The 57671-nt window shown below is 59.6% G+C and carries 50 protein-coding genes and 1 tRNA gene (2 of these 51 only partly in view); 38 read left to right on the forward strand and 13 right to left on the reverse strand.

All coding sequences use genetic code 11. The features are described 5' to 3' along the window. From HMPREF2547_RS02070 to HMPREF2547_RS02095, 6 genes are all read left to right on the forward strand, one after another. Window positions 1-386, forward strand: the 3' portion of a protein-coding gene (locus HMPREF2547_RS02070; protein ID WP_049193487.1) for an Rv1476 family membrane protein. Its footprint begins 124 nt before the window's first position; 386 of the gene's 510 nt are visible here — the last part of the coding sequence; its start codon lies off the left edge, out of view; its stop codon occupies window positions 384-386. Window positions 387-1016: 630 nt separating this feature from the next. Continuing rightward, window positions 1017-2636 carry a DIP1281 family NlpC/P60 protein gene (locus HMPREF2547_RS02075; protein ID WP_070604576.1) on the forward strand — a complete coding sequence of 540 codons (1620 nt, stop codon included), beginning with the start codon at window positions 1017-1019 and terminating at the stop codon, window positions 2634-2636. Between the two features lie 54 nt (window positions 2637-2690). Then, entirely contained in the window at window positions 2691-3695 is a 1005-nt protein-coding gene (locus HMPREF2547_RS02080; protein WP_016422767.1) for an AAA family ATPase, read from the forward strand. Continuing rightward, window positions 3695-4543 (forward strand): DUF58 domain-containing protein, encoded by an 849-nt coding sequence (locus tag HMPREF2547_RS02085; RefSeq protein WP_070549510.1) that lies wholly within the window; start codon window positions 3695-3697, stop codon window positions 4541-4543. The genes HMPREF2547_RS02080 and HMPREF2547_RS02085 overlap by 1 nt, the downstream gene beginning before the upstream one ends. A gap of 112 nt (window positions 4544-4655) precedes the next feature. Further along, window positions 4656-5648 carry a VWA domain-containing protein gene (locus HMPREF2547_RS02090; RefSeq protein WP_070549513.1) on the forward strand — a complete coding sequence of 331 codons (993 nt, stop codon included), beginning with the start codon at window positions 4656-4658 and terminating at the stop codon, window positions 5646-5648. Window positions 5649-5764: 116 nt separating this feature from the next. Further along, entirely contained in the window at window positions 5765-6823 is a 1059-nt protein-coding gene (locus HMPREF2547_RS02095; protein WP_070549514.1) for a ferrochelatase, read from the forward strand. Window positions 6824-6863: 40 nt separating this feature from the next. Here HMPREF2547_RS02095 and HMPREF2547_RS02100 read toward each other — a convergent pair whose 3' ends face one another. Continuing rightward, window positions 6864-7721: a hypothetical protein gene (locus tag HMPREF2547_RS02100; protein WP_070549516.1), complete on the reverse strand. Its 858-nt coding sequence runs from the start codon at window positions 7719-7721 to the stop codon at window positions 6864-6866. Between the two features lie 65 nt (window positions 7722-7786). On the opposite strand from HMPREF2547_RS02100, the gene HMPREF2547_RS02105 reads away from it, so the two are divergent. From HMPREF2547_RS02105 to HMPREF2547_RS02115, 3 genes are all read left to right on the forward strand, one after another. Continuing rightward, a complete protein-coding gene (locus HMPREF2547_RS02105; protein WP_070549519.1) occupies window positions 7787-8641 on the forward strand; it encodes a DUF3097 domain-containing protein in 855 nt (284 codons plus the stop codon). 60 nt (window positions 8642-8701) lie between these two features. Then, window positions 8702-9139, forward strand: a complete 438-nt coding sequence (locus HMPREF2547_RS02110; protein ID WP_070549521.1) for an NfeD family protein — start codon at window positions 8702-8704, stop codon at window positions 9137-9139. 91 nt (window positions 9140-9230) lie between these two features. Next, entirely contained in the window at window positions 9231-10631 is a 1401-nt protein-coding gene (locus HMPREF2547_RS02115; RefSeq protein ID WP_048734130.1) for an SPFH domain-containing protein, read from the forward strand. 4 nt (window positions 10632-10635) lie between these two features. Here HMPREF2547_RS02115 and HMPREF2547_RS02120 read toward each other — a convergent pair whose 3' ends face one another. After that, window positions 10636-11208: a hypothetical protein gene (locus HMPREF2547_RS02120; protein ID WP_049190712.1), complete on the reverse strand. Its 573-nt coding sequence runs from the start codon at window positions 11206-11208 to the stop codon at window positions 10636-10638. Between the two features lie 127 nt (window positions 11209-11335). Continuing rightward, complete coding sequence (locus HMPREF2547_RS02125; protein ID WP_052317814.1) at window positions 11336-12007, reverse strand: TVP38/TMEM64 family protein; 672 nt, start codon at window positions 12005-12007, stop codon at window positions 11336-11338. A gap of 385 nt (window positions 12008-12392) precedes the next feature. On the opposite strand from HMPREF2547_RS02125, the gene HMPREF2547_RS02130 reads away from it, so the two are divergent. From HMPREF2547_RS02130 to meaB, 3 genes are all read left to right on the forward strand, one after another. After that, a complete protein-coding gene (locus tag HMPREF2547_RS02130) occupies window positions 12393-14285 on the forward strand; it encodes a methylmalonyl-CoA mutase family protein (protein ID WP_070604579.1) in 1893 nt (630 codons plus the stop codon). 8 nt (window positions 14286-14293) lie between these two features. Next, a complete protein-coding gene (gene scpA / locus HMPREF2547_RS02135; RefSeq protein ID WP_070604581.1) occupies window positions 14294-16513 on the forward strand; it encodes a methylmalonyl-CoA mutase in 2220 nt (739 codons plus the stop codon). Window positions 16514-16579: 66 nt separating this feature from the next. After that, the gene (meaB, locus tag HMPREF2547_RS02140) at window positions 16580-17692 is read left to right on the forward strand and encodes a methylmalonyl Co-A mutase-associated GTPase MeaB (protein ID WP_070604583.1); all 1113 of its coding nucleotides are present in this window, start codon (window positions 16580-16582) and stop codon (window positions 17690-17692) included. Between the two features lie 60 nt (window positions 17693-17752). On the opposite strand, the gene HMPREF2547_RS02145 is transcribed toward meaB, so the two are convergent. Continuing rightward, window positions 17753-18085 (reverse strand): ArsR/SmtB family transcription factor, encoded by a 333-nt coding sequence (locus HMPREF2547_RS02145; protein ID WP_070604585.1) that lies wholly within the window; start codon window positions 18083-18085, stop codon window positions 17753-17755. 188 nt (window positions 18086-18273) lie between these two features. On the opposite strand from HMPREF2547_RS02145, the gene cls reads away from it, so the two are divergent. Continuing rightward, a complete protein-coding gene (gene cls, locus HMPREF2547_RS02150; protein WP_070604587.1) occupies window positions 18274-19767 on the forward strand; it encodes a cardiolipin synthase in 1494 nt (497 codons plus the stop codon). A gap of 77 nt (window positions 19768-19844) precedes the next feature. Here the strand turns inward: cls and HMPREF2547_RS02155 are convergent. Continuing rightward, window positions 19845-19930: transfer RNA gene (locus tag HMPREF2547_RS02155), tRNA-Leu, on the reverse strand. A 226-nt stretch (window positions 19931-20156) separates the two neighbouring features. Here HMPREF2547_RS02155 and HMPREF2547_RS02160 point away from each other — a divergent pair. Continuing rightward, on the forward strand, window positions 20157-20729 hold the full coding sequence (locus HMPREF2547_RS02160; protein WP_049170574.1) for a YbhB/YbcL family Raf kinase inhibitor-like protein: 573 nt from the start codon (window positions 20157-20159) through the stop codon (window positions 20727-20729). A gap of 138 nt (window positions 20730-20867) precedes the next feature. Here the strand turns inward: HMPREF2547_RS02160 and HMPREF2547_RS02165 are convergent, their stop codons facing one another. The 3 genes from HMPREF2547_RS02165 to HMPREF2547_RS02175 form a co-directional block, all read right to left on the reverse strand. Then, the gene (locus HMPREF2547_RS02165) at window positions 20868-21968 is read right to left on the reverse strand and encodes a quinone-dependent dihydroorotate dehydrogenase (RefSeq protein WP_016422783.1); all 1101 of its coding nucleotides are present in this window, start codon (window positions 21966-21968) and stop codon (window positions 20868-20870) included. Beyond that, window positions 21969-23132, reverse strand: coding sequence for a hypothetical protein (locus tag HMPREF2547_RS02170; RefSeq protein ID WP_187403982.1), 1164 nt, complete (start codon window positions 23130-23132; stop codon window positions 21969-21971). A gap of 108 nt (window positions 23133-23240) precedes the next feature. Further along, entirely contained in the window at window positions 23241-24176 is a 936-nt protein-coding gene (locus tag HMPREF2547_RS02175) for an aldo/keto reductase (protein WP_016422785.1), read from the reverse strand. Between the two features lie 132 nt (window positions 24177-24308). On the opposite strand from HMPREF2547_RS02175, the gene HMPREF2547_RS02180 reads away from it, so the two are divergent. The 4 genes from HMPREF2547_RS02180 to metH are packed head-to-tail and all read left to right on the forward strand — an operon-like array spanning window position 24309 to window position 30683. After that, on the forward strand, window positions 24309-25190 hold the full coding sequence (locus HMPREF2547_RS02180) for an undecaprenyl-diphosphate phosphatase (protein ID WP_040361409.1): 882 nt from the start codon (window positions 24309-24311) through the stop codon (window positions 25188-25190). Window positions 25191-25208: 18 nt separating this feature from the next. After that, on the forward strand, window positions 25209-26564 hold the full coding sequence (mshC, locus tag HMPREF2547_RS02185; protein ID WP_070604591.1) for a cysteine--1-D-myo-inosityl 2-amino-2-deoxy-alpha-D-glucopyranoside ligase: 1356 nt from the start codon (window positions 25209-25211) through the stop codon (window positions 26562-26564). 2 nt (window positions 26565-26566) lie between these two features. Further along, a complete protein-coding gene (locus tag HMPREF2547_RS02190; protein WP_016422788.1) occupies window positions 26567-26974 on the forward strand; it encodes a hypothetical protein in 408 nt (135 codons plus the stop codon). Between the two features lie 49 nt (window positions 26975-27023). Beyond that, on the forward strand, window positions 27024-30683 hold the full coding sequence (gene metH / locus HMPREF2547_RS02195) for a methionine synthase (protein WP_070429709.1): 3660 nt from the start codon (window positions 27024-27026) through the stop codon (window positions 30681-30683). Between the two features lie 7 nt (window positions 30684-30690). Here the strand turns inward: metH and HMPREF2547_RS02200 are convergent, their stop codons facing one another. Beyond that, window positions 30691-31596: a thioesterase family protein gene (locus tag HMPREF2547_RS02200; RefSeq protein WP_016422790.1), complete on the reverse strand. Its 906-nt coding sequence runs from the start codon at window positions 31594-31596 to the stop codon at window positions 30691-30693. A gap of 155 nt (window positions 31597-31751) precedes the next feature. Between HMPREF2547_RS02200 and HMPREF2547_RS02205 the strand changes: the two genes are divergently transcribed. The 5 genes from HMPREF2547_RS02205 (at window position 31752) to HMPREF2547_RS02225 (ending at window position 36641) form a co-directional block, all read left to right on the forward strand. Continuing rightward, on the forward strand, window positions 31752-32435 hold the full coding sequence (locus HMPREF2547_RS02205; RefSeq protein WP_080971467.1) for an HAD family hydrolase: 684 nt from the start codon (window positions 31752-31754) through the stop codon (window positions 32433-32435). A gap of 22 nt (window positions 32436-32457) precedes the next feature. After that, window positions 32458-32721: a phosphoribosyl-ATP diphosphatase gene (locus tag HMPREF2547_RS02210; protein ID WP_005510825.1), complete on the forward strand. Its 264-nt coding sequence runs from the start codon at window positions 32458-32460 to the stop codon at window positions 32719-32721. A gap of 14 nt (window positions 32722-32735) precedes the next feature. After that, window positions 32736-33581 carry an ATP phosphoribosyltransferase gene (hisG, locus tag HMPREF2547_RS02215; protein WP_016422792.1) on the forward strand — a complete coding sequence of 282 codons (846 nt, stop codon included), beginning with the start codon at window positions 32736-32738 and terminating at the stop codon, window positions 33579-33581. Window positions 33582-33839: 258 nt separating this feature from the next. Continuing rightward, window positions 33840-35288 (forward strand): aspartate ammonia-lyase, encoded by a 1449-nt coding sequence (aspA, locus tag HMPREF2547_RS02220; protein WP_016422793.1) that lies wholly within the window; start codon window positions 33840-33842, stop codon window positions 35286-35288. A gap of 39 nt (window positions 35289-35327) precedes the next feature. Continuing rightward, on the forward strand, window positions 35328-36641 hold the full coding sequence (locus HMPREF2547_RS02225; RefSeq protein ID WP_016422794.1) for an anaerobic C4-dicarboxylate transporter: 1314 nt from the start codon (window positions 35328-35330) through the stop codon (window positions 36639-36641). A 178-nt stretch (window positions 36642-36819) separates the two neighbouring features. Here HMPREF2547_RS02225 and HMPREF2547_RS02230 read toward each other — a convergent pair whose 3' ends face one another. Further along, a complete protein-coding gene (locus HMPREF2547_RS02230; RefSeq protein WP_049170646.1) occupies window positions 36820-37707 on the reverse strand; it encodes a RecB family exonuclease in 888 nt (295 codons plus the stop codon). An 85-nt stretch (window positions 37708-37792) separates the two neighbouring features. On the opposite strand from HMPREF2547_RS02230, the gene HMPREF2547_RS02235 reads away from it, so the two are divergent. From HMPREF2547_RS02235 to HMPREF2547_RS02305, 15 genes are all read left to right on the forward strand, one after another. Continuing rightward, entirely contained in the window at window positions 37793-38635 is an 843-nt protein-coding gene (locus HMPREF2547_RS02235) for a tRNA (adenine-N1)-methyltransferase (protein ID WP_048734095.1), read from the forward strand. 109 nt (window positions 38636-38744) lie between these two features. After that, entirely contained in the window at window positions 38745-40322 is a 1578-nt protein-coding gene (arc, locus tag HMPREF2547_RS02240; RefSeq protein ID WP_126108030.1) for a proteasome ATPase, read from the forward strand. Next, the gene (gene dop, locus HMPREF2547_RS02245) at window positions 40315-41892 is read left to right on the forward strand and encodes a depupylase/deamidase Dop (RefSeq protein ID WP_049170549.1); all 1578 of its coding nucleotides are present in this window, start codon (window positions 40315-40317) and stop codon (window positions 41890-41892) included. The genes arc and dop overlap by 8 nt, the downstream gene beginning before the upstream one ends. Before the next feature lie 61 nt (window positions 41893-41953). Further along, window positions 41954-42148 carry a ubiquitin-like protein Pup gene (locus HMPREF2547_RS02250; RefSeq protein ID WP_005510795.1) on the forward strand — a complete coding sequence of 65 codons (195 nt, stop codon included), beginning with the start codon at window positions 41954-41956 and terminating at the stop codon, window positions 42146-42148. A 69-nt stretch (window positions 42149-42217) separates the two neighbouring features. Continuing rightward, a complete protein-coding gene (pafA, locus tag HMPREF2547_RS02255) occupies window positions 42218-43678 on the forward strand; it encodes a Pup--protein ligase (protein WP_049193530.1) in 1461 nt (486 codons plus the stop codon). A gap of 43 nt (window positions 43679-43721) precedes the next feature. Then, a complete protein-coding gene (locus tag HMPREF2547_RS02260; RefSeq protein ID WP_070604594.1) occupies window positions 43722-44750 on the forward strand; it encodes a helix-turn-helix transcriptional regulator in 1029 nt (342 codons plus the stop codon). After that, on the forward strand, window positions 44750-45781 hold the full coding sequence (locus HMPREF2547_RS02265) for a helix-turn-helix transcriptional regulator (RefSeq protein ID WP_070604596.1): 1032 nt from the start codon (window positions 44750-44752) through the stop codon (window positions 45779-45781). Before HMPREF2547_RS02260 ends, HMPREF2547_RS02265 begins: the two co-directional genes overlap by 1 nt. 74 nt (window positions 45782-45855) lie before the next feature. Then, on the forward strand, window positions 45856-46167 hold the full coding sequence (gene tatA, locus HMPREF2547_RS02270) for a Sec-independent protein translocase subunit TatA (protein WP_049181044.1): 312 nt from the start codon (window positions 45856-45858) through the stop codon (window positions 46165-46167). Window positions 46168-46185: 18 nt separating this feature from the next. Continuing rightward, window positions 46186-47412, forward strand: a complete 1227-nt coding sequence (gene tatC, locus HMPREF2547_RS02275; RefSeq protein ID WP_070604598.1) for a twin-arginine translocase subunit TatC — start codon at window positions 46186-46188, stop codon at window positions 47410-47412. 24 nt (window positions 47413-47436) lie between these two features. Next, the gene (locus HMPREF2547_RS02280) at window positions 47437-50223 is read left to right on the forward strand and encodes a DEAD/DEAH box helicase (protein ID WP_070604600.1); all 2787 of its coding nucleotides are present in this window, start codon (window positions 47437-47439) and stop codon (window positions 50221-50223) included. A gap of 89 nt (window positions 50224-50312) precedes the next feature. Next, complete coding sequence (locus tag HMPREF2547_RS02285; protein ID WP_016422804.1) at window positions 50313-51428, forward strand: M24 family metallopeptidase; 1116 nt, start codon at window positions 50313-50315, stop codon at window positions 51426-51428. Between the two features lie 32 nt (window positions 51429-51460). Next, window positions 51461-52225: an SDR family NAD(P)-dependent oxidoreductase gene (locus HMPREF2547_RS02290; RefSeq protein WP_070602640.1), complete on the forward strand. Its 765-nt coding sequence runs from the start codon at window positions 51461-51463 to the stop codon at window positions 52223-52225. Beyond that, window positions 52222-53448 (forward strand): precorrin-6Y C5,15-methyltransferase (decarboxylating) subunit CbiT, encoded by a 1227-nt coding sequence (cbiT, locus tag HMPREF2547_RS02295; RefSeq protein ID WP_070546140.1) that lies wholly within the window; start codon window positions 52222-52224, stop codon window positions 53446-53448. The genes HMPREF2547_RS02290 and cbiT overlap by 4 nt, the downstream gene beginning before the upstream one ends. Window positions 53449-53494: 46 nt before the next feature. Then, on the forward strand, window positions 53495-54268 hold the full coding sequence (gene cobM, locus HMPREF2547_RS02300) for a precorrin-4 C(11)-methyltransferase (protein ID WP_070604602.1): 774 nt from the start codon (window positions 53495-53497) through the stop codon (window positions 54266-54268). Beyond that, a complete protein-coding gene (locus HMPREF2547_RS02305) occupies window positions 54256-54996 on the forward strand; it encodes a cobalt-precorrin-6A reductase (RefSeq protein ID WP_070604604.1) in 741 nt (246 codons plus the stop codon). Before cobM ends, HMPREF2547_RS02305 begins: the two co-directional genes overlap by 13 nt. A gap of 3 nt (window positions 54997-54999) precedes the next feature. On the opposite strand, the gene cobJ is transcribed toward HMPREF2547_RS02305, so the two are convergent. The 3 genes in view from cobJ to cobG are tightly spaced (at most 11 nt apart) and all read right to left on the reverse strand, a layout consistent with a single transcriptional unit that may run on beyond the window. Continuing rightward, window positions 55000-56610: a precorrin-3B C(17)-methyltransferase gene (gene cobJ, locus HMPREF2547_RS02310; protein ID WP_070549300.1), complete on the reverse strand. Its 1611-nt coding sequence runs from the start codon at window positions 56608-56610 to the stop codon at window positions 55000-55002. Between the two features lie 3 nt (window positions 56611-56613). Next, window positions 56614-57264, reverse strand: coding sequence for a precorrin-8X methylmutase (locus tag HMPREF2547_RS02315; RefSeq protein WP_048734062.1), 651 nt, complete (start codon window positions 57262-57264; stop codon window positions 56614-56616). An 11-nt stretch (window positions 57265-57275) separates the two neighbouring features. Continuing rightward, a protein-coding gene (gene cobG / locus HMPREF2547_RS02320; protein ID WP_070604606.1) for a precorrin-3B synthase crosses the window boundary here: on the reverse strand, window positions 57276-57671 show its end. It continues 780 nt past the right edge of the window; only the last 396 of its 1176 coding nucleotides appear in the window; the start codon falls outside the window, past its right edge; it ends in the stop codon at window positions 57276-57278.

Consider the following 57671-nt stretch of genomic DNA (forward strand, 5'->3'; position numbering starts at 1 on the left):
ACGATGCAGCAAATCGGGGGGTGCCCAATTTCAATATCATCTACCTAGATAGCGAGAAGATTTACCCCGTCGCCGAACAAAAGAACACCGACATCTTTTCCTTTGCCCGCCAAGTAGCGGACCAAGTCGGCGGAACGACTGTCGTGCGCACACCGGGCAATGTGGCCACCGCATCTGCCGATTTCCCCCGCGCAGCCATTGAACGCGCCGACCACGCAATGATGGAGACTCCGCGAGACTATCCGGCGGGTCTCGATGCCTATTTGCACGAGCTCACTAACTACGTCGTTCCGTGGACTCTTTACAGCCTCATCGCAGGCGTCGTTATCGTCGCACTCTTCGTCGGGCTGACGTTCTACTGGCTACACACACGCCCAACCGCCTAAGAGTTCGCTTTACGACGGACGCTGGAGTTAACGGCCCCACTGAATACATTCACCGTCCCCGGTTTTCCACCCCACGGCAAGGGACAGGGTAAATGCCCCAAAAACTGGTAGCAGTGGAGAACTCAGTCACTATCTCAATTGGATAACACTGTTGCAGTCGCCGTAACCGTGTCAACGATTTTCGCCAAGGTCAAGCATGAGCGCTTGACCTTTTCTTATGCCCGGTACCCCAGGTAAAGGTCCGCGGCAGTCCGGCACGCCGATAAGTCATCACATAGTGACATAATTCACACAGAAAACTGGGGTTCATCATAACCGCAGGCCACGGCATATAACGAAACGGTTACAAAGTGGGGGACAGTTGGTAATTTTGTTACTTATGTTTTTTTAGAGCTTTTTGACCCGTAAAGTGCTTCGTGATGCCAATAGTGGACTCAAGGGTCCAGTATTGACCAATGAAAACTCGCGGGAGCGCCGCTGTTGCTTTTGGTTCTGGTTTCGGTTCGACGTTTTTCGAAGTTCCACTCAAGACCTGGAGGCAACAACGGGAAGATATCCAACGATGGGGAAGTCGCTGGTGTCGATTCTGAGGCGTGAACGCACCCATAGGAGAAATGTAGGAGTAACGCGGTGCCGAGTAATCGCAAAGTCCGTGCATCATATTGGACTCGTCCAATTGCCGGTATTATCACGGCGGGTCTTCTGGCGACGAACACTCAGGTCGCAGCTGCACAACCACTGAATCCGAGCGACGCCCAGATCCGTCAAGCGCGTGAGGCGGCCTCTAACGCCGAGTCGTACTTGCAGTCCCTGGTCGCCGAGGTAACTTCCAGCGAGCGCCGGGTATCTGACCTCGAGCTACGCATGGGCACTCTCCGCGAGGATGTCAACAAGGCCATGGTGGACCTTGAGAACGCTCGAGATGCCGCTAACCGTGCGCGCGAGGCGGTCGACGAGGCGCGAACCCAACTCGACCGTTCCCGCGCTGAGCTCGCTAGTGCCCAGAAGCAGTTCGACGAGCTAGCACGCACCATCATGCGCCAGGGACGTTCCAGTGGCTCGATTCTCGAGGGTGCGCGAGATGCATCCGAGGCTATTAACCGTCTGTCCGCTTTGCGTCGCGAAGCGGATCGTCAAGAGCAGACCGTTGACTCTCTGGATAAGAATCGAACCGAGGCTGCTAACCAGGAGTCCACGCTTCGCAAGAAGAGTGACGAAGCTCAGCAGGCGGAAGCCACCGCAAACCAGCGAAACACCGATGCTCAGAACGCGTACTCCGAGGCAAACGAGGAGCTTCAAAAGGAGCAAGCTGATTACCAGCAGGCTCAGGTCGATCGCGATGCCGCAAAGGCATCTTTGGATGCAGCCCGAAACGCGGTCAACGAGCTGAACTCCCAGCGCCAGAATTATGAGAACGAGCAGGCCCGCAAGGAAGCGGAAGACGCCGCTGCCAAGAAGGCCGCTGAGGAAGCCGCAGCTAAGACTCGCGCCGAGGCGCAGTCGAACCAGACTGATGAGGATTCCTCTTCTGAGTCCACAAATGAAAGCTCTAGCACCACTGGTTCTACGAGCTCGACTGGTTCCACTAGCTCCACCGACTCGACTGGTTCGAGCAGCTCCACGGATACTACCGGCTCGACTCGCTCGACTGGTTCTAACAGCTCCACCGGCTCCACCAGTTCCTCTGAGACGACCGAATCTTCGGATTCCTCTGAGTCCACCGATACCTCGGATTCGTCTAGCACCGGCAGCTCGTCGTCAAGCGGCACCCCGGCACAGACTGTGGCGCCGACGAATCCGGAGACCGGTCAGAGCACCTCGGGTTCTTCCAGCCAGAAGGTCGAGACTGTCATCGCACGCGCGATGGGGCAGCTCGGTGTCCCATACGCATGGGGCGGTGGCAACGCCAACGGCCCGACCAAGGGCATCCGTGACGGCGGAGTAGCTGACTCCCACGGCGACTACAACAAGATTGGTTTCGACTGCTCGGGCCTGACTCTGTACGCCTACGCCGCTGTCGGCATTGACCTGCCTCACTACACCGGCTACCAGTACCAGCGCGGAAAGCACTACCCGGCATCTCAGATGAAGCGTGGTGACCTGCTGTTCTGGGGCCCGAATGGTCATGGCCACGTCGCTATCTACCTGGGCGATGGCAAGATGATTGAGGCACCGCAGTCCGGTTCTGTGGTTAAGATCTCGCCAGTCCGTTATAACGGAATGACACCGAACGTTGTCCGCCTCGTCTAGTTTCTAACGACGTGTTCTACAGGTCGGGCGACCGACCTAAAGAAGGGTTTCTCTGTGACCTACCCAACGCCCACTGACCACACGGACCTCGAGCGCGCATACGCGGAGCTGGGGAAGGTCGTGGTTGGCCAGGAGCACCTGATTAAGCAGCTCTTCATCGCGATGCTCGCAGGAGGTCATGTCCTGCTCGAAGGTGTTCCGGGTGTTGCGAAAACTCTGGCAGTGTCTACTTTTGCCACAGTGATGGGTGGGTCCTACTCCCGCATCCAGTTCACTCCGGATTTGGTGCCATCAGATATTGTCGGCACCCGGATTTTCCGCCAGGACACCTCGGAGTTCATTGTCGAGCCCGGCCCGGTCATGTCAAATATCGTGCTCGCTGATGAAATCAACCGCGCACCGGCGAAGGTGCAGTCGGCTCTGCTGGAAGTCATGGCAGAGCACCAGGTGTCCATCGCAGGGGAGTCCACGCCAGTACCGGAGCCGTTTTTGGTTCTGGCCACGCAAAACCCAATCGAAAACCAGGGTGTCTACCCACTGCCGGAGGCCCAGCGGGACCGTTTCCTATTTAAGGTCCTCGTGGGTTACCCCACTCCGGCGGAAGAGCGGGAGATTGTCTACCGCATGGGAGCCACCCCTCCAGTCGCGCAGCAGATTCTCACCCCAGAGAGTGTTCGGGAACTGCAGCGCGCTACCCGCGAAGTCTTTGTCCACCACACACTGATTGACTACATCGTGGCCGTCATCGAACTCACCCGCAATCCGATGCGGGCGGAGTTGAAGGATGTCGACCGCTGGCTTTCCTATGGCGCATCACCGCGTGCAACTCTTGGTGCTGTCGCGGCTGCCCGCGCCCATGCGCTGTTTTCCGGTCGCGACTATGTCGTGCCGGACGATGTGGTCTCCGTGCTTCCCGACGTGCTTCGTCATCGCTTGGTCCTGTCCTATGAGGGCCTGGCCGATGGCGTTACTCCCGAACGGATTATTGACATCGTGTTGTCTCACGTGCGCCTTCCCCAAGGCGCGAGCACTGGCTCCGATGAGGGCACTGCCTCCTAATGTCAGCTCGTGAAGACGATCTTGCACGCGTCCTGGCGTACTTAGAGCTAACTGTTACGCGTAAGCTCAACGGACTTTTGCGCGGCAGCTTTCTCTCCACCGCTACTGGAGATGGCTCTGAGCCGGTTGGCTCCCGCGAATATGTCATCGGCGATGATGTTCGCCAGATGAACTGGGCAGTGACAGCCCGCACTGGAGTGCCGCACGTTCGCACCTCCGAGGCCGAGCGCGAGCTGGAGTGCTGGATCGTCGCCGAACCCGCCGCACGTTTGTCCACGGGCTTGGCCGATACCACCAAACGACATCTGCTCACCGCCGCTGCCGGCGCTGTAACGATGCTTAACGACGCCCCGGGGTCCCGAACTGGATTAATCGCCGGTGGCACTCCAGTGCCCGCGGGCCAGGGCCGTGCCCACAGCTTGATGCTGCTCAAGCACTTGGCTGACGCGACCGCTGAGCACAATCTCGCCGCGGATATTGACACAGTAATGACCCAGGCTCCGCGCGCTGGATTATTGGTTGTCATCTCGGACTTCCTTGGATCACTCGATTGGGCGCGACCGCTGCGCGTTGCCTCGGCCTCGACAGAGATTATGGCAATCCGCCTGGTCGATCCAGCCGATGAAGCCTTACCCGGCGATGGCCCGGTGGTCATGGCGGATTCAGCAACTGGTGAAACCATTGAACTCAACATCAACGACAAAACCCGCGCCGAGTACGCAGCTCAGGCTAGTGCCCACCACGAGCGTGTAATCAATGAACTGCGCAAATGCCGTGCTCGCGTTATTACCTTGCGTACGGATTCCGATTGGGTACTGGATTTTGCCCGACAAGTTGGCCAACATTAGCGTCTGAGTAACCGCTTGTTAGTGCTATTTTTAGGCCACCGACTAACCGGCTATAGCCACTGGTTTATACGCGACTGTTTAGGCGACTGGATGTGAGGAAACTGATACCGCGATGACGTTCCTAAACTCAACTTTTGCGCACCCAGGTTGGCTGCTCGCGCTCGCTCTGCCTCTCGTGGCAGCCGTGGCCTATTGGATCAGCACTAAGCAGCGAAAGCAACGTGCCATTGCCTTTGGCAACTTCACCATCGTTGGGTCACTGGGGAATAAGTCGTCGGCACGCCTACGCCATGTCGTGGCTATCAGTGCGCTGTTGTCTCTAGTTCTGGTCATCATTTCGTTGGCCGGCCCGATTTCGGAGACCAAAGTCGCCCGCAACCGAGCGACGGTCATGTTGGTGGTCGACGTTTCGCTGTCCATGTCGGCCACGGATGTTGCGCCCGACCGCATCACTGCTGCTAAAGAAGCCGGCCAAGAGTTCGTGGAGAACCTTCCCGACGACCTCAATATCGGCCTGGTGACGTTCTCTGGCCGCGCTCGCACTGCGGTCAGCCCGACTACCAACCATGACACCGTGAATCGAGCCCTTCAGGCTGCTGAGTTAGATCAAGCGACTGCTACCGGTGATGCCATCGCTGCCGCGCTCGATGCCATCAATCAGTTCAGCGACTCAGTCCAGGGCGGGGGAGAAGGCGCCCCACCAGCGACAATTGTGCTGCTTTCCGACGGCAAACAGACCGTCCCGCAAGAGCTCGACGATCCCCGCGGCGCGTATACCGCCGCCGCCGAAGCCGCCAAGGCCGGGGTGCCTGTCAACACGATTTCGTTCGGTACCGCGCAAGGCGCAATCACGGTTCAGGGCGAGTTAATTCCAGTGCCTAACGACGACGATTCGCTGCGAGAAATCGCACGTCGTACAAAAGGTGAGTTCTTCAGCGCCGGTTCCCTCGAGCAGCTCCGGGATGCATATGACTCGCTGGAGGATGATATCGGTTACGAACTCAAGCGGGCCGAGAATCCGAGGCCCTATCTGATCGCAGCCTTCGCGATGCTGCTAGTGACCGTGGGCTCACTGCTTGTGACCAATCGTCGAATTCCGCAATAGGGCCGGGTTAGGGTGCCGTCGTAAAGCAATTGGATGGAACCCAGCAGGCAGGAGACCATGAGCATTGAGCAGTCGTCTTATGGTGTCCTCAGACTGCGCTACTAAACTGGTTGCCTATGTCTTCTGATAATTTTGACGCTATTTTGCTGTTGTCTTTCGGCGGTCCCGAAAAGATGGCCGATGTGCGTCCCTTCCTGGAGAATGTCACCCGCGGCCGCGGAATTCCGCCGGAGAGGTTGGACGAGGTCGGTGCTCACTATGCGCACTTCGGCGGCAAGTCCCCGCTCAACGATTTAAACCGTGAAATTGTCTCCAACCTTAAGGCTGAGCTCACTCGCCGTGGCTATGACTTGCCTGTTTATTTCGGCAATCGCAATTGGCATCCGATGGCTGAAGACACCGCGGCAAAGATGGCTGATGACGGCGTTAAACGAGCGCTCGTTTTCGCCACTAGCGCCTGGGGCGGATACTCCGGCTGCCGCCAGTATCACGAAGACATTGCTCGGATGCGCGAATCTCTGGGCGACCGTGCTTTTGACATGGAGAAAATTCGGAGCTTCTACGATCATCCGCTCTTTATAGAAGCCTATGCAGATGCCGTGCGTGAGGCGTTTGCCAAGCTACCGGATGACCGCCGTGAGGACACCCGGCTTATTTTCACCGCTCACTCTATTCCGGTCTCTGCGGACAAGGCATCTGGGCCGGTAGAACTCGGCGGAAATCTTTACTCTCGCCAGGTCAACGAAGCAGCGCGGCTCGTCGCCGATGCAGTCGGTATCACCGACTTTGACGTCGTCTGGCAGTCCCGCTCGGGCCCGGAGCACGTGCCGTGGTTGGAGCCTGACATCGTCGACCACGTTGAAGCGGAGGTCACCCAAGGCCTTCGATCCGCAGTAGTGTGCCCGATTGGTTTCATCTCGGACCATGTTGAGGTCGCCTGGGATTTGGATGCTGAGCTACAGGATGAAATGGCTCATCACGACATAGTCATCGAGCGTGTCGCAACACCTGGCCCGACGGCTACTTTCACTGACATGCTCGTGGAGCTCATCGAAGAGCGCATCGCAGATGCCGAACCCCGCCGCCTGGGAAGTGAACCGCTACTCGGCTCGGCCTGCAACGGCGCCCCCTGCGCCGCATCCTGTTGCACCCCGGCAAAGCGCCGCCCACACTGATTCCCTTGGCCTCAATTGGACCGCAGGGCAAGGCAAACCTCTAGCGGGTCCACTCCTGAATCGCGTATTCCACCGCGCTCATCCGCGCCTGCCGAATCTTTCGCCACAGCGGGATGAGCTGCGCATCAAACGCGGCGCTGCCGTGCCCCGACTCGCTGCCCTGTGCCACCGCCAGAATCGACGACACCCGATCAGCTCTGGCGAGCACTCCCAGTGCACGGCGCGGCACATCATCCGGAACAAAAGCCATGTCCAGATGATCATCAAGCATGCCGACCATCAGCCGGGGATCCACCTTCGGGGTACCACTGCTTGACGACGTCAGCGGTGAACGCGGCATCGCCGCAATAGTGGCAGCCGCAACTCGCGCCGCATCCGCCAGCTGCAAATCCGCCTCGCCAGGGGAGAGATATGCCGGCTCCGGGATGTGTCCTTCGAGCGTGTACCAGTGCCACTGCAGCAGACCGGGCACCGGCGATGTCACTGGTACGAGCGCATGGTTCCAACCCGGCTCCGCATCCGCAATCACAATGGCTGAGCCTGCTGCGCGTGCGGCCTCAGCGGCGTCGGTTCCCGCAGGCAGTGCAGGTGCGTCACCGGATCCGGAGAGAATAAGGCGGACGAGGGGACGATGGTCACTGTGCCAATCTCCCGCGTCAGTAACTGCTCGAAGAAGGCGGAGCATGTCGCTTCGATCGAGATCAGCGTCGCAATCGATGACATTCGGAACCATGGCGTCGGCAAGCACGAATGTCCCCGGAACTGACGTGGGCCCGCCGAGCGAGTCAAGAGCATCGAGGAGATGATCGTAGTTTTCCAAACCCGACAACCATGCGCCCAGCCAAAGGGCGATGTGCTGAGTTGGACTCCAGACCTGGTCGAGAACACTGCGCTGCATAGTGCAGCTCATCCTAGTGCAGTGTGTCGCCGGTTCCGTAACCCATGCTGTTAATCTCAGTATCCATGAGCTTTCAAGACCCGTATCGCAATCAGGACGTGTTTGCTGGCGCACGTGGCCACCGCCGTCGTATCCCGCAGCCGGCACGCGAGGTAACAGCAGAAAATGGTGTTGTCGTCGAGGCGTCCTATGACGGATTCGTCGGTGCGATTATCGGGTTAGAGAAAACTTTTGACGGCTGGTGCGTTCGGCTGGAGGACCGCCACGGAAAGTCGCGGCTGTTTCCCATGCACGAGCGCGGTTTTCTCATCGATGGCAAACCTGTGACTCTGGTACGGCCGAAGGCACAACCAAAGAAGCCCTCGCAGGATCTGTCGGCATCGGGCTCGCGCAAGGTCCACAACGTCAAGGCTAAGGTTGCTCTACCCAGCCGTATCTGGGTCGAGGGTATTCATGACGCGGCAATTGTCGAGAAAGTATGGGGCCACGATCTGCGTGTTGAGGGCGTAGTCGTCGAGTATCTGGAGGGCTTGGACAATCTCCCGGAACGCTTGGCCGAATTTGGTCCAGGTCCGAAGCGCCGCGTCGGAGTCCTGGCAGACCACTTGGTGGAAGGCAGTAAAGAAAGCCGCATGACTCAGCAGCTCGGCCCGCATGTGATGGTCACTGGCCACCCATTTATCGATGTCTGGCAGGCGGTCAAGCCCTCGTCGGTAGGCATTGAAGAATGGCCGGAAGTTCCTTACGGGGAGGACTGGAAGACAGGAATCTGCCGTCGCTTGGGCTGGGGAGACGACCCCAAGGAGGGCTGGCGACGCGTCTACGCAGGTGTACACACCTACCGTGATCTGGAGTCGGATTTGATTGGTGCAGTTGAGCGCCTGGTCGACTTCGTCACTGAGCCACATATGCAGTACTGATCCCGAAATACTGGCTCCACTCGCCCCACATTTGTTCTGCAAAGTAGGTAGGGTGAGGGCGTGATTCCTCTCCTTTGGCTCGGAGCAAGCCTCCTATTGGTTCTCGGTGAACTCGCGGTCGGAGATTTAGCACTGTTAATGCTCGGAGCTGGTGCGCTGGCAGCGTCCGGTGCGAGCCAGCTTGGAGCGCCGCTTTGGCTGTCAGTGGTTATCTTCGCCGTTGTATCCGCCGCACTTGTGCTGACAGTTCGCCCTGTGTTGCGCAAAAAGATGGCAAAACCGGACAAGTCCGCTGAACTGGAGTCGCGTCCGGAACTGCTAGCGGGCCGTCATGCTGAGGTCATCGAGCCAGTTTCCTCGTCAGCGGGTCTGATTAAGGTCAATGGCGAGTTGTGGAGCGCGCGCAGTCTTCTGACTGCGCAGACTTTCGATGCAAAGGAAAGAGTCACGATTGTAGAGATTTCGGGCAATACCGCAGTAGTGGACAAGCTGCTCTGAGCAGTCAACTCACTTAAAGGGCGCTCGGAGCACTCTTAGTTACTGACCATTAAATAACTGACCACACAGTTTCTAGCTACGAGGGAATCCCATGGAAGGCTTTATCATCCTCGTCGTTTTCATTCTCGTGGTTGTTACCTTGGTTCTCAAAGCGATTGTCCTGGTCCCTCAGGGCGAAGCGGCAATCGTAGAGCGACTGGGACGATACACGCAGACACTGAATAGCGGCCTGAACTTCATCATCCCGATCATTGACCGAGTGCGCGAGAAGGTTGATACCCGTGAGCGTATGGTTACCTTCCCGCCACAGGCAGTGATCACCGAAGACAACCTGACTGTGGCTATCGATACCGTCGTGACCTTCCAGGTCAACGAACCGGATCGGGCAATTTACGGTATCGACGACTACATCTTCGGCGTCGAACAGATCACCACCGCAACGCTTCGCGACGTCGTGGGTGGCCTGACACTGGAAGAGACACTGACTTCCCGTGACTACATCAACCGCCGTCTGCGCGGCGAGCTGGACGAGGCCACTGCCAAGTGGGGTCTTCGTATCGCTCGTGTGGAGCTGAAGGCCATTGAGCCGCCACCGTCGATTCAGCAGTCGATGGAAAAGCAGATGAAGGCCGATCGCGAGAAGCGCGCCATGATTCTGACTGCGGAAGGTACCCGCGAAGCCGACATTAAAACTGCTGAGGGCCGTAAGCAGGCACAGATTCTCGCCGCCGAAGGTAACAAGCACGCAGCAATTCTGGCTGCTGAAGCTGAGCGTCAGGCAACCATTCTGCGCGCTGAGGGTACTCGCGCCGCTACCTACCTTGAGGCACAGGGTAATGCTCGCGCTATCCAGAAGGTCAACGCAGCTGTTAAGGCTTCACAGTTGACACCTGAGATTCTTGCCTGGCAGTACCTGGAGAAGCTGCCTGAGCTGGCAAATAAGGACGGCAATACTGTTTGGATGATTCCGTCGCAGTTTGGCGACAGTCTCGAGAGCTTCGCTAGGGCTTTCGGCAAGAAGGATGCCGACGGTGTCTTCCGCTATGAGCCTCCGGCCGTGAGCCGAGAGACCAAGGAAGAGGCTGAGCAGGGCCGCGACGAGAACTGGTTCGACATGTCGACTAATCCGGAGTTGGCTCGTGCAGTTGCCGCGGCGAACGAGGTCGCTAACCGCCCGGTTGATGATCCGGTAGCTGCAGCAGCTGGTAATACCCCTGAGAGGAAGAAGAATCGCCGCGCTGATTCGGCTCAGCCCGCTCAGCCTGAACAGTTGGGTGGCCAGAACGGCCCGGCAGCGGTTGAACCTGCGACACCGGCTGCGCCCGCTGCGCCGGCCACACCGGCTGCGCCGTCAGTTCCTTCCGGCAAACGTGACCTGCCCTCGGCTCCTGGCACCGGCAATACCAATGCAGGCGGCGGTACACACTCCGCCGAGCGTCCAGATTTTTCAGGATGGTCACGTGACCCTTACGCCCCAGAAAATGGGCAGTAAGCTTTTATAACTCATCAGCTCGCTGAAGCAGGTGGACGGCCAGGTTCCATCCGGCCAGCTCCGCCTGCCAGCCAGCTGCTGCGAGGCGCTGATTGACGGCCTGCTTTGAAACTCCCAATTCTTCCGCGGCCTCTACCTGTGAATAACCAGCGCGAACCAAACCAGTTGCCTCGCGGCCTTCGGGGGACCTGCGAGAGATAACGTGGTGCAGCAATGTGAATGCTGCACCAATATCCTCCGAGTAATCCTTACCACGCGGATTGTTAGTCCGAATGCGGGTTTTTACCGTGCCGGCCCTGCCTCCCTTACCGATGACTGAGCTCGATGCCAGATGCGCTTGCTCAATGTCGTCCTGAGGACAAACACCGATACCTATCGCCCAGTCACCTGCGGCCAATAGCGCCAGCACAAGCGTGGTGACTCCCACAGCATTTTCAGGAGCTGCGCGAAGCTCTTCGATACCTGCAACCTCAACAGTTCCTACGCCTTCCAGGCCGGAAAGTGCCTGCGCAGAGGCCTGAACGTGATCTGCCCTGCGAGTAGATCGACCGCGATACCTGGCAAAGACTGAATACATACGCTCTAGTCTAGCCCCACCCCTTGACAGTTGGGCTAAGACACTTTCCTTCCCTCCGCACACTCACGGGCGCCCCACACCAACTCGCCGAAAACTCACGTCTAGCTCAAGAGCGCCAAGCGGTGTTTTAACGTTTCGAAGAACCGGTTACGACAGGGAACTTGGCGTCCGCAAGAAGTCCCAGCAAGCCAAGCACGAGCAGAATTCCCGTGGCCACCGCAAAGCGCACGTCGAAGCCGACCAACAGCGCGTCGCCAAGCAGAACGACGGCGAGTGTGTTCGGCGCCGAACCTAGGGCAGTGGCGATGATATACGGCACGATGCGTATCGACGACAGTCCACAGGCGTAGTTGAGAAACGAAAATGGCACGCCAGCAATCATGCGCAAGCTGAGCACTGTGAGCCAGCCGCGTTGCTCCAACCGATGGTCGAGACTGAGAAGACGGCGGTTGGTCAGGTGCGTGCGAAACCAATCGCGCCCCAAAAACCGCACAATGCATAGGGAGAGAAGGGCAGAAACCGTCGTCGCAGTAATTGCCAGCAGGAAACCGAGCACTGGCCCGAAGAGGATTCCGGAAGCCAAAGTGAATACGGTGCGGGGGATTGGGAACTGAGTCAGTGCAACGTATGCGAGGAAGTAGAGGAGCGGGAACCAGTCACCGGCATCGATGGACCACTGCCGGATGGTAGCGACCGTGGGAACATCGACGTACAGCGTGACGACGACCCCCACACCTACGGCTAGCACCAGCAGAACCTTTTTGAGTGTAGGGGTAATTCGCACATCGGATACGTTCACCCATTTGAGGTTACCGGGGATTGCGGGGAAGCGTGTGACCTGCGCGTTGGAGGCTCTGCGAGGAGGGGTAGTCAGCGGCTAAAGGCGTTTGCCCATTATTTCACTAGGATGGGAATCAAGGTCACTATGCCTTGGCTCGAGCACTTGACGTGCCCGTCAGCACAAACCGAACGTAAGGGTATTGCACAAGTAGCTGAAAAGTTCAGTGCACGGACACTCGGGTGAGTCTTAGCGTCTGACTAGTGGCTCTTATTGACTATTGGAGGAAGCCAACGCCTTTAGATCCCTTTCCGTCGCGGAGAATTCGGAAATTGTCGCAGCCGAGTTTCCTCGGCCGTGGATTGATGGGGGCGTTGCTTAGAAAATGTAAGGGAGAAGGTCTGTCGTGACTGACCGAACGACCCCCGAATTACCTTCCACGCTGCCACCAAACTTCGAGGAATTGCAGAATTCCTGGTATCAGGGCGTGGCCAAGGTATTCGCGCGGGTGCACAAGCAAGACGTTGCAGATGTACCGCTCGATATTTGGAAACGACTGATTCAGACCACCTACGACGGTGTCGATGTCCGCCCGCTCTACACCCGCGCGGACGAGCTCGCGGAAAGCCCAGCTCCGGGCCAGTTCCCATTCGTCCGTGGCGCAAAGGTCACTTCGGACAACACCAACGGTTGGGGTGTTCGGGAGACCTTCGGTCGCCAGTACCCGGGTGAGGATGCCCTTGACCCAAAGGCGGTCAACGAGACTCTGCTGACTGCCCTGGAAAACGGAACCACGGACATCCGCCTGGACTTCACCGGCTCCCTCGAAGCCGCTGATGTGCCGGCTCTGCTCAACAACGTCTACGTCGACCTTGCTCCGATTGCCGTGCATGCCGGTAAGAAGACTGCGCAGGTTGCGGAAGCACTGACGTCCTACATCGAGCAGGCAAACCCGACTAATCCGGACGCCGTCGCAGTCGAGCTTTCCGCGGCTCCGCTGACCTCCGCTTTTGCCGGTATTGACGATATTTCTCTCGACGAGGCCACTCAGCTGGCCGTCAAGGCGGCTAAGCAGCCGGGCGACGTCCGCGCCCTGCTTGTCGACGGCGTTGTTTTCTCCAACCTGGGTGCAAACAACATCCAGGAGATTGGCTACAGTCTCGCCGTTGGTGTCGCCTACCTGCGTGCGCTGACCGACGCGGGCTTGAGCGCTGAAGAAGCCCTCGGCCAGATCGCTTTCCGCTTTGCCGCTACCGACGACCAGTTCGACACCATTGCGAAGTTCCGCGCCGCTCGCGTTCTGTGGGCCCGCGTTGCTGAGGTTATCGGCGCCCCTGAAGCTGGCCGCGCTCCGATGCACGCCGTGACCGCCCCGGTCATGTTCAGCCAGCGCGATCCGTGGGTCAACATGCTGCGTGTGACTGTCGCCTCCTTCGCCGCAGGTGTCGGCGGTGCCTCCTCAGTTGAGGTTCTGCCGTTTGATTACGCAGTTGTCGGCGGCATGCCGAACGTCTCCAAGACTTTCAAGGCTCGCATCGCTCGCAACACCAACCTGTTGCTGCTGGAAGAGTCTCACCTTGGTTACGTCGCCGACCCAGCAGGTGGCTCCTACTTCGTCGAAGACCTGACCGAAGAAATGGCCGACAAGGCATGGGAAATCTTCACCGGCACTGAGGCCGGCGGCGGTTTCGCCTCCGCGGAGGCCGATATTCGCGCCGCCCTGGACGCTACCTGGGAAAAGCGCCGCGCCGACATCGCACACCGCCGCACCAAGGTCACCGCTATCAACGAGTTCCCGAACCTGGCTGAAGCCCCACTGGCTCCTGAGGCCCGCCCGGAGGGCGACCCGATTCGCCGTTGGGCAAGCGACTTCGAGGCGCTGCGCAACCGCTCCGATGACTTCCTGGCTGAAAAGGGCAACCGTCCGCTGATTGCCATGCTGCCGCTGGGTCCGCTGGCCAAGCACAACATCCGCACTGGTTTTACCTCCAACCTGCTGGCTTCCGGCGGTATCGCCGTCGCCAACCCCGGCCAGGTTGTGCCGGGCGAGGCCGGTTTCGAAGAGGCAGTGAAGGCCTCACCGATTGTCGTGCTGTGCGCAGCCGACAGCGAGTACGAGACCTCGGGCCAGGACGCTGTCAAGGCCGCCCGCGCCGCCGGCGCTAAGGAGGTCCTGGTGGCCGGCTCCGAGAAGAGCTTCGCCAATGCCGCTGAGGACGCTCGCCCCGACGGATACCTGAACATGACCATCGATGCTGTCGCGGAGCTGTCCCGACTGCTGAACGAACTGGGAGCGTGAAGGAAGTAATGACCACCATCCCAAATTTCGCTGACATCTCCCGCAACACCGACGACGCGGCCGCTGCCACTGACAAGGAAGCTGCCGCGGAAGCAGGTGAAGTGTGGACCATTCCAGAGGGCATCGATGTCAAGCGCGTCTACGATCGCGCTGACCGCGACGCCGCTGCCGCCGAGGGCCACCCGGTAGATTCTTTCCCGGGTATCGCCCCATTCATGCGCGGGCCGTATCCGACCATGTACACCAACCAGCCGTGGACTATTCGCCAGTACGCTGGCTTCTCCACCGCAGCTGAGTCCAATGCCTTCTACCGCCGCAACCTCGCGGCCGGCCAGAAGGGCCTTTCGGTCGCTTTCGACCTGGCTACCCACCGTGGCTACGACTCGGACAACCCGCGTGTGTCCGGCGACGTCGGTATGGCCGGCGTGGCAATTGACTCGATTTACGACATGCGTGAGCTCTTCCAGGGCATTGACCTGGGCGGCGTCTCGGTGTCTATGACCATGAACGGCGCTGTGCTGCCGATTCTGGCCTTCTACATTGTCACCGCTGAAGAGCAGGGCGTTTCGACCGAGCAGCTGCGCGGTACGATCCAGAACGACATTCTCAAGGAGTTCATGGTTCGTAACACGTACATCTACCCGCCGAAGCCTTCGATGCGAATCATCTCCTCGATCTTCGAGTACACCTCGGCAAAGATGCCGAAGTTCAACTCGATTTCGATTTCCGGCTACCACATTCAGGAAGCGGGCGCGACGGCCGACCTTGAGCTCGCTTACACGCTTGCCGACGGCATCGAGTACCTGCGGGCCGGTATTGACGCTGGCCTGGAAGTTGATAGGTTCGCTCCGCGTCTATCCTTCTTCTGGGGCATCTCGATGAACACCTTCACCGAGATCGCCAAGCTGCGTGCAGGCCGTATCCTCTGGTCTGAGCTAGTTGGCAAGTTTGGCCCGAAGAACCCGAAGTCGCAGTCCCTGCGTACTCACTCGCAGACCTCTGGTTGGTCGCTGACCGCTCAGGATGTCTACAACAACGTCGCGCGTACTGCTGTTGAGGCTATGGCCGCAACACAGGGCCACACCCAGTCGCTGCACACCAACGCACTGGACGAAGCCCTGGCACTGCCGACTGACTTCTCAGCCCGTATTGCTCGTAACACTCAGCTGCTGCTTCAGCAGGAGTCCAACACGACGCGTCCGGTTGATCCGTGGGCTGGTTCCTACTACATCGAGTGGCTGACTAATGAGCTGGTCAAGCGTGCACGCCAGCACATCGACGAGGTCGAAGAGGCCGGCGGTATGGCACAGGCCACCATCGAGGGCATTCCGAAGCTGCGTATTGAAGAGGCCGCAGCTCGTACGCAGGCCCGTATTGACTCGGGCCGTCAGGCTCTCATCGGCGTGAATAAGTACCAGGTCGAAGAGGACGAGGCCATCGAGGTTCTCAAGGTTGAGAACTCCCGCGTGCGCCAGGAGCAGATTGACAAGCTGGCTCGCCTGCGCGCCGAGCGCGACGAGGAAGAGGTTCAGAAGGCACTGGCCGCTCTGACCGACGCTTGCCGTAACCCGGGTGAACCGGGGGACCTGGACAAGAACCTGTTGAAGCTCGCTGTCGACTGTGCTCGCGCCATGGCCTCCATCGGTGAAATCTCCGACGCCATGGAAGAGGTCTTTGGCCGCCACCAGGCCGAGATTCGTACCCTTTCCGGCGTCTACAAGGACGAAGTTGGCAAGGAGGGAGCCGTGTCCAACGTCTCCAAGGCCATCGCCATGGCCGATAAGTTCGAAGAGCAGGAAGGTCGCCGTCCCCGTATCTTCCTGGCCAAGATGGGCCAGGATGGTCACGACCGCGGCCAGAAGGTCATCGCGTCCGCCTACGCGGACCTCGGCATGGACGTTGACGTGGGACCGCTGTTCCAGACTCCGGAGGAGGCCGCCAAATCGGCAGTCGACTCGGATGTCCACGTCGTCGGTGTTTCTTCACTAGCCGCCGGACACCTGACGCTCGTTCCTGCCCTGCGCGATGAGCTGGCAAAGCTGGGGCGCGAGGACATCATGATTGTTGTCGGTGGTGTTATCCCACCGGGCGACTTCCAGGAACTCTACGATGCCGGCGCCGCGGCTATTTACCCGCCGGGCACTGTCATCGCTGATTCGGCAATCGACATGATGACCAAGCTCTCTAACGAGCTGGGCCTCGACCTTGCCGTTGACGAAGAGTCCTAAATAACTACCGCATCCGCGCTGGGCTGACTGTTCAGCTCAGCGCGTTGTCGGAATTGAGAAGTAGCGATGAACGAGTATCTTGAAGAAAACCTGGGCACCCTCGTCACTACCGCTGGCACGGTCGTTCAGGGAAAGACCGCTGTAGCCCCCGAAGTCGTCCGCCGTGCGCGACGACGGATTGATGTCGACGACCTCTTTGAGGGCGTGCGGGCTGGAAACCGCACTAAGTTGGCTCGGGCAATCACGCTGCTGGAGTCGACTGCTCCGGCGCATAAGGTGCTGGCTCAAGAGCTACTGGTGAAGTTGCTGCCATTTTCCGGCAAGGCCATGCGCGTCGGACTTACCGGCGTCCCCGGCGTCGGTAAATCAACCACGATTGAAACCCTCGGGCTAAAGCTGATCGAGGAAGGCCACCGCGTTGCGGTGCTGGCCATCGACCCGTCGTCGACGAAGTCCGGTGGCTCGATTCTGGGCGACAAGACCCGTATGTCCCGGCTCTCGGCCGCGGATGAAGCCTTCATCCGTCCGTCGCCCTCTGCGGGCACGCTCGGTGGTGTCGCCAAGGCAACGCGTGAGGCCATGGTGGTGCTCGAGGCCGCAGGCTACGACATTGTCATCGTCGAAACTGTCGGCGTCGGTCAGTCCGAGGTCGCGGTGGCCCAGATGGTGGATACGTTTGCGTTTCTGGCACTCGCCGGCGCTGGTGACCAACTCCAGGGCATCAAGAAGGGTGTGCTGGAGATGGCCGACGTGATTTCTATCAACAAGGCGGATGGTAAGAACTTGCGCCCGGCAAAGCGCGCTGCGCGTGATCTGATGACGGCCATGAAGATGGTTCGCTCCTCAGACCAAGTCTGGACGCCACCGGTACTGACTATGTCGGCATTGGAAGACGACGGCATCGACAAGTTCTGGCAAGCCATCGAAGACCATGTCGAGGCTATGCACGAGAATCATCTCTTTGATGAAAACCGCGCTAACCAGCAGATTAAGTGGATGTGGTCCATGGTGCACGAAACGCTCTTGCAGCGACTCAACACCAACGAGGCTGTGCAGACAGAGAGCACCCTGGTGGAAAAACAACTCCGCTCGGGGCAGCTGACACCGACGCTCGCCGCCCAGCGCATCATGGAGGCATTCGACCAGGGAAGGGCATCGAACGCCGGGCTCGCCAACTAGGTTCCGGAGGGTGTGGGATTTTCGTCGTAAAGCGAGTAAAGCGAGCGTATCCGTGTGCGCCTACTGACCGCGGTGATGGGGCGGATCGCTGTAGAGCGTGTGTTCGGCGAAGTGGAGAGCGTTGACCACCAGGTTGGTGAGGTGCTCGTCGGGCTGAGAATAGAAGCTAGACGTGCCTTCCTTGCGGGTCTGCACCATATTGGCCATGCGCAACTTCGCCAGGTGCTGAGAAATCGCGGGGACGGGGCGATCGAGCGCGCTAGCGATGGCGGTGACGGTCATCTCCCCGTCACGAAGGAGCGACAGGATGGAGAGACGCGTCTTGTCTGCCATCAACTTCAGTACGCTAGTGGCAACGTCGAGCTCGGTGCTCGTAGGAGCCTTCTCAGTCATTTGGAGGGGTTAGTCCTTTCGAAGTCGACATGCCAAACACTTACTATGTTCAATGAGTTGAACCTTACTACGTATTGATACCAGTATTCAATTTCAGATGTCACAATAGGCTGTCACGAAAAGGGGAAGAGTGCACCTAAGGGGCAGCGACCAAAAGTACTGAAAATTCCTTCAGTAATATCATCTGCATGGATTGGTTGATGGGCACCTTCCCGTGGCTGGTGGAGGACTTAACGTGGTGGCAAGTACTATTTTTCGCACTCGACTACACGATTAAGTTCATCGCGATTGGGTGGGTGCCGGAAAACCGAAGCCCATCGGCTTCGACGGCGTGGCTGCTACTGATTCTGCTGATTCCATTTATCGGCCTACCTCTGTTCCTCTTCCTGGGCTCGCAGCAAATCACGGGCCGTAGGCACGAGGTACAGGCACTGGCGCAGGAGCTCATTGCGGAACGTACCGAGCATCTTCCCGACGTACCGGATGATGCCGAGATAGAAGATGATGTTGTCAACGTATTCAAGCTCTCGCGTCAGCTCACGGGAATGCCGGCAATTGCCAGCGCAGAAAAGGGACTTTTCACCGAATTCAATGCCTCCATTGACCGCATGATTGAGACCATCGATGCGGCTCAGAAATCTATCCACGTGCAGTCCTACATCTTTGCACTGGATTCCAGCACGGAGCCTTTCATACAGGCTCTTGAACGCGCGCACGACAGGGGACTAGAGGTCAAGGTACTGGTCGATCCAATTGGTTCGTGGAAGTACCCCGGCTACTACAAGCTGAAAAAGCGCCTGGACCAGGCTAAAATCTCCTGGCACCCGATGCTGCCCGTGAGCTTGCTGAAGCTCACCTGGCGCCGCCTGGATCTGCGTAATCACCGCAAGCTCGTAGTTGTTGACGGCGACATTGTATTCATGGGCTCGCAGAATTTGATTGAGCCCGAATATCAGAAGAAAAAGAACCATAAGATCGGCCGTCGCTGGGTGGACACGTGGATTGAGCTCGAGGGCGATATTGCGCTGGCCTTCGACGCAATTTTCGCGGTTGATTGGACCAGCGAGCTATACAAGACCCCAGACGCCACCAGGGACTATTCACTCCACAACACCGAAGTCAACGACAACTACAACGTTGTCCAGGTGCTGCCGTCGGGTCCGGGCTTCAGCACGGAGCCGAACCTGCGCGTCTTCAATAACATGATCTACCAGGCACACGAGCGGATTATCGCCGTCAGCCCGTACTTCGTCCCCGACGAATCCATGCTCATGGCGCTGACCTCTGCCGCATATGGAGGCATCGACGTCCAGCTCTACGTCAACGAAGAGTCCGATCAGTTCATGGTCGGCCACGCGCAGCAGTCCTACTACCAGGCACTGCTAACCGCTGGCGTGAAGATCTACCGCTATCCGGCGCCTGCGGTCCTGCACTCCAAGTTCATGGTTATCGACGACCGCATGGCCATGTTCGGCTCCTCCAATCTGGATATGCGCTCGTTCGGCCTCAACTACGAGATCACGCTTCTTTCCGCCGCCGGTTCCATCGTGGACAAACTGATCATGCTTGCCGACGAGTACCGCGACAAATCTTTCCTGCTCACCCAGGAGGAATGGAATGACCGGCCCCTTCGTCAGCGCTACCTGGACTCTGTTTTCCGCTTGACCTCGGCGCTGCAATAGGGCAGTCCCATTGGTCCGACAGACAAAGCAAAAATCCCGAGAGCTGCACTAATTGCAGTTTCTCGGGATTTATCTTGTGTCCGGAGGGGGACTTGAACCCCCACGCCCGTTAATAGGGCACTAGCACCTCAAGCTAGCGCGTCTGCCATTCCGCCACCCGGACCGGGTAGGAAGCACTTCCGTGCTGACCTGTGATACTGTATCCCGACTACATAATGAAACACAAATTGGCAGGTCAGAGGGGCATTAGCGCGCCAAACCTGGGTGTAATTACATCAGCGGTGTTAGCCCCGCATCCGCCTTGGATTCGCACTGAGAATCAGGCCCTGCAGATAGGGAGTCTTGTAAAGTCCCTGCAGCGCGCTCATAAAGTAGGCACACTGGTAGTTATGACTACGAATTCCAACGACACCGCAAACGACACTGCAAATGCTCCGGTTTTCCCGGGACCAGATCCGTACGCACCGCTGAAGGATTTGCCAACCTTCGAGCTGTCCTCGCCAGATATCAAGGACGGCGAGAAGATTGCGGATGAATTCCGCGCTCCGTCGAATGTTTCCCCACAACTGGATTGGGCAAATCTGCCGGAGGGCACTAAGTCCATTGCCGTGACCTGCTTCGATCCGGATGCTCCGACCGCTTCGGGCTTCTGGCACTGGGCTGTCTTCAACATTCCAGCGACCGAAAAGGGTCTGCCACAGGGAGCTGGCTCCGAAGACGGCTCTAAGCTGCCAGAAGGCGCTATCCAGCTTGTCGGCGACTCGGGCATGCGTGGTCACTACGGAGCTAACCCACCGGCGCAGCATGCCCCACACCGTTACATGTATGCGGTGCACGCGGTCGACGTGGAGAAGCTTGAAGTTCCGGAAGATGCGACGCCGACCGTGCTTGGCTTCAATCTGTACTTCCACTCGATTGCGCGTGCCATCATCACGCCGTGGTGGGAGAACGTCGGGGAGTAGGGATACGACGCCCACACGGGCAACTCAACCGACCGGGCACGCTACTCATACAGAAAACCCCGGGGCCAGCGCCTTCATGGCCGCTGGCCCCGGGGTCACGTGTTTATTGGGTTAGGAAGCCTCAACGGCTTTCAGCAATTAACCACGCCACGGCAGACCACAGCCGACTGCCTCCGAAATGGAGTAGAATCCCTGAGCTCGAATCTGGCGAGCCAACCCTTGGTGAATGTCACGAATCCAGTCCGGACCGCCATAAATCAACGGTGTGTAGCCCTGCAGTAGGGAAGCGCCGTTGGCAATCCGCTCCCACGCTTGCTCAGCCGTTTCTATGCCGCCGACGCTGATGAGAACTAGTTTGTCTCCGACGCGCTCGTGCAGCAGCTTCAGCACCTCTAGTGACCGAGCTGCCACAGGAGCACCCGAGACTCCACCGGCCCCCATCTCCGCGACCTCATCCGCGGGCGTACGCAGGCCCTCGCGAGAAATGGTGGTGTTGGTAGCCACAATGCCCGCCAGCCCCAGGTCAACCGCCAAGTCAGCAACTGCGATGACATCATCGTCGGAGAGATCAGGAGCAATCTTGACCAGCACCGGCGAGTCGGTCTCCTCAGTCACCGCTGCCAGAATCGGGCGCAGTGACTCCACTGCCTGAAGGTCGCGCAGACCCGGCGTATTCGGTGAGGAGACGTTGACAACAACGTAGTCCGCCAAGCCGCCGAGCTGGCTAGCCGATTCTCGATAGTCATCGACGGCCTCTTCCAGCGGAGTCACCTTGGTCTTACCAATGTTGATACCAATCACGTCGTCACTGCGACGCGCCCGCAAGTTCTCCGCTACAGCAGCGGCGCCGGGGTTGTTGAAACCCATGCGGTTCAAAATGGCGCGATCTTCCTTCAGACGGAACAGACGCGGGCGATCGTTGCCCGGCTGCGGCTTGGCAGTCACGGTTCCCAGTTCCGCGTAGCCAAAACCAATTGGCCCCCAGCAATCCGGAGCAATAGCAGCCTTGTCGAAGCCTGCGGCGAGCCCCAGCGGACGCGGGAAGTCCACGCCGAACACGGTTTGACGCAGCACAGCATCGTCAACAACGAGTAACTTGCTCACCGCCCGCTGTAGACTCTCCGACTTCTGCAGCCCCTTCAGGGTCTTCGAGATGGCCTCGTGAATCTGCTCCGGTGGGACCTGGAACATTGCCTTTAGCGCGAGTTGATAGGACTTGGCGCGAAGTTTCGAAGGCATCTACTTAGTCTCTCCCTCGGAGTCGTCTGCTCCCTTGGTGTCACCTGCACCGGTCGGTAGTTTATCGGCTGGTTCCCGAACCGACATCTCCTCACGAATCTTCTCTGCATCCTGCTTGAAATCAGCAATTGCCTTATCGACGTCCGCGGAGTCAAAAATCTGGGCCCCGTCACCGGTAGCCGAGAAGACGCCAATCTGGCCATCCTCGGTGGCAACAATCGACTGTGGATCTGCAACCGTGTTGATGTCCGCGACCTTGACTGGGGTACCCGAGCTGATGTCGTAGCCAGTCAGCTTGTTCACCTTCGTCGAAGTCACCCAGACAATTCCGCGCGATTCATCGACCGCTACCGCCCACGGAGCCTCCGGGGCCGGAGCTGCCTGGTGGAGGCGAATGACGTCAGTGGCAGTGTAAATAAGAAGCTGGTTGCCCTTGGTGTCTGCGGCAGCAATGACATGATCACCGGAAGCTACCTTGCCGACGCCGATACCCGCACGCAGCGCAGAGCCAGCGCGGGACTCATCGAGCTTGAGCTCATGCACCGAAGTCTCCGGACGGTTGACCTCTAACAGCTTGACGTCCGCGTCATTGTCCGCTTTGGGAATCTCAACGAGCTGCGACCCGTTATTGGCAGCCTTGAAGTCACTGGCCAACTCACCATCAGCGCCGAACACATCGACGACATTGCTATCCGCATGGGCACCGATGATGCGGCCGCCTTCCAGGCCAACTGCGGCGGAGTAGTTGGTGCCACGGCCGACAACGGCCGTTTCCGTAGCCTGGTCAGTAATGACGTGGATGCCATCTTCACACGGCAGCAAAGCGTTAGGGCCGCCCGGCGCGAGCTCACCACACTTCGCGCCCAGCTTCATTGATCGCTCAATTGGGTTATTCAGCGGACCGGCAAAGATTTTGTCCCCGGCCTTCAGGACAACTCGGTCGCCGACCAGCACGGCATCGGTAACGCCCTCATCAATCTTCTTGGCCCTCCCGATAGCAGTATCGGGAGCAGCGGGTGAAGCGGCCGGCACTGGCGTGGCGTTGCCCATTCCGGCATCGATGTCTCCTTCCACATCGGAGGAGCACCCTGCCAGGACCACTGCGCTAGCGGAAAGCCCCGCTAGAAGGGAGGTTATGACACGTCGACGACTGTTTTCACTCACGCTATAGAAACTACCACCCCGGCCTGATTACTTTGTGGACGCCTCCAGCCGTGGGAGGCTCTCGCATTCGTTGTGCCTTATAAGTCTTTATAAGAATGCGGTTACTGATTACAGCGTGACGTCGTCAAGCGCGTTGCAAATCTGCGGTGGCAGCGTGAGTTGTTCGGCGGTGAGGTTTTCGCGTAGCTGAGCGCGGTCTCGAGCGCCAACGAGGATCGAGGTGACGCCCGGCCGATCGCGTGCCCAGGAAATCGCTGCGACGGCAGCACTGACGCCGAGCCCCTTGGCTGCGGTGGTCAGCGCGCCTGCAACCGTGACGCCGCGCGTGTCGAGATAGTCCTGTACCTCTGCGTCGGCGTGTTCGGAAGCAGCGCGGGAGTCCTCGGGAATGATGTGCTGGTATTTGGCGGTCAAAACGCCTTGGGCCAGTGGGGCGCCACCGATAAAGCCGAGCCCCAAATGCTCACAGGCGGGCAGTAGTTCAGCCTCAGGGCTTCGCTGGAGCAGCGAGTACTCATGCTGTGCGAACACCGGAGCGATTCGATCCGCGGCGGCATGCGTCACCGCCGCCTGCCAACCGCTGTATCCACGCACTCCGGCGTAACGTACTTTCCCCGTGAGCACAGCCCATTCCAGGGTATCGGCGACCTCTTCCGGTGGGGTCAGCCCATCCCAGTAGCCGGGCGACCACAGATCAATGTGTTCGACGCCGAGGCGTGCGAGCGTATCGTCGAGGTCCTTTTGCAGTGTCTTACGCGAGCAGTCCACGCGCCTGCCGACGGGCCGCTCGGGGTGTATGCCAGATGCGACCGAGAGCACCAATTCGTCGGCGACACCGCGCTTTGCGATGACTGCACCCAGCATGTCGGCAACAGTGTCGCCGCCGTGGAGTGGGGAAGCGTCGACAAGGTTGCCTCCGGCGTCGAGGAAGTCCGTCAGGATGCGTCCGGCTTCGTCTTGCCTGGTACCCGCACCCCAGGTGGCCGTACCCAGCCCCAAGGCGGAGACGCGTAAACCGCTGTTGCCCAGAATTCGTTGTTGCACGATTTTTACTTTAGGACACCCGTGTGCGGTCGCGGGAAAAGTTCCGCGGGAGAGGTCTCGCTATCGCCGCACCGAAACCTCGCTATAGCCACAACACAAACCGGACGAGTAGCCTATACACCCGTGACTATCATGACGACACTAAGCGCCTCAGCAGATACCGCTGCCGATACCGCCGGCACCGGTATGACCTGGGCGCAGACAATCATCCTGTCCGTAGTGCAAGGTCTGACGGAATTTCTCCCGGTGAGTTCCTCGGGGCACCTTCGGATTGTCTCCGAGCTGCTGTGGGGCCAGGACGCCGGTGCATCCTTCACCGCTGTGGTGCAGCTTGGCACCGAATTGGCTGTGTTGGTGTTCTTCGCCAAGGACATCTGGCAGATCCTCACTGGCTGGTTTGCCGGTCTGTTCAATAAGGAAGCCCGCGGTTTCAACTACCGCATGGGTTGGATGGTGATTGTCGGTACGCTGCCGATTGCCATCATCGGTGTGCTGGGGAAGGACCTCATCCGCGATAACCTGCGCAATCTCTGGATTACAGCCGCTGTGTTGGTGCTTTTCTCCTTTGTCTTTATCGCCGCAGAGAAGTTCGGCCGTCGTGAGCGCAACTATGAAGAGCTGACCATGCGAGATGCCATCGTCATGGGTTTCGCGCAGTGCCTGGCGCTCATTCCGGGTGTGTCGCGCTCGGGCGGTACGGTGTCTGCCGGCCTGTTCTTGCACTTGGACCGAGAGGTTGCAACGCGCTTTTCCTTCCTGCTGGCTATCCCCGCTGTTTTCGCTGCTGGAATTTTTTCGCTTCCAGACGCGTTTGACCCTGCGGCGGGACAGGCCGCTAGTGGAGCGCAATTGGCCATCGGTACGCTGATTGCCTTCGTCGTCGGCTATGCGTCTATTGCATGGCTGCTGAAGTTCGTGTCGAACCACTCCTTCGCTTGGTTCGCCGCGTACCGCATCCCGGTCGGTTTGATTGTTATGGTGTTGCTCGGCTTCGGCACGATCAACGCTGTTTAGTGAGGTAGTGAGTATTTAATGCATTCGTGGCCCCAACCACAGGTTCCCAGTCTCGGCGATGCGCGTTTCGATGTGTTCAACCGCGCCAGCAATACAGGTAAGGCGCATTCGCTTGACGACGAAAGCTCAACATCGGTACCCCTACGCCTCTACGACACCGCGGATCAGAAGGTCTCCCAGGTGGAAGCGGGACCGGAGGCGACCATGTACGTGTGTGGCATCACACCCTATGACGCCACGCACCTGGGGCACGCAGCAACCTACCTCACCTTTGATCTGATTTACCGTCAGCTGCTGGATAATGGACACTCGGTGCATTACGTGCAGAACATCACCGATGTCGATGACCCGTTGTTCGAACGTGCGGAGCGCGATGGGGTGGACTGGCGCGAGCTGGGCACCTCGCAGATTGATTTGTTTCGCTCGGATATGGAAAACCTGTCGGTGATTCCACCGCGCGACTACATCGGCGCCATTGAGTCCGTGGGCGAGGTCGTGGAAATGGTCGAGAAGCTGCTGGAGAATGGCTCGGCCTACCAGCTCACCGATGACGAGTACCCGGATGTGTACTTCCGCAAGAGTGCCACTGAGAACTTTGGTTACGAGTCCAATTACTCGGCAGAGCAGATGGCGGAGTTCTTTGCGGAGCGCGGTGGCGACCCGGATCGCCCGGGCAAGGAGGACCCACTGGACGCGCTGGTGTGGCGTGCCGCTCGCCCCGGGGAGCCAAGCTGGGAGGCTCCTTTTGGTGCGGGCCGGCCGGGTTGGCACATTGAGTGCTCGGCGATTGCCACCAACCGCCTGGGTAAGAGCTTCGACATTCAGGGCGGTGGCTCGGATCTCGCGTTCCCGCACCACGAGTTCTCGGCGGCTCACGCTGAAGCCGCTACTGGCTGTGCACGTATGGCGCGCCATTATGTTCACGCTGGCATGATTGCGCTCGACGGCGTGAAGATGTCCAAGTCGCTGGGCAACCTGGTGTTTGTCTCCAAGCTGGTGGCCGCCGGCGTCGACCCGAGTGCTATTCGCATTGGCGTCTTCGCCAGCCATTACCGCTCTGATCGCGATTGGTCGGACGAGGTGCTGGAGGCGGCCAAGGCACGTCACGAGGCCTGGCGTGCGGCTTGCGCAACTACAAAGACTGCCACCGATGAGAAGGCTGTGAGCGCAGCAGCGGCACTGGTTGCCGATGTGCGCGCAAGCCTGGCCAATGACCTGGATACGCCGGCTGCTCTGGCCGCTATCGATGCCTGGGCTGCGGAGTGGTCCTCGGATACCAGCAACAAGGCAGATGCTGGCACAGTAACCGGCGCAGCGGGTGCCGGAGAATTCGTTGCCGCCGCGCTGGACGCGCTGCTTGGCGTTAAAATTTGAGCATGAGCAACTCAGATCTGTCTGCTGTCGAAGTAACGCAAGAGAACATCGATAAGCTAGTTGCCGATTTGCGCATGTTTGCCACCGGCAGCTACCTGCAGCCCGAGGAACGCGAGTTCTGGGAGCCACTTTTTGACGAATCGGTAGCCGACCAGGTCGGGGAAGCCCTCCGTGAGGCCGCCGCTGGTATTGATCAGGCGGCGGAACTGGCCGTCGATAAGCGAGAAGAAGCCGCAACGCAGGCGGTAGAGAACTGCCTACAGCGCGTGGCTGCGATTGAGCATGAGCACGGTGGCTCGATTTTTGATGAGGAGCTCGACGAGATTCTCGCGATTATCAATTCCGCAACGAAGGCTGTCGGTTTGGACCTGCCTGCGGTGAAGGCGGAAAGCTACTTTGAGATGGAATAACCAGCCCGATTAACGGCGCGGTTATGAAAGTAGACTAAGGTGTCTATTCATGACTGATCGCCACTCTTCCGAGTTCCTCACCGCACTGCACAGCCGTGTACTCATTGGCGATGGCGCCATGGGTACCCAGCTGCAGTCTTTTGACCTCGACGTTGACGCGGACTTCCTCGGCTACGAGGGCTGTAATGAGATTCTCAATGACACTCGTCCCGACATCATCGAGACGATTCACCGGCGTTATTTCGAGGCCGGCGCCGACCTGGTGGAAACCAATACCTTCGGCTGCAACTTCCCGAACCTCGCGGATTACGACATTGAAGACCGTATCCAGGAGCTAGCGCACAAGGGCACCGCAATCGCCCGCAAGGTCGCTGACGAAATGGGGCCGGGGCGCGAGGGTATGCGACGCTTTGTCCTCGGTTCGCTGGGCCCGGGCACGAAGCTGCCGTCTTTGGGGCACGCTCCGTACGCTCAGCTTCGCGACGCTTACACGGAGGCCGGACTCGGCATGATTTCCGGTGGCGCGGATGCGTTTTTGATTGAGACCTGTCAAGACTTGCTGCAGGTCAAGGCAGCAGTCAATGGCGTCAAGGCCGCCATGCGACAGGCTGAGAAGAAGATTCCGATTGTCGTCCACGTGACTGTCGAGACCACAGGCACCATGCTGATGGGCTCGGAGATTGGTGCAGCCCTGGCAGCGCTGCAGCCGCTGGGTATCGACATGATTGGCCTAAACTGTGCGACCGGCCCGGACGAGATGAGCGAGCACCTACGCTACCTGTCCAACTTCGCCTCCATTCCGGTATCGGTAATGCCGAATGCGGGTCTGCCAGTGCTGGGTAAGAACGGTGCGACCTACCCGCTGACCGCCCCAGAGCTGGCCACAGCGCTGCGCGGCTTTGTTGAAGAGTTTGGCCTGGCGATGGTCGGTGGCTGCTGTGGTACCACACCGGAGCATGTTTCCGCTGTTCGCGATGCTATTACCGGTGCAGGCGCTTACGCTGAGCAGGGCCCTGCTGTTCAGGCAGCACGCCCATCGACGGATCCGGATGCAAAGCCAATCGATGAGGTCGCTTCTCTGTACTCGGCAGCCCCGCTGACGCAGACAACCGGCATCACCATGATTGGTGAGCGCACCAACGCCAACGGTTCCAAGGCTTTCCGCGAGGCCATGCTGGCCGGCGATTGGGAGAAGTGCCTTAACACCGCCCGCGGTCAGGTCACCGATGGCGCACACATGATTGACCTGTGTGTGGACTACGTGGGGCGCGACGGTCGCGATGACATGGCAACCCTGGCATCGCAGATCGCCACCTCGGTGACGTTGCCGGTCATGCTGGACTCCACGGAACCGGAGGTTTTGAAGACTGGCCTGGAGCACCTCGGTGGTCGCTGCGCGGTCAACTCTGTGAACTTTGAAGACGGCGATGGCCCGGACTCGCGTTACCAGCGCATTATGCGCCAGGTTGTTGAGCACGGTGCTGCCGTGGTCGCTTTGACTATCGACGAAGAAGGTCAGGCGCGTACAAAGGACAAGAAGATTGAGATCGCCGAGCGTCTCATCGCCGACATCACCGGCACGTGGGGACTGCGCGAGCAGGACATTATTGTCGACTGTCTGACTTTCCCGATTTCCACTGGCCAGGAGGAAACTCGCCGCGACGGCATCGAAACCATCGAAGCCATCCGCGAACTTAAGCGTCGCCACCCGAACGTGCACACCACGCTCGGTCTGTCCAACATTTCCTTCGGTCTGAACCCGGCGGCTCGCCAGGTACTCAACTCGGTGTTCCTCAACGAGTGCATCGAGGCCGGCCTGGACTCCGCCATTGCCCACAGCTCCAAGATCTTGCCGATGAACAAGATTGACAACAAGCAGCGCGAAGTCGCTCTCGATATGGTGTACGACCGCCGTCGTGAAGCGGGACACCCCGACGGGGAGTACGACCCACTGCAGGTATTCATGGAGCTCTTTGAAGGAGTCTCCGCCGCTGACGCGAAGGACGCCCGGGCCGAAAAGCTTGCCGCCATGCCGCTGTTCGACCGCCTGGCGCAGCGCATCATCGACGGTGAGCGCACGGGTATCGAGGCTGACCTCGATGAGGGCATGAAGGAAAAGGAACCGCTGGCGATTGTTAACGAGGACCTGCTGCGTGGCATGCAGACCGTTGGTGACCTGTTCGGTTCCGGCCAGATGCAGCTGCCATTCGTGCTGCAGTCGGCCGAGACGATGAAGGCCGCGGTGGGCTACCTCGAGGGCTTTATGGATGCCGAGGATGCCACGGGCTCCAAGGGTTCGATTGTGCTGGCCACGGTGAAGGGCGATGTCCACGACATCGGCAAGAACCTGGTGGAGATTATTCTCTCCAACAACGGCTACACCGTGCATAACCTGGGCATTAAGCAGCCGATCGCTACGATTCTGTCCGCCGCCAAGGAACTGGATGTCGACGCCATCGGCATGTCCGGCCTGCTGGTGAAGTCCACTGTGGTGATGAAGGACAACCTGCTGGAGATCAACTCCGCCGGCGATGCCACCCGCTTCCCAGTACTGCTCGGCGGCGCCGCGCTGACGCGTAGCTACGTGGAAGACGACCTGTCCGAGCTCTACCACGGCGATGTCTACTACGGCAGGGATGCCTTCGAAGGACTGCGCATCATGGACGAGCTGATGGCAGCTAAGAAGGGCCTCGGCCCAGACGAGAATTCGCCAGAGGCCATTGCTGCCCGCGAGAAGAAGGAAGCTCGCCGCGCCCGCCGTGAGCGCTCCAAGCGCATCGCCGCGCAGCGCGCCGCCAAGGCTGCTGCTGAAGCCCCCGAGGTGCCGGAGCGTTCCGATGTCGCCGCTGATGTCCCCGTTGCGACACCGCCGTTCTGGGGAACCCGCATTGTCAAGGGCCTGCCCCTCGACGACTACCTGACCACCCTCGACGAACGCGCTCTGTTCATGGGACAGTGGGGTCTGCGCGGCACCCGCGGCGACGAGGGACCGAGTTACGAGGAACTGGTCGAATCCGATGGTCGTCCACGCCTGCGCGCATGGCTGCAGCGCCTGCGCGCCGAGAACATCCTCCAGCATGCGGCTGTCGTCTATGGCTACTTCCCAGCAGTTTCTGAGGGCGATACCGTACACGTACTGCCGCTACCTGCGGAAGGGGAGCAGCCCGACCCCGCGGCAGAGCCAGTGGTGTCCTGGACCTTCCCGCGCCAGCAGCGTGGTCGCTTCCTATGCATTGCTGACTTCATTCGCTCGCGCGAAGATGCCATCGCCGCAGGACAGTCCGACGTCATGCCGTTCCAGCTGGTGACCATGGGACAGCCCATCGCTGACTTCGCCAACGATATTTACGCCAAGAACGAATACCGCGACTACCTGGAGGTTCACGGTATCGGCGTGCAGCTCACCGAGGCGCTGGCCGAGTACTGGCACCAGCGCATTCGCTCCGAGCTCGCGTTCTCCGACGGCACAAGTGTTGGCGCGGAAGACTCCGACGATACCCAGGACTTCTTTGACCTGAAGTACCGTGGCGCTCGTTACTCCTTCGGCTATGGTTCCTGCCCGGATCTGACCTTCCGTCAGGGCATGATTGACCTGCTGCAGCCGGAGCGCATCGGCGTGGAGCTCTCTGAGGAGCTCCAGCTGCACCCAGAGCAGTCCACCGATGCGTTCGTGCTCTACCACCCGGAAGCGAAGTACTTTAACGTGTAGCTTCGCGTTATCCCTGCGGTCGCACCAGCAAGGTCTGCATGCTGCGGCCGATGGGGCCGTGCACATCGTAGAGCTCGCCCGCGGTCATGCCGATTCCGTCCGGCCCAATGGAACCGCGGGCGGCGATGCCCACCCAGCCGCCGTCTTCCGACTGCAACTCCGATTCCGCCGACTTCTCCGAGGCGCCGAGCTGGGGGAGTCGGTGCAGGTGAACCACTAAGTCGGTATTCATAAACGCCCACTGGTGCGGGCTCAGCGTGGCCCCGATACCGTTGGCGGTATCAGCTACCTGCATGACTCGCTCCACCGCAGTCGGCTCCTCCCCGAGCACGATTGGGTACTGCGCGCGAACCCAGTGAATTTGCGTCTCGGCCAGCTCTTCCGTCGCGCCGGCGCGGGCTTCAATTGATTCGATGTAGCCGCCACTCCAATCGTCGGTAAGCGGAATGTACTCGGCGCTGCATTCCTCGGGCCCGGGCACCTGCTTGTCGAATGCACGCTCAATATCCCGCGTATCCGCAGTGGCCATCATCCATGCGGACGCCGTGGCAACTGGCCGCCAGGCACCCTTGACGTCGGCAAGCAATTCGGCTTCGACCTTGGCGATTTGCCGCCCCGGGCGCGAGACCCATGAGCGCGCGCGGAGCTCCGTGTACGGTACAGCCGACAACAGATCCACGGCGATGCGAGTAATACGCATCCCCTCGCTTTCCAGACGGCGGCGCTCCAACATGCGCGTCAGCAGCGCCGACGGCGGCGCACCGTGCTGAAACGGCCCCCACGCCCCATAAGTGAAGCTAGTGGGCATGAAGCGCTCGTAGCTGAGCTCGCCTTCGGTGACCGTCCCTAGCGGAATGAAGTATGCCTCGGGTTGGTCGATAGCCTGGGCGAGCGAATCTTCAGTGGTTGTCATAGCGAGTCGATGCCTTTCATTCACGCGGAACACGTTCATGCGGTGGTTTCATGCAGCACCGCAACATACTTTCCTTCCTGAAACTCTAAACCTTCATCCGACGGTTTTGCTGACATAATCGCTAAATGCTTGATTGCCTGGCATAGTCGCATGGTGTGAAAGCAATTTTGTGGGACATGGACGGCAGCCTCATCAACACGGAACCTCTGTGGGAGATTGCCACGTACGACCTCTCGGAATTCGTAGGCCGTCGCCTGACTCCGGAGTTGCGCATGCAGTGCGTCGGCAACACGCTCTGGGACACGCTGTCGATTTGTGCTGATCATGCGGGACGCACGCTTGACGACGAGCTGTTTGCCTCGGGCTCCCAATTCGTCGAAGGTCGCTTCACAGAATTGGTTCTAGAACATGGGGTGGAGTGGCGCCCGGGTGTGCCGGAGATTTTGGACCAGGCCCGAGCTGGTGACATTCCGGTGGTGTTGGTGACCAATACCCGTCGGCACGTGGCGCAACCCTGCATTGATGTCATGGGGGAGCAGCACTTCGCCGCAACAGTGTGTAGCGATGAGGTGGCCAACGGCAAACCGGCACCGGATCCGTACTTGCGTGGCGCAGAGCTAGCCGGATTTGCGCCAGAGGACTGCCTGGCTATCGAAGATTCCTCAACGGGGGTGCGCTCTGCACTCGCTGCGGGATGCACGGTGGTGTGGAATCCAATGCCGGATGTGAGCGTTTCGCAGGCTGATGTGGGGACGTTAGTACCCCCGGCGCGCTTCATTTCGGGCAATTTGGATACCTCGAATTTGGGCTTATTGCGGGCTGCTTTCGCGGGCGAGTAGACGACATGGAACAATAGACCGGGTGAAGAACTTTGATGACCTGTTTGCAGAGCTGAAGGAAAAAGCACAGTCGCGCCCCGAGGGATCGGGCACAGTCAAGGCGCTGGACGCTGGTGTGCATTTCCAGGGCAAGAAAATTGTCGAAGAGGCCGGTGAGGTCTGGCTTGCAGCTGAGCACGAATCTGACGAAGCCCTCGCAGAGGAGATTTCGCAGCTGTTGTACTGGCTGCAGGTGGTCATGGTCGGTCGCGGGCTGAGCCCCGAGGATGTTTACAAGTACCTGTAGGAGAAATCAACACCATGCTGCGTATTGCCGTGCCCAACAAGGGATCGCTGTCCGAGGCGGCAGTCGAAATCCTGAAGGAAGCTGGCTACCCGGGTCGAGGCGACTCCAAGAGCCTGACCATCCACGACGAAGCCAACGACATTGAGTTTTTCTTCCTCCGCCCGAAGGATATTCCTATCTACGTTGGCAACGGCCATCTGGATTTGGGCATCACCGGCCGCGACCTGGCCGCTGACTCGCTGGCTCCGGTCGATGAGGTTCTGAATCTGGGCTTCGGCGCCTCGACCTTCCGCTACGCCGCTCCGGCCGATGAGGAGTGGACCGTAGAAGCTCTGGAGGGCAAGCGCATTGCCACCTCGTACCCGAATCTGGTGCGCGAGGATCTGAAGGCTCGTGGCATTAACGCCACCGTCATTCGCCTTGATGGTGCAGTGGAGATTTCCATCCGCTTGGGAGTTGCCGACGTTATCGCCGATGTTGTCTCCACCGGTCGCACCCTGCGCAAGCAGGGATTGAAGCCATTCGGCGATGTTTTGGTCAGCTCTGAGGCAGTTGTTGTCGGACGCAAGGGTGTAGAGGTCACCGAGGAGCAGCAGGTGTTCCTGCGTCGCATGACCGGCATTCTGCATGCCAAGACGTACTTGATGATTGACTACAACATCCGTGCGTCCGCGCTGGAAGAGGCATCCAAGCTCACCCCGGGGCTGTCCGGCCCGACCGTGTCGCCGCTGGCTAACGAGGATTGGGTAGCAGTTCGCGCGCTAGTTCCGAAGGCAGAGGCCAACCCGCTCATGGACGCACTGGCAAAGATTGGTGCCGAGGCGATCTTGGCTTCGAATATCCGTATCGCGCGTATTTAAGTCACGCGAACCTTACACGCTATCCAGTGGGAGCTTCCTAGCTGAATCCACCCTTTACCTACGCTAGCGTAGGTAGTAATATTGACACTAAGAGTGCGCACGGCGTTAGCCGGACCGAAGCAGTAACTTTATGCCTGTACATGCGGCACATACGCCAGCACTGTAGTTTTGGCGGTGTAACCAATCATCGCCACTAAATGTGGCCCACAAGGCTGCGTCTACTAGGTCTGCTAAAAGGCTAGAAGGGATTGCTTCCACATGTCCGCAACACGTACCGAGGTCGACCTGCTTGGCTCTATGGAGGTCCCGGCAGAGGCTTACTACGGCATCCACACCCTGCGCGCAATCGACAACTACCAAATCTCAGCCAAGACCATCAACGACGTGCCCGAATTCATTCGTGGCATGGTGATGGTGAAGAAGGCCACGGCCATTGCCAACCAGCGCGTCCACACGCTGCCCAGCGATGTTGCAGACATCATCGTCGCCGCATGTGATGAAATCCTGGAAAAGGGACGCTGCATGGATCAGTTTCCAATCGATGTCTTCCAGGGTGGAGCTGGCACCAGTCTCAACATGAACACCAACGAGGTCATCGCTAACCTCGCTCTAGAACTGCTCGGCCTGGAAAAGGGCCGATACGACGTCATTCACCCCAACGATGATGTCAACCAGTGCCAGTCAACCAACGATGCCTACCCAACAGGTTTCCGTCTTGCCATCCACATGTCGCTGCTGAGCCTGCAGAAGCACTTCGACTCCCTGGTTGAGGCTCTACACGCCAAGGGTGATGAATTCAACGACATCATCACAATGGGGCGCACGCAGCTGCAGGATGCCGTTCCCATGACCCTGGGACAGGCTTTCCACGCATTTGCCCACAACCTTGAGGAAGAGCAGGAGTCCATCGCAACTGCGTCGGCACGCCTGCTGCAAATCAACCTGGGAGCAACCGCTATCGGTACCGGTGTAAATGCGCCGGCAGGCTACCGCGAGGCCGTGACCCAGGCGCTGCGTGAGGTCAGTGGCTTTAAGGTGACCTCTGCGAAGGACCTAATCGAAGCCACCAGCGATACCGGCGCCTACGTCAGCGTGCATGCATCCCTGAAGCGCGCGGCCATGAAGATTTCCAAGATGTGCAACGACCTGCGCCTGCTGGCATCGGGTCCACGAGCCGGACTGAATGAAATCAACCTTCCGGAGCGCGCCGCTGGGTCTTCGATTATGCCGGCAAAGGTTAACCCGGTAATCCCAGAGGTCGCGAACCAGGCCTGCTTCAAGGTCTTCGGCAACGACGTGACCCTGACCTGGGCAGCCGAGGCTGGCCAGTTGCAGCTAAACGTGATGGAGCCTGTCATCGGCGCATGCCTCTTCGAGTCGATTGAACTGCTGCGCAGTGCTACCGACACTCTGCGCGACAAGTGCATTACCGGCATCACCGCTAACCCGGAAGTTTGCCGCGGCTATGTGGAAAACTCCATCGGTATCGTGACCTACCTGAATCCGGTCATTGGCCACCACGAGGGCGATATGATTGGCAAGGAAGCCGCTCGCACTGGCCGCTCCGTCCGGGACATTGTCCTCGAACGCGGGCTGATGGACGAGAAGGAGCTCAACCAGGTCCTGAGCACCGAGAACCTCATGCACCCGGAATACCGGGGGAAGCGCTACGTGGCAGGGGAGTCTCGCCTCGACGATTTGTCCTAAGCGGCAACAAGTCTAACGAGTGACTTTTCGGAGATACACATGTTAGTTGCCGTCCAAATCTCTATCGTTCTAGCAGCGATCCTCCTTGGCGCGCGTCTTGGTTCAATTGCTATCGGGTTCGCCGGTGGGCTGGGCGTTTTGGCGCTGGGCATCACCGGGGTTCCGGTCACCAAAGACGACATTCCGTTCGATGTCATCGGCATCATTATGTCGGTAATCGCGGCAATTGCCGCTATGCAGAAGGCCGGAGGCATGGACTATCTCGTCCACATTGCCGAACGGTTGCTGCGCAAGAATCCGCGACACATCACCTACTGGGCCCCGGTTGTCACCTACCTGATGACACTGCTCGCCGGCACCGGCCACACCGCATTTTCCACCCTCCCAGTTATCGCCGAAGTATCCAAGGAGGGAGGCGTTCGCCCGTCCCGCCCGCTGTCCGTGGCGGTCATCGCATCTCAGTTGGCGATTACGGCATCACCCATTTCAGCGGCTGTGGTGCTGATGGCTTCGCTCATGGAACCCCGCGGCGTTGGTTATCTCACACTCCTGGCGATTGTCATTCCTTCGACGTTCCTCGCCATCCTTCCGACCGCCTTTGTCACGAATCACCTAGGCAAAGAGCTTGACGACGATCCGGAGTATCAAAGCCGCTTGGAAAAGGGGTTAGTCTCCAAGCCACGTGGCCAGATGAGCGAATACGTGCCAACCAAGTCGGCCAAGTGGTCCGTGGCGATTTTCCTACTCTCGATTCTCGCGGTGATGGTCTACGCGACCATCAGCACTGAACAGGTCGGCCTCATCGCTGACCCCACGCTCCCACGAAACGAGGCGATCATGTCAATCATGTTGACCGCCGCCACTGTTATCGTGCTGGCCTGCAAGTTGGACGCGGCAACCATTTTGAACACACCGGTGTTCAAATCGGGCATGTCCGCCAGCGTCTGCGTTCTCGGTGTGGCGTGGCTGGGAACCACAATTATCAACCACTACATCGACGACATTAAGGCCGCGTCCGGCAGCCTACTGACCACAATGCCGTGGATGCTGGCAATCGTGCTATTCTTTGCGGCCGCATTGCTGTACTCGCAGGCGGCCACGGCAAAGGCCATCATGCCCGCTGCACTCGCGGTGGGAGTTTCTCCCATCACTGCGATTGCTTCCTTCGCAGCGACTTCCGCGCTATTCGTACTGCCTACTTACCCGACGCTCCTTGCCGCGGTGGAGATGGACGACACTGGCACAACCCGAATTGGCAAATACGTGTTTAACCACTCGTTCATCATCCCAGGCACCTTATGTATTGCCCTGTCCGTCGCGTTCGGTTTCGCCTTCGGCAGCGCACTGCTGTAGTGGGGGGCTACCTAGAACACCGCATAGAGAAACTGACTAGGTTTATGACAAAATCGAAGCGGTTAAGTCCATTCACCTGTCATAAACCTAGTCAGTAACTTGTACTGACACCGTTACCGCCGACGGTGGCACCCCGCGAAAGCTAAGTTCGCCGCGAGAGCCACCCCATCCGCAGCTTTTACTCAGTGCCGCCATCGCCGACAGCACCCGGCCAACCGGGGTACTCCGGTGTGACCCCGCCATAGGCAGGGCACATCTCCTGGAAAGAACACCACCCGCAGAGCTTGGACTTCTTCGGTACAAAGTCACCGTTTTCACCGTCGCGCACGATCGCCGACCACAAGTCGGCAATCTCCGCTTGGAAGGCCTCTAATTCTGTCGCGTTGGGACTCAGCACCAGGTCATCGGCAACCTTCAGGTACATCAACCGCAGCTGTTCCGGGATACGACCGGTGAGCCGCCACCACACCAGCGCGTAAAACCGCATCTGGAAGAGCGCCTCATCCTGGAAGCGAGGAGAGGGCTTCTTGCCCGTCTTGTAGTCGACAATCCGGACCTCACCGGTCGGGGCAATATCGACGCGGTCGATAAAACCACGAAGTGGCACTGACAATGGCACAGTCTGATCCGCATCCGGATCGATAACCAGCTGAACGAACTTTTCCATCTCGGCCGCATCGAAGCCCATGGGGTTTTCCATCATGAAATACCCCTTGAGCAGGCCGCGGCATTCGACCAGGAAGTCGTAGTAATCATCCTCCGGAACTAGCTCAATCAGTTCCTCGTCCTTTGCACGCATGTCCTCCCAGGTCGGCTTCAGCCGTTTCACCGCTGCGGGGTAAGTGCGTTCTTCACGGGGCCAGGCATGCATCTGTTCGAGCACAGCATGCACCAACGTGCCCTTGACCTGCGCGACAGTCGACGGCTCCGGAATCTTGTCAATCGCACGGAACCGGTACTTCAGCGGGCACTGGCGGTAGTCATTAGCTCTCGACGGCGACAGCGCCAACTTAGAGCGGCGGGAAGGTTGAACTGCTGACTTAGAACTTTGGGCATTGTCGGGCATACTAGCCAGGTTAGAGTACCGCCCGGATTTGGCTGCACCCGACATGACCCGACCCAACCAAACCCCAAAAGGAGCCCACACACCTATGGCATTGAGCGGACCATTCCAAGTCGGCGACCGAGTCCAGCTGACTGACTCGAAGAATCGCCACTTCACCGTCATCCTCGAGGAGGGTGGCAAGTTCTTCACCCATCGCGGCACCATCCTCCACGACGACCTCATCGGCGCCAAGGAAGGCACCACCGTCACCTCCGGCGAAGGCACCGTCTACCTGGCGATGCGTCACTTGCTGGTCGATTACGTCCTGTCCATGCCGCGCGGTGCTGCGGTGATTTACCCGAAGGATGCTGCACAGATCATCGTCGAGGGCGACATCTTCCCAGGTGCGCGCGTGTTGGAGGCCGGCGCTGGCTCCGGCGCGCTCAGCCTCAACCTGCTCCGCGCCATCGGCGCTGACGGGCAGCTTATTTCCTACGAGGTCCGCGAGGATCACATCGAGCACGCCGAACGCAACGTTGTCGACTTCATGGGTCACAAGCCCGACAACTGGGACTTGCGCCTGGGCGATCTCAACGAGGCCTCCATCGAGTCGCTCGGCGGCCCGGTCGACCGAGTCATTCTGGACATGCTCGCTCCGTGGGAATGCCTGGATACCGTCTCGAAGGTGCTTCAGCCTGGCGGCGTGCTCATGGTCTATGTCGCCACTGTTCCGCAGCTAATGAAAGTCATGGAGGGCATCCGCGCGCAGAAGTGCTTCACCGAACCACGCGCCTGGGAATCCCTGGTCCGCGACTGGAATGTTCAGGATCTCTCCGTCCGCCCGGCGCACCGTATGCAGGCGCATACCGCATTCCTGGTGTGGGCACGCAGGCTTGCCGACGGCACGGTGCCTCCGCGCCCACAGCGACGAAATCAAAAGAAGCTCTAGACCCGCCGCTTCGCGCTGGGAGGTGTAGCCGTCGTAAAGCGTGATGCGACACACGGTCTAAATCGACCAAGCAACAACGGCATCTGGCCCTATGGGTAATCTGGGATACATGACAACGCCGTCTGACAAAATCCGTGATCTTGAGCAGAAGAACTACAACCTCGGCATTCGTAATAATCGCCTGGTTGAGCTGTTGCGGGACTCCCGTAACAAGCTAGAGCTACTGCGCCAAGACATGGAGGACATGCTGGAGCCGCCTAGCACGTACGGTATTTTCCTTAAGCCGGGGCCGGAGAAAGGCACCGCAGAGGTTTTTACCGGAAATCGACGGATGCGCCTGCGGGTGCAGCCGGAGATTAATGAGCGGGCGCTTCGGCCGGGTGCGCAGGTGCGTCTGAATGAGGGCTCGATAATCGTGGAGGACTGCGGTTATCCGGAAAGCGGCGACATCGCCAATGTTCGTGAGGTGCTGCCGGATCGGGAGCGCATTTTGGCCTCGGATACTCACGGTGAGGAATTCGTGGTGTCTCTGGCGGGGGATTTGTCGCCGAAGCCGGGGGACTCGGTGATGATTGACCGCAAGTCGGGCTATGCGTTTGAGGTCATTCCGAAGTCCGAGGTGGAAAACCTGGTGCTGGAAGAGGTACCGGATGTCACCTACACGGATATCGGTGGTTTGGACAGTCAGATTGAGCAGATTCACGATGCCGTGGAGATGCCGTTCCTGCAGCCAGAACTGTTTGAACAGTACAACCTGCGTCCGCCGAAGGGTGTGCTGCTCTACGGCCCTCCCGGCAATGGTAAGACGCTGATTGCCAAGGCTGTGGCTAATTCGTTGGCACGCAAGATTGCGCTATCCCGAGGCAAGAGCGAGGCGGAGGCGCAGCGGGCGCAATCGTACTTCTTGAATGTCAAGGGCCCGGAGCTGCTGAACAAGTTCGTGGGTGAGACCGAGCGTCAGATTCGCCTGATTTTTGACCGCGCTCGCGACATTGCCGAGGATGGCAAGCCGGTAATTGTCTTCTTCGATGAGATGGACTCGATTTTCCGCACTCGTGGTTCGGGCATCTCCTCGGATATGGAAAACACAGTGGTCCCGCAGCTGCTCAGTGAACTTGACGGTGTGGAGGGGCTGGAAAACGTCATCGTGATTGGTGCCACCAACCGCGAGGAGATGATTGACCCGGCAATTCTGCGCCCAGGACGCTTGGATGTGAAAATCCGCATTGAGCGCCCGAATGAGGCTGCGGCGAAGGATATCTTCCGCAAGTACTTGACTCCAGAGCTGCCGTATAAAGCAGCCGAGGTGGAAGCGCGCGGTGGGGTGGAGCAGAATGTCGCACACCTCATTGACCAGGTTGTTGAGCGGATGTACGCCAAGACGGAAGAAAACGAGTACGTGCGGATTCGCTATGCCGATGGCACCAGCGAAGTTATGTACTACCGCGATTTCAACTCCGGCGCGATGATTTCCAACATCGTCGACCGTGCGAAGAAGTCCGCCATCAAGTCGGTTATCGCTGGCGGCGAGGCTGGTATTAGCTTGGATCACCTGCTGTCTGCAGTGGCGGAGGAGTTCGCGCAGAACGAGGACCTGCCAAACACCTCGAACCCGGATGAGTGGGCTCGCATCTCCGGTCGTCCAGCGGCGCGCGTTGCCTCGGTCGAGGTGATTCGCCATGGCTAAATCCGCCGCCAGTTCTGCACAGTCGAACCGCTTCTTCGGCACGGAGATTGAGTACGGCATTTCCAGCCCGGACAACCCGGATGTCAGCCCAATTCTCACCTCCACGCAGGCCGTGCTCGCTTTCGCGCATGAGCAGGAGGAGGGCCTGTCGGGGCGCATCCGCTGGGATTACGCACCAGAGTCGCCACTGCGCGACAGCCGTGGTTTCGACCTGCGCCGTTACCACCAGCCACCGATTGTTGACCCGAATGCCGTCGGCGCTGCAAACCTGCTGGTGCAAAATGGTGCCCGTTTCTACGTCGATCACGCGCACCCGGAGTACTCCTCACCGGAGACGGCAACCGCCCGCGAGGCGGTTATCGCTGACCGCGCAGGTGACAAGATTATGCTGCGCGCAGCTCAGCTTGCCGCCGAAGCCACCGATGCTGAGGGCAATCCAGGTCCGATGCTGAAGCTCTACCGCAACAATGTCGATGGCAAGGGCGCCTCGTATGGTGCCCACGAGAACTACCTTTTCTCCCGAGAAACCGAGTTCGATGACATCGTCGCCGGTCTGACGCCGTTTTTCGTCACCCGCCAGGTGTTCACGGGCGCTGGTCGCGTGGGTCTGGGGCAGACGGGGCAGGAGTCGGGTTTCCAGATTTCGCAGCGCGCGGACTACATCGAGACTGAGGTCTCGCTGGAGACCACTTTGAACCGCGGCATCATCAACACCCGCGATGAACCACACGCAGACTCCGATCGCTTCCGCCGCCTGCACGTCATCATCGGTGATGCCAACATGAGCGAGGTCGCCACCTTCCTCAAGCTGGGCACCACAGGTTTGGTCATCGACGCCATCGAGGACGGCGTGCGTTTCGACGACCTGCAGCTCCGCAACCCCGTCGAGGCCGTCCATAAGGTCTCCCGAGACTTGACTTGCACCGAGAAGCTGCAGCTGGCAGACCATGTCACGTGGATGTCCGCAGTGGAAATGCAGTACGAGTACCTGCGTCGCGTGGAGAGCTACGACCAGCAGGGCGACGTCGTCAAGCTCTGGCGTGAAGTGCTCGACGTGCTTTCCGACGACCCCCGCAAGGCAGCCCATCTGCTGGATTGGGTGGCGAAATACAACCTCATGGAGGGCCTGCGTACCCGCCTGGGCGCGGGCTGGGACCACCCGAAGTTGGCGTTGATTGATATTCAGTACTCGGATATTGACCCTGCTCGTGGGCTGTACCATGCGCTGGTGCGCCGCGGTTCGATGCGCACACTCGTGACCGAGGAAGAAGTCGACCGAGCGGTTGAATACGCACCGGAGTCTACGCGTGCGTATGTACGCGGTGGCATTCTGCGCCGCTTTGGCAAGGATGTCGTCGCGGGCAGTTGGACCAGCTTGGTGGTGGACACCGCGGGGGTGTATCGGAGCACTCGTGACGTGGAGTCGCCTGGAATTACGCTGGCCTACATTACGCTGGATGAAGTTGACCGTTTCACTGCCGCAGAATGCGGTGACGTGTTGGAGTCTGCGGAGACAGTGGCCAAGGTGGTTGAGCATCTGCGTACTCTCGGGGCTATCCGCGAACAATAGGCACACATAGTGCAGTAATAGAGCAGTAATACTCAAAAGTTCATTTTTAAGGAGCAATATCATGGCTGGTAACACTCAGGTTTTCGGCGGCGGTTCCGGCGGAGGCGACGAGGAAGAGTTCGGCGAGGTCGCTGGCGGCGGTCAGGCTCAGGAGCACGTTGCAGCTGCTGACGACCTGCTGGATGAAATTGATGGTCTGCTGGAGAACAACGCCGAGGAGTTCGTGCGTTCGTATGTCCAGAAGGGTGGCCAGTAAAAAGTGACTGACCAGCAGGTAGGGCAGCAGGAGCCGGAAGCAACGCCGACACCGGTACCGGCACAGGCGTTGACCCGACGCATCACCGGTATTGAGACCGAGTTCGGCATCACTCTGACGCTGGATGGCTCGCGCCGTCTGGGACCGGATGAGATTGCCCGCTACATGTTCCGCCCGGTGATCGCTAAGTACGGGGCAACCAACATTTTCACCCCCAATGCTGGTCGTATGTACCTCGATGTCGGAAGCCACCCGGAGTACGCTACCGCTGAGTGCGATTCGGTCTCGCAGCTGGTAGCGTACGACCGCTCGGGCGAGGTCATCTTGAATGAACTCGCTGAAAAGGCTGAAGCAGAGCTTGCCGACGAGGGCATCGGTGGCAAGGTCTACCTGCTGAAGAACAACGTTGATACCGTCGGTAACTCCTACGGTTGTCACGAAAACTACCTGGTTGGACGTGAACTGGGACTGAAGTCCCTGTCCAAGCTGCTGCTACCTTTCTTGGTTACGCGACAGCTCATCTGTGGCGCGGGGAAGATTTTCCTGCCGTACCCAACCTCGCCGTATCACAACGATCCGATTCAGTACTGCTTCTCGCAGCGCGCGGATCATGTGTGGGAGGGCGTCTCCAGTGCAACGACGCGCTCCCGGCCGATTATTAACACTCGCGATGAGCCACACGCGGACTCCAACCGATTCCGCCGCTTGCACGTCATCGTGGGCGACTCCAACATGAGTGAGACGACGACTGCGCTCAAAATTGGCTCCACTCAGCTGGTACTGGAGATGATTGAAGCCGGCGTGAAGTTGCCGGACTTCGAAGTCGCCAACGAAATCAAGTCCATCCGTGCGGTGAGCCGCGATATGACCGGCAAGGCCGAGATTCCACTGCGCAGTGGCGAAACTGCCACCGCACTGCAGATTCAACGCGAGTTCCTGGACGCTGCGACGGAGTGGCTGAAGGTCCGCGAAGAAAACATGGTCAATGAAGACAAGGGCATTGCCGGGGCCGGCACGTCCAACGAGGAAATGGGCCGCATCGTCGAGCTGTGGGGTCGCGCGCTGGATGCCGTGGAAACCGGTGACTGGTCTCTCATTGAGCACGACATTGACTGGGCCATTAAGTACTCGCTCATGAAACGCTACCTGGATCGCGGTCTAACGCTGGAGGACCCCAAGCTTCATCAAATCGACTTGGCCTACCACGACATCCGTCCCGGCCGAGGCATCTTCCGTGCGCTGGAAGCCCGTGGCATTGCCTCGCGGTGGATCACCGATGAGCAGGTCGCTGAGGCAGTCCGCATCGCACCGCCAACTACTCGTGCGAAGCTGCGCGGTGATTTCCTCGTTGCAGCTGAAGACTCCAGTTTGAAGACCGTAGTGGACTGGACACACCTGAAGATTTCCGGTGACGATCCCATCTCCACTATGCTCGGCGACCCCTTTGCCACGGAAAACGATGAGGTCAATGAGATGATCGAGATTCTGACGGCCGCGAAGAAGACCTCGGATACGGATTCGAATAACTAGTTCCGTCCCCGGAAACTGCCCCAGGAAAAGGAGCCCCACAGTCGTGTCTGTCTCACCGGTATCGGAAAACCCCGGATCCGCTGCGATCAGTGGGAACCAACGTCAGGTTCAGCTGCTGTTGGCGCTTGCCGACGACACCGGGTGGGTCAGCGAGTCGTGGATCTCCAAACATGTCGAGGGTTACTCCCGTGTTTCCGAGGATTCCCGGGCTCGTTATTTACGTGCGGACACCGCGGCACTCCTGGCAGCCGGGGTCCCGGTGGAGGTTTCGTCGTCAAGCGCGGGCGATAAGGTCAAACGTCTGCGCCTGAACAGACTACGGTGGCCCCAGCACGACCCCGAGTTCACTGAAGCGGAGGCTTCGGTGGTTTTCCAGGCGGCGAATGCGGCGTTTGGTTCGGAGGAGCTGAGCTCGACGGCTGTGGCGGCGTGGCGGAAGCTCGCATCGTTTGCGCAGCGCAGCGCCATTGCGAAGCCGGATGAGTCGGTGGTGGTGGCCGATGCGGTGGATATGAGTCGAGTGGATTTCAGCACACTGCTGACCGCGATGACCTCGCCGCGCCGGACAGTGGAGATGTGGTACTCCCGCCAGTACGGCGTGGATGATGAACTGCGCATGCTGGAGCCGTGGGGTCTGATTAACCTGCGCGGGCGCTTTTATGTGTTGGGCTTTGATCCGCAGCGTGAGGCCGCGCGTATGTTCCGGCTCAGCCGTATCCGCGATGTGTCGGATACAGGGACGTCGGCGACCCAGCCAATGCCCGATGGTGACTTGCAACAGATTGCGGAAAACATGTTGCACCGCGGTGGCAAGACCTATCAGGCGGTTGTTCGTATCGCTCCGAATACCTGCGCTGATGTGGTGATGAAAGCGACCGCGTTGGGGGATGGGCGCTACGAGCTGCCAGCGGCACCTGTGAGTGAGATTGTGTCCACAGGTTTGAGTTACGCACCGGATTTGATTGTGGAATCACCTGAAGAGGCACGGTCGGAGATTATTGCTCGGTTGGAGCAGGTACTCGCTCGCCATGGCGGATCGAATGGTGCGAAGAACGCTTTGGAGGGCAACTAATGACAGTGCATGCAGCCCGGGAACTTGACGCGAATGTCAGTGTCGACGAGTTGTTGGCGGTCGTACCGTACTTTTCGCAGCACCGTTCAATGACAGAGGCCGCTACCGAGCTGGCCATACCTTTTGCCCGAATTCGGGCAATCGTGGAGCAGATTGCCGACATCGACCAGCCGGGACTCCTCGGAGTGCGGGCTTTTGAAGTTGATTACCGCAACAGCTTTGATGTCCGCATTCGGCCTCAGGCAACGGTGCTCAGCCAGCCACGTGCGCTCACAGCCGAAGAAACCGCGACCTTGCTGCTCATCCTGGAAACCATCGAGGACTCCGCAGCCACCACTTCCTCCGAGGCCGCGCAGACGGCCGCGACAAAACTACGCAGTGCTCTGGGAATAAACGTCCCCATCATTGACTCGACCGCTGCGGAAAATGGCAAGGCCTTTTCCTTTTCTGAGCAGATTTATTCCGCGCTGCATCAGCGCAAGGTGTTGAAGGTGCGCTACCGGAATGCCTCAGGGCAGATTACAGTCCGTGAGCTTGACTGTGTCAACGTTTATACAGTTGAATCCACGACGTACCTCCGCGCTGTGGACCGTGCGCAGGAAGACCGTCGCCAGAAGAGCTTCCGCGTCGACCGCCTGGAGGCCGCCGAGGTCCTCGACACTCCCGCCGGTTTCCACCGCCCCGAGCCTTTCGATATCCGTGATCCCCACGCCTTTGGTGCGGAAACGGGAACGTCCGAATGGGCAAGTGTGCTTATCGACGCCGACGCCACCTGGATCGCAGACTATGAACCGGTCTTCTTTACCGAAGATGAGGGAGAAGAAGAGGATACCGAACTGGTCTCTGACCAAGGCTTAGGGCAGTCGGAATCTGTCGCTGACGTGCCGATGTCCGACTTGGCCGCAACAGTCTCCTTTGTGCTCCGCCGTTCACCGAGCGTAACGGTCGCTGAGCCCTTAAAATTGAAAAACGCCGTTGTTGCGCGAGCCCGCGAAGCTTTGGCAGAGTATGGTCGAAACGACAAGGCTTAAATCAAAGCTTTAATCGCGCACGATGTGGCAACTTGCCACTTGTATTTGTATTCATTTGAAAGGTCTCTAAGCGGATGCCGAACCTAGGTCCCTGGGAAATCATCATTATCCTGGTCGTTCTTGTCTTGCTCTTTGGTGCAAAGAAGTTGCCGGATGCCGCACGTTCGCTCGGCCGCTCCATGCGTATCTTCAAGTCCGAAGTCAAGGAAATGCGCAACGATGACGAGCAGCAGGAGCAGGCTGCAATTCAGCAGGCTCCGCAGGCCCAGCCACAGCAGCCGTACCAGCCGCAGCAGCAGTACCAGCAGCCGGCACCGCAGGCTCAGCCGCAGCAGCAGTACCAGCCGCAGCCTGGCCAGAACAACCCTGGCCAGCCGCAGCAGTAGTAGAAGGCCGGTTGAAGCGTGACTTCAGCTACATCCACATCACGTCCTCGGAAGCGCCAGCGTAAGCGCAATCCCGAGGGCGTGATGACTATTGTCGAGCACATTCAAGAGCTCCGACGTCGCCTCGTTCTCGCCCTCGCTGGTATTGCCGTTGGCACTGTTGTGGGCTTTATCTGGTATCAGACCGCCTTTACCATTGGCCAGTTCCGCATACCGTTTACCTCGGTCAATGTTGGCCCTGTGCACTTTAAGTCCCTGGGTGAGTTGCTCAAGGATCCGTACTGTCAGCTTCCACCCGAGATGCGTCTCGGCGGCGGCGAAGGTGCGGAGTGTCGTCTGCTGGCGACCAGCCCGTTTGAAATGTTCATGCTGCGTCTGAAGGTCGGTGCGCTGGCCGGTCTGGTGATGTCGTCGCCATGGTGGCTCTACCAGATTTGGGCCTACATCACTCCCGGTTTGGTTCGGAAGGAACGCCGCACCACGCGCAGAGTTGTGACTGCCGCCGCGCTGCTGTTTGTCATGGGTTCCGTCCTGGCCTACTACGTTGTCGCCATCGGTCTGGAGTTCTTGCTCCAGATTGGTAAGGAGACGCAAATTTCTGCACTCACCGGTTCGCAATACTTCGGTTTCCTCTTGGCGCTCATCGTCTGCTTTGGCGTGAGCTTTGAGGTTCCGCTTTTCCTGGTCATGTTGAACATGGCCGGTGTCGTTACCTACGAGAGCATCAAGGACAAGCGCAGCATCATCATTATGTCGCTGTTCATCTTTGCGGCCTTCATGACTCCGGGGCAGGAACCAATATCCATGGTCGCAATGGCAACGGCACTGACGTTGCTGGTGGAAATCGCAATCCAGATTTGTCGTCTCCATGACCGTCGTAAAGCAAATGAGCGACCTGATTGGTTGGACGTCGATGACGAGCAAGGCTCCGGACCGATTACGGCTTCCGGTCCGATTGGCTCCGCCGGCGGTATCGGTGACGTGGGCGGCATCGACGCCCCGACTTCAGTAAGTGTGCCGACGTCGATTCAGCCGGGCGGCATGCCGACGGCATCAGCGGCCCCGACGACCTCCCCGGTCTCTGGCCCGACGCCAGTGAACGCTCCGACGCCGACGCGGGCATCCCAGATGCGTCCTACTCGCAATTCGCGTCCGCCACGGCCACACGGCATGATTCCGGAGACTCCGATGCCGACGCAGGACTTGCGAAATCGTCCGACGAGCGACTTTGATGATGTTCTCTAGCGCGGTTTATGACACTCTAGAGGCATGACTCTTCTCGGCGATTTCGTCAGCCAACAGGATTTCGATCTTGACGACTTTCAGCTCCGCGCCTGCCAATCAATTGAGGCAGGGCGGGGCGTTGTCGTCTGTGCACCCACCGGTGCGGGCAAGACCATTGTTGGCGAATTCGCTATTTATGCAGCTCTTGAGCGCGGTGGCAAGTGCTTTTACACCACACCTATCAAGGCGTTGAGCAACCAGAAGTACCACGACCTAGTCGAGGACTACGGCGAAGACCGCGTGGGCCTGCTCACTGGAGACACTTCGATTAACGGCGACGCAGACATCGTGGTGATGACCACCGAGGTGCTGCGCAATATGATTTACGCGAACTCACCGACGCTGAAGAAACTCACGCATGTGGTGATGGACGAGATTCACTACCTCGCAGACCGCGAGCGCGGCGCTGTCTGGGAAGAGGTTATTTTGAACCTCGACCAGTCCGTGGCCGTCATCGGTTTGTCGGCGACGGTGTCCAACTCCGAGGAGTTCGGTCGCTGGCTTTCCACGGTGCGCGGGCACACGGACGTTATTGTCACGGATCTGCGCCCGGTTCCGCTGCATCAGCACATGCTGGTGGGAAACCGGCTCTATCCACTCTTCGAGGCGAAGTCGGACAAGGTCAATCAGGACCTGTTGGAGGCGTGCCGTCGTGCCGAGTTCGGCTACGGCGACGCTGGGGCCAGGGAGCGCTACCAGTACAAAAAGCACAAGGGCGGTGGACGCTCGTATAGCTGGGGCGATAAGGGGCAGCGCAAGTTCCGCCCGCCGAAGCGCGGCGATGTTATCCGCATGCTCGGTTCCATGAACATGCTGCCCGCAATTGTTTTCATCTTCTCCCGCGCGGGCTGCGAAGGCGCGCTGGCGCAGGTCGGCGCTACTCGCGCAGAGCTCACTGACCGGGATGAGCAGGAGCGCATCGCCAAGATCATCGATGACGGTGTTGCGCACATTCCGAAGGAAGACCTGCAGGTTCTCGGCTTCCTGCGCTGGCGCCGCATTCTCATCCGTGGTTTTGCGGCACACCACGCGGGCATGCTGCCGACGTTCCGGCACATTGTCGAAGAGCTCTTTAACGAAGGCCTGGTCAAGGTCGTCTTCGCCACCGAGACGCTCGCACTGGGCATCAACATGCCTGCCCGCACGGTCGTGCTGGAGAAGCTGGTCAAGTTCAACGGCGAAGCACATGTGGATCTCACGCCGGGTCAGTACACGCAGATGACCGGTCGCGCTGGCCGCCGCGGTATCGACACTGTCGGCAACGCAGTGGTGCAGTGGGCCCCGGCAATGGATCCGAAGGCTGTCGCAGGGCTGGCATCTACGCGCACATATCCGCTGATTTCCACCTTCGCGCCGAGCTACAACATGAGCGTCAACCTCCTGCAGACGCTCGGCTACGAAGGCTCGAAGCGCGTCATGGAGCGCTCATTCGCCCAGTTCCAGGCGGATGGCGACATTGTCGGAGTCGCCGCCGAACTGTCCAAGGCCAAGCAGGAAGCCGCGGCCCTGCGTACGGAATTGCTCGGCAGGGGAGCCGATGCGCACGCTGAAGGGGCGGAGGCTGAAGCGTCGTCGTCAAGCGAGGAAGGCAGTTCGCGTGACGACGAGCGCCTAACCCAGATGCTTGAATACCTGGATCTGCGCGCGAAGCTGACCCAGGAGGAGAAGAACGCCAAGCGCCGCAATATTGAAGACCGCCACACGGAAACAGTGACCGCGCTGCGCAGACTCCGTCGAGGCGAGGTTATTCCGCTGCCGAAGGGTAAGAAGGTGCAGCTGGCGGTGGTGTACCGAGAGGACCATTCGAAGTCGAATCCACGTCCCGGTGTCATCAGTGTCGGCGGGTTCGTGGGGCGTGTGGAGCCGCATATCTTCCCAGCGGCGCCGCAGACGGTCGGCGCGATTAGGCTGCCTCGGGATGCGGACCGGCATCCGCGACGTGCGCTCGGAATTGTGCGCGCAGAGATTGGCCGCAAGGGGCTAAAGGGACCAAAGCGGCTGAAGCGTCGCACTGGTGGCAACTCGCCGGCGGTGAGGAAGCTGCGACAGGAGCTGCGCGAGCATCCGCTACATGGCGATCCTGCGGTGGAGACGATGGCTCGTCACGCCGATACGCTACGGCAGGCCGAGGCGCATGTGGCCAAGCTGCAAAAGCGCGTCGATTCCGCCTCGGATACATTGGCGCGCACATTCGACCGCATGCTGCAGTTGCTAACACAAATGGACTACGTGGAATGGCCGGAGAGCGCGGAGCCGACAATTACCGAGGAAGGCCTGCGGCTGGCGCAGATTCACAACGGCTCGGATTTGCTGGTGGCCACGTGTCTGCGCCGCGGTATTTGGGATGATCTGGACCCCGCGGAACTGGCCGGTGCGGTGTCGAGTTTGGTCTTTGAAAACCGCAAGGCCAGTCAAGGCAGTGACGAGGTGCCTACCGAGCCGCTGGCCAAGGCGCTGGGGAACACCTACCGCATCTGGGAGGAACTGTCGGAGGACGAGCGCCGTTACCGGCTGCCGGTAACGGACTTGCCGGATATGGCTTTTGCCACCGCAATTCATCAGTGGACTGCGGGTGCACCGCTGGGGTACTGCCTGCAAGCCGCCGCCGAGAGTGGCGCGGAGCTGACCCCGGGCGACTTTGTCCGCTGGTGCCGTCAGGTCATTGACCTGCTGCAGCAGATCAAGAAGACCGGCTACTCCACGGACATTCGCGACAAGTCCGCCGAGGCTATTCAGGCAATTCGCAGGGGCGTAGTGGCGCTGAACAATTAGTTGCCGGTTACGTTGGTCAGCCGAAGCCTCGCCGCCCCGAGGCCACTCAACCGGCGACGGGCACAGGCCGACGGGTACAGTTGGCAACTATGAGCAACGGTATCTTTAGCTTTGACATCTATCAGCAGCGTCTGGATCGCACTGCGGAGCTACTCCGCAGCCGCGATGCGGACGCTGCAGTCTTTGGAACCGGCGCTGACCTGCAGTATCTCATTGGTTCTGCGGTCACTTCGCATGAACGCCTGACCGCGCTGGTGGTCACTGCATCCGGCACCACCACGCTGGTACTGCCCGCTGTTGAGCGCGGGGACCTGCCACTGTGTGCAATCGGTGACCTCAATGCCGATGTGGTGTTGTGGGAAGACGGCCAGAATCCGCACCGCATTGTCGCCGACTTGGTGGGCCACGTGGGCACCCTCGCAGTGGGAGCCTCTTTGACCGCTGACCACTTGATTCCTATCCAGGATCTCACCGGAGCTAAGACTGTGTTGGCCGGAGACCTTCTGAAGGAACTGTTCATGCGCAAGGACGCCGCTGAGATTGATCAGCTGCGCGAGGCCGGCGCCGCTATTGACCGCGTTCACGCTCGTGTGCCGGGTATGCTGCGCGCAGGTCGCACTGAGCGCGAGGTCGCCGATGAGATTTCGGCTGCCATCCTGGAGGAGGGGCACGTCGCCATTGACTTCGTCATTGTCGGCTCCGCTGAAAATGGTGCGAATCCGCACCACGATTTCTCCGACCGCGTCATCGAGGAAGGTGACGTGGTGGTCGTCGATATCGGAGGCACCTTGCCGCTTGGCTACCACTCCGATTGCACGCGCACCTATGTCGTCGGCAAGCCGGGGGAGAAGGAAGCTGCAGCGTGGGCGGCTCTGCGCAAGGCGCAGGAAGCTGCCGTGGCGGCGGTGCGCCCCGGTGTGACGGCTGCAGAGATCGATGCGATTGCGCGTAATAGCCTCACCGCTGCGGGCTACGGCGAGTACTTCATTCACCGCACTGGTCATGGCATTGGCCTGTCCACGCATGAAGAGCCGTTCATTATGGCTGGCAATGAGCTCAAGCTCGAGCCTGGCATGGCGTTTTCGGTGGAGCCGGGTGTGTACCTGCCGGGTGAGTTCGGTATGCGGCTGGAAGACATCATCGTTGTCACCGAAGACGGCGGAGAATCGGTCAATAATGGTCCGCACGATTTAATTACCGTCTAATCGAGGTTTAGAGGAAAGGTATTTTCTAGCGCATGGGACACGTACTCGTTCTTGGTGCCACCAGCGAGATCGGCGGGGAAGTTGCCGCGCGACTGGCCAACCACAACACCTTCACGCTCGCTGCGCGCCGCACTGAGGCGCTCGACGGCATTGCCGGTCGGCTCATCGACTCCGGTGCCGTCGCGGTGCACCGCATCCACTTTGATGCCGATGACATCGCGGCACACCGCCAGTTCGTCGAGCACGCCTGGCAGCACGGTCCCATCGACACGGTGATTGTCGCGTTCGGTATCCTCGGTGATCAACGGAAGTGTGAGGAGTCCGGCGAGGCTGCTGCGGCAGTCATTCATACCGACTTCACGGCACAGGCGTCGATTCTCACTGAGATTGTCGCGCGCATGGAGTCCGACATCGCCGCCGGCACGCTGCCTGTGCGCGATAAGGTTGCGGGCCGCATCATGGCCTTTTCCTCTATCGCAGGTGCCCGCGTGCGCCGCGCCAACTACGTCTACGGTTCGGCGAAGGCCGGTCTCGATGGTTTCCTCCAGGGCATGCAGGACCGCCTGCACGGGAGCCATATTCAGCTGACGATTGTCCGGCCTGGCTTCGTCATCGGCCGCATGACCGAAGGCATGAAGCCGGCACCGATGTCCTCGCGCCCCGCCGAAGTCGCTGAGGCCGCCGTCACCGCTTTCGACGGTCGGAAGCCCCACGTCTGGGTTCCGCGCAAATTGGCATTGCTCGCCCGCGCCACACATCTGACTCCGCGCTGGATTTGGCGGAAGATGCCCCGATGAGCCCAAAGCTTCGCGTCGTCGGCATCGGCTGCGACGGGTACGCTGGTCTATCCGCGCGCGCTGTCGATGCGTTGTCGTCGGCTCGCCGCATCATTGGCTCTCCCCGTCAGCTCCATTTGCTTGCCGACGTCAACCTGGACGCCGACCTCTCACCTTGGCCAGGTGGCTTCTGGAAGGACTGGCAGGCCACCCTGGCAGATATTGACCCCGCAGTCGATGTCATCCTCGCCAGTGGGGATCCCATGTTCCACGGTGTAGGGGCGTCCCTAGTTCGGGAGCTCGGCCGTGGCGCCGTGGAGGTTATTCCAGCGCCATCGTCAGCCTCATTGGCCTGCGCCTACCTCGGCTGGCCCTTGCATGGCACTCCGGTGATTTCGCTGGTGACAGGGGAGCCGGGGCTACCTGGAGCCGCGCGTGTGGTACCGGTAGCGGATTCGATGCGGCCCTTCCTGGTGCTGTGCCGAAACGCGGACTCAGTAAAAGAGGTCGCTACGGTTTTAGCCGACCGCCCAGACACCAAGCTCACCGCGCTGACCAATCTCGGCGGCACGGAAGCTACAGGGATGCCCGAGTCCGTTGCCAAAGGCACGGTGGCGAACCCACCGGTTGCAGCTGGAAACCTCACGGTGCTGGCGGTGGAGCCGTCGGGAAGCGCGCGCGGCTGGCTGCGCGACGATGACTTTGATTCGGATGGCCAGCTGACGAAGGCGCCGATTCGCCAAATGACGGTCGCTGCGCTGGATCCGCGGCCGGGAGCTCTGCTGTGGGATGTCGGCGGTGGCACGGGCTCGATTGGCATTGAGTGGGCTCGGCACGGCGGACGTGCGGAAATTTTCGAGCGCGATGCTGTTCGTGCAGAGCGAATTGCTAAGAATGTGGCGGCTCTGTCTGGCAATGTGACCGTCCACCACGGAGCGGCACCAGCGGTGTTGGCAGACTCGAATCTTCGCCCAGATGCCATTTTCATCGGCGGAGGTCTCACTGCTGACGGAATGATTGAAACCTGTTGGCAACGCCTTGCCCCGGGAGGCACCATCGTCGCAAACACCGTGACGCTGGAGTCGGAGGCTCTGCTGTGGCAGGCGCGTCGCGACTATGGCGGGGATGTCACCCGGATTTCCGTGGAGCGCGCAGGTGCAGTCGGCAGTTTCACTGCGTGGCGCCCTGCGTTGCCGGTGGTGCAGTGGGTGGCGGTGAAGCCAGTAGAGCCTGCGCTACCATAGACGTAATTTCTTTGTCTAGAAAATATTGAGGACTCTGTAACTCACAATGACTGTGTATTTCATCGGTGCAGGCCCGGGGGCAGCGGATTTGCTGACGCTGCGTGCGGACCGGCTTATTCGCTCCTGTCCCGTGTGTCTTTACGCGGGATCGATTGTCCCGCCTGAGGTGCTGGAGAACTGTCCCGAAGGCGCAGAGATTATCAATACCGCGCGTATGCCGCTGGATACCATCATCGAGACCATTCAGGCAGCGCATGCGGCGGGCAAGGATGTCGCACGCCTGCAGTCCGGCGACCCGTCGGTGTGGTCGGCGCTGGCAGAGCAGGTTCGCCGTCTCAGCGAGCTTGGCATTGACTACGAAATCGTTCCGGGTGTGCCGGCATTTTCCGCGGCTGCGGCCGCTCTCGGCCACGAGCTCACGGTGCCAACTGTTGGCCAGTCGGTGGTGCTGACTCGTATCTCCGGGCGCGCTTCCAAGATGCCGGAGGGCGAGACCCTGGCGAACTTCGGCCGCACGGGCGCAACTCTGTGCATTCACTTGGCCGCCCACGACATCGATCGTGTGGTCGAGGAGCTCACCCCGCATTATGGTGAGCACGGTCCGGTGGCAGTCGTGGCTTTCGTATCCCGTCCGGAACAGGTTATTCTCCGCGGCACGCTGTCTGATATCGCGCAGCAGGTCAAGGATGCAGGTGTGACTCGTACGGCTGTCATCATTGTCGGCAAGGTGCTCACCGCCGAGGCGTTCCCGGATAGCTACCTCTACAGCGATGATCGTCCACGCGATGAACACGGACGGACCATTCCATGCGTGCACTAATTCTGGGTGGAACTGCTGAAGCCCGCGCCCTGGCCAAGCGTCTAGTGGGCGAGGGCTGGTTTGTCACCTCTTCACTGGCCGGTCGCGTTTCTAACCCGAAGCTGCCCGTCGACAATGTCCGCATTGGCGGTTTTGGCGGTCCCGCAGGACTGACTCGGTGGCTCATCTCCGATGCCACTGAAGTCATCATCGATGCCACGCATCCGTATGCAGAACAGATCAGCGAATCTGCTGCTGAAGCTGCCCGAGCCACCGGTATTCCGCTTGTTGCGCTGCATCGCCCTGCGTGGGAGAAGCAGCCTGGCGACAACTGGATTGAGGTGTCCTCCATGCAGGAGGCCGCGGACGTTGTTGCCGACCGTTTCTACAGCCCGTTTCTCACTATTGGCCGTCAGCAGCTTGCTCCATTTGCCGGTGATTCCAACGGCCGTTACCTCATTCGCTGTGTGGAACAGCCCGCGCCGCCGCTGCCGAAGAATCGGAAGATTATTCTCAGCCGTGGGCCTTACGATGTCGCAGCGGAGCGCAAGCTCATGCGGGATTACGCCGTGGACTGCGTGGTAACCAAAAACTCCGGTGGTGCTGCTACTTACGCCAAGATTGAGGCAGCCCGCGACCTGAAGAAGCCGGTCGTTATCGTGCAGCGCCCGCAGCTGCCCGGCGCGGATATCGCCACCGTCGCCACAACGGTGGATGAGGCGTACAACGCCGTCATCCGCCGGGCATAGCGGCTAACGCAGCAACTCGCCAGTTCCGCTGGTGCCGCCCTCACCGTAGTGGCGTGCGGTGTAGACCCGAGTGGTCTTGCCGGCACGATACGCCTTTGTCGACGACGAACCAATAATCACCATGGTCCGCATATCGACGACATCCGGGTCGAACTCCGCCAGCGTGGTCACGGTGACGTGTTCCTGCTCCGAGCCGACTGCCCGCGCCACAATCACAGGCGTTGTCGGCTCGCGGTATTCCAAAGCCAAGGCACGCAGCTCTCGAATCTGCCATCTCCGCGACTTGGAGGCCGGGTTGTAGACAGCAAACGCCATGTCCGCACCGGCTACAGCACGCACTCGCTTAACGACGACCTCCCAGGGCTTCAACCTGTCGGAGAGACTGAGCATCGCAAAGTCATGGCCAAGGGGAGCACCCACTCGACTTGCGACAGCCTGAGCAGCAGTCATGCCCGGCACGACTCGAACTGGAATGTTTCGCCACATATCGTCGTCAGCGACTTCCAGCACTGCGGCCGCCATGGCGAAGACCCCCGGGTCACCGGAACTGACCACCGCAACTCGACCTCCACGCTTGGCTATATCCAGCGCCATAGTGGCTCTCTCTGCCTCTACGCGGTTGTCGGAGAGGTGGCGGCGTTGCCCGGCGCGCTCAGGAACCCGGTTGATGTAGGTGGAGTAGCCAACCAGATCCGTGGCCCGGGCCAGTTCCTCAGTGACTTCTGGGGTGGTCCAGCGCTCCGCACCCGGGCCCAGGCCGACAACGATAACTTCACCGACCGCTGGGGTAGCCGACTCAGTCGCCGTATCGGTGGCTACACCGGTCGCCACATCATTAGCTGGCTCTGATGCTCCAGATACGCTCCGTTCAGTGCCGTAGACAGCGGAAGGCACGACGGCTACTGCAAAGTACGGAACTTTCTCCGGGTCTGCATCGACCAGCGGGTAGCTGGTGTGCTCATTCATCGTTGCTCGCTCGACAACGTAGGCGCGCTCGAGCATGCCTGCGGACTGCAACGCTGTGCGCACCTTCTCAACGTTTTTCCCCAGCTTCATAATGACTACACAGTCTGAGGCGTCAAGAACCGCAGCGATGCGCTCGGAATCGGCGGTGGCTGGGACAACGCTGACGATTTCGGTAGCCTCGCCGAGCGGCTGACCAATCTCTGCTGCCGCCGCAGTAATGCTGGCCACTCCGGGGACAATCTCAGTGGGGAAGTCCTCGCTGAGAGCGTGGTGCAGATGCTGGTACGAGCTATAGAGCATCGGGTCACCGAGCGAAAGCACTGCAACACTTCGTCCCTCGGCCAAGTGCTTGTGCAGGCGAGCAGTGGCCTCTGCATAGAAACCGGCGAGCTGCTCGCGGTAGTCGACTGGGCGCCCGGTGGTCACCGGGTATTGCAATTGTTCTTCCACGGCAGCGTCGTCACGCGCGTCAATCAGTTCGGCGGCGATTGAGCGCGCCGTGGAACGTCCGTGAGTGCCGGCATGGTAGGCGATGACATCGGCTGTGCGGATGATGTCGGCACCGCGGAGTGTAATGAGACCTGCGTCGCCGGGACCGAGTCCGACGCCGTAGAGATGACCAGGCTGAGCACTGTAGGAGCCGGACATGGTTTAGATGATCTCCTTTGCGGTGGCAATGGCATTGAGGGCAGCACAGGTGATAGCCGAGCCACCGCGACGGCCGGTGACGGTGATGTACTTCAGCTCTGGGTTTTCGGCACCGGAGTCGATAGTGGCCTGCTTTGATTCCGCGGCACCGACGAAGCCCACTGGCATGGCCAAAATGGCAGCGGGCATGGGGAAGGAGCCCTCATTAATGCGGTTGAGCAGGTGGAAGAGGGCGGTGGGAGCGTTGCCGATGGCGACAACCGCGCCCTCTAGGCGTGGCTTCCACAGCTCCACGGCGGCAGCAGTGCGCGTGGTGCCGAGTTCTTGAGCCAGCTTGGGGACGCGCTCATCACGCAGCAGGCAGATGACCTCGTTGTCAGCAGGTAAGCGCTTGCGGGTAATACCCGAGGCGATCATGTTGACATCGGTGAAGATAGGAGCGCCTTCCTCGAGAGCCTGGCGAGCTGCGCGCACAGCTCCCGTGGAAAAGACGATGTCCTTGGCCAGGTCGGTCTGACCTGCTGCGTGAATCATTCTGACAGCGACGGTTTCCTCATCGGCATCGAAGCGGGAAAGATCGCTTTCTTCGCGAATGATGGCAAACGAGTTACGGTAAATATCCGCACCGTCGGTGTTGTACTCAAAGCGCTTCATAGGCTTAAAGCCTAGTCCACAGCAGTGACTTCGTATTCTCCGTCCCCGGTGGCGAGATAGTCGAAGTAACCGCCCTTGGGCTTGCCGCAGCGACGCTCACAACCGGAGAAGTGCACGCGCCCCTCGGGCAGTCGGCCATCGGCAATTGCGTGAGAAGCATCGCCGCGGGTGTCAGCCAGAGACTTTTTGCAGCCGGGGCGTCCGGTGCAGGCGCTGACGCGCAGCCAGGTGGACTTCCGATCGAAGATCAGACCATTGGGCGCCAATACCTTGACGACCTGTTCGGCAACTTCCTCTTCCAAATCATGCAGGATCAGCGAGTACCACGGAGTGATATGCACCGGCACCTGAGTGTGCGAGATCGCTCGGGCCAGACGCGCCGGGAGGACACCAAAGCGCAGGCCAGC

The sequence above is a fragment of the Corynebacterium sp. HMSC055G02 genome (assembly GCF_001809065.1).
Taxonomy (GTDB): domain Bacteria; phylum Actinomycetota; class Actinomycetes; order Mycobacteriales; family Mycobacteriaceae; genus Corynebacterium; species Corynebacterium jeikeium_D.

Excerpts from the sequence above, each read along its gene's own strand:
- HMPREF2547_RS02085 (WP_070549510.1), top strand. The coding sequence starts at position 3,695 with ATGTCAGCTCGTGAAGACGATCTTGCACGCGTCCTGGCGTACTTAGAG.
- HMPREF2547_RS02090 (WP_070549513.1), top strand. The coding sequence starts at position 4,656 with ATGACGTTCCTAAACTCAACTTTTGCGCACCCAGGTTGGCTGCTCGCG.
- HMPREF2547_RS02095 (WP_070549514.1), top strand. The coding sequence starts at position 5,765 with ATGTCTTCTGATAATTTTGACGCTATTTTGCTGTTGTCTTTCGGCGGT.
- HMPREF2547_RS02100 (WP_070549516.1), bottom strand. The coding sequence starts at position 7,721 with ATGCAGCGCAGTGTTCTCGACCAGGTCTGGAGTCCAACTCAGCACATC.
- HMPREF2547_RS02105 (WP_070549519.1), top strand. The coding sequence starts at position 7,787 with ATGAGCTTTCAAGACCCGTATCGCAATCAGGACGTGTTTGCTGGCGCA.
- HMPREF2547_RS02115 (WP_048734130.1), top strand. The coding sequence starts at position 9,231 with ATGGAAGGCTTTATCATCCTCGTCGTTTTCATTCTCGTGGTTGTTACC.
- HMPREF2547_RS02120 (WP_049190712.1), bottom strand. The coding sequence starts at position 11,208 with ATGTATTCAGTCTTTGCCAGGTATCGCGGTCGATCTACTCGCAGGGCA.
- scpA (WP_070604581.1), top strand. The coding sequence starts at position 14,294 with ATGACCACCATCCCAAATTTCGCTGACATCTCCCGCAACACCGACGAC.
- meaB (WP_070604583.1), top strand. The coding sequence starts at position 16,580 with ATGAACGAGTATCTTGAAGAAAACCTGGGCACCCTCGTCACTACCGCT.
- HMPREF2547_RS02145 (WP_070604585.1), bottom strand. The coding sequence starts at position 18,085 with ATGACTGAGAAGGCTCCTACGAGCACCGAGCTCGACGTTGCCACTAGC.
- cls (WP_070604587.1), top strand. The coding sequence starts at position 18,274 with ATGGATTGGTTGATGGGCACCTTCCCGTGGCTGGTGGAGGACTTAACG.
- HMPREF2547_RS02160 (WP_049170574.1), top strand. The coding sequence starts at position 20,157 with ATGACTACGAATTCCAACGACACCGCAAACGACACTGCAAATGCTCCG.
- HMPREF2547_RS02165 (WP_016422783.1), bottom strand. The coding sequence starts at position 21,968 with ATGCCTTCGAAACTTCGCGCCAAGTCCTATCAACTCGCGCTAAAGGCA.
- HMPREF2547_RS02180 (WP_040361409.1), top strand. The coding sequence starts at position 24,309 with ATGACGACACTAAGCGCCTCAGCAGATACCGCTGCCGATACCGCCGGC.
- mshC (WP_070604591.1), top strand. The coding sequence starts at position 25,209 with ATGCATTCGTGGCCCCAACCACAGGTTCCCAGTCTCGGCGATGCGCGT.
- HMPREF2547_RS02190 (WP_016422788.1), top strand. The coding sequence starts at position 26,567 with ATGAGCAACTCAGATCTGTCTGCTGTCGAAGTAACGCAAGAGAACATC.
- metH (WP_070429709.1), top strand. The coding sequence starts at position 27,024 with ATGACTGATCGCCACTCTTCCGAGTTCCTCACCGCACTGCACAGCCGT.
- HMPREF2547_RS02200 (WP_016422790.1), bottom strand. The coding sequence starts at position 31,596 with ATGACAACCACTGAAGATTCGCTCGCCCAGGCTATCGACCAACCCGAG.
- hisG (WP_016422792.1), top strand. The coding sequence starts at position 32,736 with ATGCTGCGTATTGCCGTGCCCAACAAGGGATCGCTGTCCGAGGCGGCA.
- aspA (WP_016422793.1), top strand. The coding sequence starts at position 33,840 with ATGTCCGCAACACGTACCGAGGTCGACCTGCTTGGCTCTATGGAGGTC.
- HMPREF2547_RS02225 (WP_016422794.1), top strand. The coding sequence starts at position 35,328 with ATGTTAGTTGCCGTCCAAATCTCTATCGTTCTAGCAGCGATCCTCCTT.
- HMPREF2547_RS02230 (WP_049170646.1), bottom strand. The coding sequence starts at position 37,707 with ATGCCCGACAATGCCCAAAGTTCTAAGTCAGCAGTTCAACCTTCCCGC.
- HMPREF2547_RS02235 (WP_048734095.1), top strand. The coding sequence starts at position 37,793 with ATGGCATTGAGCGGACCATTCCAAGTCGGCGACCGAGTCCAGCTGACT.
- arc (WP_126108030.1), top strand. The coding sequence starts at position 38,745 with ATGACAACGCCGTCTGACAAAATCCGTGATCTTGAGCAGAAGAACTAC.
- dop (WP_049170549.1), top strand. The coding sequence starts at position 40,315 with ATGGCTAAATCCGCCGCCAGTTCTGCACAGTCGAACCGCTTCTTCGGC.
- HMPREF2547_RS02250 (WP_005510795.1), top strand. The coding sequence starts at position 41,954 with ATGGCTGGTAACACTCAGGTTTTCGGCGGCGGTTCCGGCGGAGGCGAC.
- HMPREF2547_RS02265 (WP_070604596.1), top strand. The coding sequence starts at position 44,750 with ATGACAGTGCATGCAGCCCGGGAACTTGACGCGAATGTCAGTGTCGAC.
- tatA (WP_049181044.1), top strand. The coding sequence starts at position 45,856 with ATGCCGAACCTAGGTCCCTGGGAAATCATCATTATCCTGGTCGTTCTT.
- HMPREF2547_RS02280 (WP_070604600.1), top strand. The coding sequence starts at position 47,437 with ATGACTCTTCTCGGCGATTTCGTCAGCCAACAGGATTTCGATCTTGAC.
- HMPREF2547_RS02285 (WP_016422804.1), top strand. The coding sequence starts at position 50,313 with ATGAGCAACGGTATCTTTAGCTTTGACATCTATCAGCAGCGTCTGGAT.
- HMPREF2547_RS02290 (WP_070602640.1), top strand. The coding sequence starts at position 51,461 with ATGGGACACGTACTCGTTCTTGGTGCCACCAGCGAGATCGGCGGGGAA.
- cbiT (WP_070546140.1), top strand. The coding sequence starts at position 52,222 with ATGAGCCCAAAGCTTCGCGTCGTCGGCATCGGCTGCGACGGGTACGCT.
- cobM (WP_070604602.1), top strand. The coding sequence starts at position 53,495 with ATGACTGTGTATTTCATCGGTGCAGGCCCGGGGGCAGCGGATTTGCTG.
- HMPREF2547_RS02305 (WP_070604604.1), top strand. The coding sequence starts at position 54,256 with ATGCGTGCACTAATTCTGGGTGGAACTGCTGAAGCCCGCGCCCTGGCC.
- cobJ (WP_070549300.1), bottom strand. The coding sequence starts at position 56,610 with ATGTCCGGCTCCTACAGTGCTCAGCCTGGTCATCTCTACGGCGTCGGA.
- HMPREF2547_RS02315 (WP_048734062.1), bottom strand. The coding sequence starts at position 57,264 with ATGAAGCGCTTTGAGTACAACACCGACGGTGCGGATATTTACCGTAAC.